At 37.9% G+C, this 57,671-nt stretch carries 61 protein-coding genes (1 of these 61 cut by a window edge); 3 read left to right on the plus strand and 58 right to left on the minus strand.

Features of this window, described 5'->3' with window-relative positions:
- The 17 genes from nth to M028_RS0106970 form a co-directional block, all read right to left on the minus strand.
- Positions 1-75, minus strand: partial view of an endonuclease III gene (gene nth / locus M028_RS0106890; protein ID WP_026573244.1) — the start only. 582 nt of this gene lie to the left of the window's left edge; 75 of the gene's 657 nt are visible here — the first part of the coding sequence; it begins with the start codon at positions 73-75; the stop codon falls past the left edge of the window.
- Between the two features lie 65 nt (positions 76-140).
- Positions 141-845, minus strand: coding sequence for a DnaD domain-containing protein (locus M028_RS0106895; protein WP_026573245.1), 705 nt, complete (start codon positions 843-845; stop codon positions 141-143).
- A gap of 130 nt (positions 846-975) precedes the next feature.
- Positions 976-2,166, minus strand: a complete 1,191-nt coding sequence (locus tag M028_RS0106900; protein WP_269320921.1) for a pyridoxal phosphate-dependent aminotransferase — start codon at positions 2,164-2,166, stop codon at positions 976-978.
- 27 nt (positions 2,167-2,193) lie between these two features.
- Positions 2,194-2,667 (minus strand): cell wall elongation regulator TseB-like domain-containing protein, encoded by a 474-nt coding sequence (locus tag M028_RS0106905; RefSeq protein ID WP_026573247.1) that lies wholly within the window; start codon positions 2,665-2,667, stop codon positions 2,194-2,196.
- A 12-nt stretch (positions 2,668-2,679) separates the two neighbouring features.
- Complete coding sequence (locus M028_RS31980) at positions 2,680-2,850, minus strand: YpmA family protein (protein ID WP_071353850.1); 171 nt, start codon at positions 2,848-2,850, stop codon at positions 2,680-2,682.
- A gap of 104 nt (positions 2,851-2,954) precedes the next feature.
- Positions 2,955-3,803, minus strand: coding sequence for a hypothetical protein (locus tag M028_RS0106915; protein WP_026573248.1), 849 nt, complete (start codon positions 3,801-3,803; stop codon positions 2,955-2,957).
- Between the two features lie 85 nt (positions 3,804-3,888).
- On the minus strand, positions 3,889-6,687 hold the full coding sequence (gene dinG, locus M028_RS0106920) for an ATP-dependent DNA helicase DinG (protein ID WP_026573249.1): 2,799 nt from the start codon (positions 6,685-6,687) through the stop codon (positions 3,889-3,891).
- Between the two features lie 132 nt (positions 6,688-6,819).
- Positions 6,820-7,203, minus strand: a complete 384-nt coding sequence (gene panD, locus M028_RS0106925) for an aspartate 1-decarboxylase (protein WP_026573250.1) — start codon at positions 7,201-7,203, stop codon at positions 6,820-6,822.
- Positions 7,204-7,247: 44 nt separating this feature from the next.
- On the minus strand, positions 7,248-8,096 hold the full coding sequence (gene panC / locus M028_RS0106930) for a pantoate--beta-alanine ligase (protein WP_026573251.1): 849 nt from the start codon (positions 8,094-8,096) through the stop codon (positions 7,248-7,250).
- Positions 8,093-8,929 carry a 3-methyl-2-oxobutanoate hydroxymethyltransferase gene (gene panB, locus M028_RS0106935; RefSeq protein ID WP_026573252.1) on the minus strand — a complete coding sequence of 279 codons (837 nt, stop codon included), beginning with the start codon at positions 8,927-8,929 and terminating at the stop codon, positions 8,093-8,095. Before panB ends, panC begins: the two co-directional genes overlap by 4 nt.
- Before the next feature lie 251 nt (positions 8,930-9,180).
- On the minus strand, positions 9,181-10,158 hold the full coding sequence (locus tag M028_RS0106940; RefSeq protein ID WP_026573253.1) for a biotin--[acetyl-CoA-carboxylase] ligase: 978 nt from the start codon (positions 10,156-10,158) through the stop codon (positions 9,181-9,183).
- On the minus strand, positions 10,143-11,342 hold the full coding sequence (locus tag M028_RS0106945) for a CCA tRNA nucleotidyltransferase (RefSeq protein ID WP_026573254.1): 1,200 nt from the start codon (positions 11,340-11,342) through the stop codon (positions 10,143-10,145). The genes M028_RS0106940 and M028_RS0106945 overlap by 16 nt, the downstream gene beginning before the upstream one ends.
- On the minus strand, positions 11,335-12,480 hold the full coding sequence (gene bshA, locus M028_RS0106950; RefSeq protein WP_026573255.1) for an N-acetyl-alpha-D-glucosaminyl L-malate synthase BshA: 1,146 nt from the start codon (positions 12,478-12,480) through the stop codon (positions 11,335-11,337). Before bshA ends, M028_RS0106945 begins: the two co-directional genes overlap by 8 nt.
- Positions 12,477-13,193 (minus strand): bacillithiol biosynthesis deacetylase BshB1, encoded by a 717-nt coding sequence (gene bshB1, locus M028_RS0106955; RefSeq protein ID WP_026573256.1) that lies wholly within the window; start codon positions 13,191-13,193, stop codon positions 12,477-12,479. The genes bshA and bshB1 overlap by 4 nt, the downstream gene beginning before the upstream one ends.
- Complete coding sequence (gene mgsA / locus M028_RS0106960; protein ID WP_026573257.1) at positions 13,183-13,599, minus strand: methylglyoxal synthase; 417 nt, start codon at positions 13,597-13,599, stop codon at positions 13,183-13,185. The genes bshB1 and mgsA overlap by 11 nt, the downstream gene beginning before the upstream one ends.
- Positions 13,600-13,610: 11 nt before the next feature.
- Complete coding sequence (dapB, locus tag M028_RS0106965) at positions 13,611-14,414, minus strand: 4-hydroxy-tetrahydrodipicolinate reductase (RefSeq protein ID WP_026573258.1); 804 nt, start codon at positions 14,412-14,414, stop codon at positions 13,611-13,613.
- 5 nt (positions 14,415-14,419) lie between these two features.
- Positions 14,420-14,764 carry a nucleotide pyrophosphohydrolase gene (locus tag M028_RS0106970; RefSeq protein WP_026573259.1) on the minus strand — a complete coding sequence of 115 codons (345 nt, stop codon included), beginning with the start codon at positions 14,762-14,764 and terminating at the stop codon, positions 14,420-14,422.
- 177 nt (positions 14,765-14,941) lie between these two features.
- On the opposite strand from M028_RS0106970, the gene M028_RS0106975 reads away from it, so the two are divergent.
- The gene (locus M028_RS0106975) at positions 14,942-15,814 is read left to right on the plus strand and encodes a YitT family protein (protein WP_026573260.1); all 873 of its coding nucleotides are present in this window, start codon (positions 14,942-14,944) and stop codon (positions 15,812-15,814) included.
- Between the two features lie 30 nt (positions 15,815-15,844).
- Here the strand turns inward: M028_RS0106975 and M028_RS0106980 are convergent, their stop codons facing one another.
- The 29 genes from M028_RS0106980 to M028_RS0107120 all read right to left on the minus strand — a co-directional run bounded on the left by M028_RS0106980 (position 15,845) and on the right by M028_RS0107120 (position 41,208).
- A complete protein-coding gene (locus M028_RS0106980; RefSeq protein ID WP_026573261.1) occupies positions 15,845-16,528 on the minus strand; it encodes a zinc metallopeptidase in 684 nt (227 codons plus the stop codon).
- Between the two features lie 58 nt (positions 16,529-16,586).
- A complete protein-coding gene (gene ypjB, locus M028_RS0106985) occupies positions 16,587-17,381 on the minus strand; it encodes a sporulation protein YpjB (protein ID WP_026573262.1) in 795 nt (264 codons plus the stop codon).
- A gap of 78 nt (positions 17,382-17,459) precedes the next feature.
- Complete coding sequence (locus M028_RS0106990) at positions 17,460-18,053, minus strand: DUF1405 domain-containing protein (RefSeq protein WP_026573263.1); 594 nt, start codon at positions 18,051-18,053, stop codon at positions 17,460-17,462.
- A 76-nt stretch (positions 18,054-18,129) separates the two neighbouring features.
- Positions 18,130-18,903 (minus strand): menaquinol-cytochrome c reductase cytochrome b/c subunit, encoded by a 774-nt coding sequence (locus tag M028_RS0106995; RefSeq protein WP_026573264.1) that lies wholly within the window; start codon positions 18,901-18,903, stop codon positions 18,130-18,132.
- A 68-nt stretch (positions 18,904-18,971) separates the two neighbouring features.
- Positions 18,972-19,646, minus strand: a complete 675-nt coding sequence (qcrB, locus tag M028_RS0107000) for a menaquinol-cytochrome c reductase cytochrome b subunit (RefSeq protein ID WP_026573265.1) — start codon at positions 19,644-19,646, stop codon at positions 18,972-18,974.
- A gap of 3 nt (positions 19,647-19,649) precedes the next feature.
- Positions 19,650-20,156: a ubiquinol-cytochrome c reductase iron-sulfur subunit gene (locus tag M028_RS0107005; protein WP_026573266.1), complete on the minus strand. Its 507-nt coding sequence runs from the start codon at positions 20,154-20,156 to the stop codon at positions 19,650-19,652.
- Positions 20,157-20,300: 144 nt separating this feature from the next.
- Positions 20,301-20,765: a YpiF family protein gene (locus M028_RS0107010; RefSeq protein WP_026573267.1), complete on the minus strand. Its 465-nt coding sequence runs from the start codon at positions 20,763-20,765 to the stop codon at positions 20,301-20,303.
- A gap of 97 nt (positions 20,766-20,862) precedes the next feature.
- Positions 20,863-21,429 carry a ReoY family proteolytic degradation factor gene (locus M028_RS0107015; RefSeq protein ID WP_026573268.1) on the minus strand — a complete coding sequence of 189 codons (567 nt, stop codon included), beginning with the start codon at positions 21,427-21,429 and terminating at the stop codon, positions 20,863-20,865.
- A gap of 33 nt (positions 21,430-21,462) precedes the next feature.
- Positions 21,463-22,731: a tetratricopeptide repeat protein gene (locus M028_RS0107020; RefSeq protein ID WP_026573269.1), complete on the minus strand. Its 1,269-nt coding sequence runs from the start codon at positions 22,729-22,731 to the stop codon at positions 21,463-21,465.
- A gap of 31 nt (positions 22,732-22,762) precedes the next feature.
- A complete protein-coding gene (locus M028_RS0107025) occupies positions 22,763-23,542 on the minus strand; it encodes a hypothetical protein (protein WP_231510781.1) in 780 nt (259 codons plus the stop codon).
- A gap of 221 nt (positions 23,543-23,763) precedes the next feature.
- Entirely contained in the window at positions 23,764-25,053 is a 1,290-nt protein-coding gene (gene aroA / locus M028_RS0107030) for a 3-phosphoshikimate 1-carboxyvinyltransferase (RefSeq protein WP_026573271.1), read from the minus strand.
- Between the two features lie 13 nt (positions 25,054-25,066).
- Positions 25,067-26,170, minus strand: coding sequence for a prephenate dehydrogenase (locus M028_RS0107035; RefSeq protein ID WP_026573272.1), 1,104 nt, complete (start codon positions 26,168-26,170; stop codon positions 25,067-25,069).
- An 11-nt stretch (positions 26,171-26,181) separates the two neighbouring features.
- The gene (hisC, locus tag M028_RS0107040; RefSeq protein WP_026573273.1) at positions 26,182-27,294 is read right to left on the minus strand and encodes a histidinol-phosphate transaminase; all 1,113 of its coding nucleotides are present in this window, start codon (positions 27,292-27,294) and stop codon (positions 26,182-26,184) included.
- Between the two features lie 36 nt (positions 27,295-27,330).
- Entirely contained in the window at positions 27,331-27,705 is a 375-nt protein-coding gene (aroH, locus tag M028_RS0107045; protein ID WP_026573274.1) for a chorismate mutase, read from the minus strand.
- Between the two features lie 17 nt (positions 27,706-27,722).
- Positions 27,723-28,793: a 3-dehydroquinate synthase gene (gene aroB, locus M028_RS0107050; RefSeq protein WP_026573275.1), complete on the minus strand. Its 1,071-nt coding sequence runs from the start codon at positions 28,791-28,793 to the stop codon at positions 27,723-27,725.
- Positions 28,793-29,965, minus strand: coding sequence for a chorismate synthase (gene aroC / locus M028_RS0107055; RefSeq protein ID WP_026573276.1), 1,173 nt, complete (start codon positions 29,963-29,965; stop codon positions 28,793-28,795). The genes aroB and aroC overlap by 1 nt, the downstream gene beginning before the upstream one ends.
- A 170-nt stretch (positions 29,966-30,135) precedes the next feature.
- Positions 30,136-30,582 carry a nucleoside-diphosphate kinase gene (gene ndk / locus M028_RS0107060; protein ID WP_026573277.1) on the minus strand — a complete coding sequence of 149 codons (447 nt, stop codon included), beginning with the start codon at positions 30,580-30,582 and terminating at the stop codon, positions 30,136-30,138.
- A 96-nt stretch (positions 30,583-30,678) separates the two neighbouring features.
- Complete coding sequence (gene hepT, locus M028_RS0107065; protein ID WP_026573278.1) at positions 30,679-31,641, minus strand: heptaprenyl diphosphate synthase component II; 963 nt, start codon at positions 31,639-31,641, stop codon at positions 30,679-30,681.
- A 40-nt stretch (positions 31,642-31,681) separates the two neighbouring features.
- A complete protein-coding gene (locus tag M028_RS0107070) occupies positions 31,682-32,386 on the minus strand; it encodes a demethylmenaquinone methyltransferase (protein ID WP_026573279.1) in 705 nt (234 codons plus the stop codon).
- A 2-nt stretch (positions 32,387-32,388) separates the two neighbouring features.
- Positions 32,389-33,201, minus strand: coding sequence for a heptaprenyl diphosphate synthase component 1 (locus M028_RS0107075; protein ID WP_026573280.1), 813 nt, complete (start codon positions 33,199-33,201; stop codon positions 32,389-32,391).
- A 239-nt stretch (positions 33,202-33,440) separates the two neighbouring features.
- Positions 33,441-33,677: a trp RNA-binding attenuation protein MtrB gene (gene mtrB / locus M028_RS0107080; protein ID WP_026573281.1), complete on the minus strand. Its 237-nt coding sequence runs from the start codon at positions 33,675-33,677 to the stop codon at positions 33,441-33,443.
- A gap of 28 nt (positions 33,678-33,705) precedes the next feature.
- A complete protein-coding gene (gene folE / locus M028_RS0107085; protein ID WP_026573282.1) occupies positions 33,706-34,272 on the minus strand; it encodes a GTP cyclohydrolase I FolE in 567 nt (188 codons plus the stop codon).
- A 173-nt stretch (positions 34,273-34,445) separates the two neighbouring features.
- Positions 34,446-34,718, minus strand: a complete 273-nt coding sequence (gene hbs / locus M028_RS0107090; RefSeq protein ID WP_034676225.1) for a non-specific DNA-binding protein Hbs — start codon at positions 34,716-34,718, stop codon at positions 34,446-34,448.
- 361 nt (positions 34,719-35,079) lie between these two features.
- A complete protein-coding gene (gene spoIVA, locus M028_RS0107095) occupies positions 35,080-36,558 on the minus strand; it encodes a stage IV sporulation protein A (RefSeq protein ID WP_026573284.1) in 1,479 nt (492 codons plus the stop codon).
- Positions 36,559-36,877: 319 nt separating this feature from the next.
- A complete protein-coding gene (locus M028_RS0107100) occupies positions 36,878-37,603 on the minus strand; it encodes a hypothetical protein (RefSeq protein WP_026573285.1) in 726 nt (241 codons plus the stop codon).
- 33 nt (positions 37,604-37,636) lie between these two features.
- Positions 37,637-37,822 (minus strand): DUF2768 domain-containing protein, encoded by a 186-nt coding sequence (locus M028_RS0107105; RefSeq protein WP_026573286.1) that lies wholly within the window; start codon positions 37,820-37,822, stop codon positions 37,637-37,639.
- Positions 37,823-38,037: 215 nt separating this feature from the next.
- Positions 38,038-39,087, minus strand: coding sequence for an NAD(P)H-dependent glycerol-3-phosphate dehydrogenase (locus tag M028_RS0107110; RefSeq protein ID WP_026573287.1), 1,050 nt, complete (start codon positions 39,085-39,087; stop codon positions 38,038-38,040).
- Between the two features lie 18 nt (positions 39,088-39,105).
- Complete coding sequence (gene der, locus M028_RS0107115) at positions 39,106-40,416, minus strand: ribosome biogenesis GTPase Der (protein WP_026573288.1); 1,311 nt, start codon at positions 40,414-40,416, stop codon at positions 39,106-39,108.
- Between the two features lie 183 nt (positions 40,417-40,599).
- A complete protein-coding gene (locus M028_RS0107120) occupies positions 40,600-41,208 on the minus strand; it encodes a YphA family membrane protein (RefSeq protein ID WP_026573289.1) in 609 nt (202 codons plus the stop codon).
- A gap of 109 nt (positions 41,209-41,317) precedes the next feature.
- On the opposite strand from M028_RS0107120, the gene M028_RS31985 reads away from it, so the two are divergent.
- Positions 41,318-41,461: a YpzI family protein gene (locus M028_RS31985; protein ID WP_081810677.1), complete on the plus strand. Its 144-nt coding sequence runs from the start codon at positions 41,318-41,320 to the stop codon at positions 41,459-41,461.
- A 66-nt stretch (positions 41,462-41,527) separates the two neighbouring features.
- On the opposite strand, the gene M028_RS29580 is transcribed toward M028_RS31985, so the two are convergent.
- Together M028_RS29580 and hisC (M028_RS0107135) are read right to left on the minus strand one after the other, a co-directional pair.
- Positions 41,528-42,532: a C-terminal binding protein gene (locus tag M028_RS29580; protein ID WP_051590960.1), complete on the minus strand. Its 1,005-nt coding sequence runs from the start codon at positions 42,530-42,532 to the stop codon at positions 41,528-41,530.
- A 12-nt stretch (positions 42,533-42,544) separates the two neighbouring features.
- Positions 42,545-43,657: a histidinol-phosphate transaminase gene (hisC, locus tag M028_RS0107135; RefSeq protein ID WP_026573290.1), complete on the minus strand. Its 1,113-nt coding sequence runs from the start codon at positions 43,655-43,657 to the stop codon at positions 42,545-42,547.
- 460 nt (positions 43,658-44,117) lie between these two features.
- Here hisC (M028_RS0107135) and M028_RS0107140 point away from each other — a divergent pair, with 460 nt between their 5' ends.
- On the plus strand, positions 44,118-45,434 hold the full coding sequence (locus M028_RS0107140) for a Na+/H+ antiporter NhaC family protein (RefSeq protein ID WP_035423896.1): 1,317 nt from the start codon (positions 44,118-44,120) through the stop codon (positions 45,432-45,434).
- Positions 45,435-45,572: 138 nt separating this feature from the next.
- On the opposite strand, the gene M028_RS0107145 is transcribed toward M028_RS0107140, so the two are convergent.
- The 10 genes from M028_RS0107145 to zwf all read right to left on the minus strand — a co-directional run bounded on the left by M028_RS0107145 (position 45,573) and on the right by zwf (position 57,456).
- A complete protein-coding gene (locus tag M028_RS0107145; RefSeq protein WP_026573292.1) occupies positions 45,573-46,559 on the minus strand; it encodes a C-terminal binding protein in 987 nt (328 codons plus the stop codon).
- A 1-nt stretch (position 46,560) separates the two neighbouring features.
- Positions 46,561-47,685, minus strand: coding sequence for a histidinol-phosphate transaminase (hisC, locus tag M028_RS0107150; protein WP_026573293.1), 1,125 nt, complete (start codon positions 47,683-47,685; stop codon positions 46,561-46,563).
- Positions 47,686-47,702: 17 nt separating this feature from the next.
- Positions 47,703-49,352: a helix-turn-helix domain-containing protein gene (locus M028_RS0107155; RefSeq protein ID WP_026573294.1), complete on the minus strand. Its 1,650-nt coding sequence runs from the start codon at positions 49,350-49,352 to the stop codon at positions 47,703-47,705.
- 175 nt (positions 49,353-49,527) lie between these two features.
- Complete coding sequence (locus tag M028_RS0107160; protein WP_026573295.1) at positions 49,528-50,190, minus strand: hypothetical protein; 663 nt, start codon at positions 50,188-50,190, stop codon at positions 49,528-49,530.
- Between the two features lie 125 nt (positions 50,191-50,315).
- Positions 50,316-51,110 (minus strand): ABC transporter ATP-binding protein, encoded by a 795-nt coding sequence (locus M028_RS0107165; protein WP_026573296.1) that lies wholly within the window; start codon positions 51,108-51,110, stop codon positions 50,316-50,318.
- Positions 51,111-51,116: 6 nt separating this feature from the next.
- Entirely contained in the window at positions 51,117-51,989 is an 873-nt protein-coding gene (locus tag M028_RS0107170; protein ID WP_231510782.1) for an ABC transporter permease, read from the minus strand.
- Between the two features lie 14 nt (positions 51,990-52,003).
- A complete protein-coding gene (locus M028_RS0107175; RefSeq protein ID WP_026573298.1) occupies positions 52,004-53,002 on the minus strand; it encodes an ABC transporter substrate-binding protein in 999 nt (332 codons plus the stop codon).
- A 162-nt stretch (positions 53,003-53,164) separates the two neighbouring features.
- Entirely contained in the window at positions 53,165-54,580 is a 1,416-nt protein-coding gene (gene gndA / locus M028_RS0107180; protein ID WP_026573299.1) for an NADP-dependent phosphogluconate dehydrogenase, read from the minus strand.
- 27 nt (positions 54,581-54,607) lie between these two features.
- Positions 54,608-55,939, minus strand: coding sequence for a glucose-6-phosphate isomerase (locus M028_RS0107185; protein ID WP_026573300.1), 1,332 nt, complete (start codon positions 55,937-55,939; stop codon positions 54,608-54,610).
- A gap of 59 nt (positions 55,940-55,998) precedes the next feature.
- Positions 55,999-57,456: a glucose-6-phosphate dehydrogenase gene (gene zwf, locus M028_RS0107190; protein WP_026573301.1), complete on the minus strand. Its 1,458-nt coding sequence runs from the start codon at positions 57,454-57,456 to the stop codon at positions 55,999-56,001.
- Positions 57,457-57,671: the final 215 nt, after the last annotated feature.

The raw sequence follows: 57,671 nt of genomic DNA on the forward strand, positions 1-57,671 counted from the left end.
TAATTCACAATGTGCGTCAGGAAACATCTCGCCCATTTTATCAAGACAAAAGCGAATTTGTGTATTATTCAACAAAACTGTTCACCTACCAAACTTAAAATAAAAATAAACGAGAGAATCACCTCTCGCCAGCTGAGATTTTATTGTTCGAGCCAATTGTAGAAAGGAACGGTTGGGGGTTGTTCCGAATCTTCCTGGCTTGTTTTTCTATTTTGCTGTTGTTTATTTCGAAATTTTCGACCATGGTTTTTTGCTTGTTCGATTGTTTTAATTCCGTTCTTTTTCCATTCAAATAAAATTCGATCAATATAACGAAAATTCAATTTACCAGACATTACTGCTTCGCGTAATGCAGCTTTAATAATAATGGGGTCATGATGATCATCATCCATCCACATCGCCAATGACTCGCATTCAAATGGGGATAAGGGACGCCCGAATTCTTTTTCAAAACATGTATAAAGATCTGTTTCTTCAGATTTTTTATTTTCCTCATCAATGCGTTTATTTTTCATCAAGAATTGTTCAACCAATTTCTCAAGTAAAGGAATCACAGAATACCTTTCATACCGAATCCCATCCTGTGAATATTCATCATTGATTTCAATACATCCCTTTTGGATGAGTCTTCGCAGCATTTCGTTGCATTCCGCTATGGAAACTGTCATACGGGAGGAGAGTTCTTCAGGGGTTGGAAATTGATTTCCTTTTTCGATAAAAGTCATAATATTTAATAAAAGAACAAGTTCGTATTCGTTTAAATTTAAATTTCGATACTCTGAAAATAAAATAGCCGGGACAGTAATATTACCTTCCTGAAGCCATGAAACAATCGTTGATTTCATATATTAAACACCTCCCGTTAAGTATAACATGAACAAGCCATGGTAGTAAGAAGTATTAGAAATCCAACATTGGTAAAGAAAACTATAAGTAAAAAAAGTCTGCATTAGCAGACTTTTTCATCAATAAAGACTATCCCTGACGCTTTGACTCCACAAATTGACGCATTCTAGCAACTGCTTTTTCTAATAAATCCAAAGATGTCGCATAGGAAAGACGAATATTATCTGGAGTTCCAAAACCAGAGCCTGGAATAACGGCAACTTTTGCTTCTTCGAGTAATGCAGATGCAAAGTCATCCACATTATTAAATCCAGTAAGCTTTGCCGCCTCTTTCACATTTGGATACAGATAAAAGGCTCCTTGTGGCTTTACACACGAAAAACCTGGAATAGAAACTAATTGATCATAAATAATTTCTAATCGCTGTTCAAAGGCTTGACGCATTTCCTCGACAGGCGCCTGCGTGCCGTTATAAGCCGCAATAGCCGCATATTGTGCAGTTGTTGTTGGATTCGATGTACTGTGACTTGCTAGGTTTGTCATTGCTTGGATAATTCGACTGTTACCGGCAGCATAACCAATTCTCCAACCAGTCATGGAATGGGATTTGGAAACACCATTGATAATAATAGTCTGAGCTTTCAGTTCAGGTGAAATTTGAGCAATTGAAATATGTTTATGATCACCGTACACAAGCTTTTCATAAATTTCATCTGAAACCACTAGGATGTCCCTTTCGAGGCATACCTTTCCTAATTCCTGAAGCTCATCCGCTGTGTAAAGGACACCTGTAGGATTGCTTGGTGAATTAATGATAACGGCTTTAGTCTTATCTGTAATGGCACCAGCTAACTGCTCCGGAGTAATTTTAAATTGGTTTTCTTCTTTACCCTCAATATAAACCGGTACCCCACCTGCAAGCTTAACCTGTTCAGGATAGCTGACCCAGTAAGGAGTTGGAATAATTACCTCGTCCCCATCATTTAACAGAACTTGGAAAAGGGTGTATAAAACATGTTTAGCACCATTTCCAACAATGATTTCATTTGCCTTATAGGAAATTCCTTGGTCCTTTTCAAATTTTTCAATAATCGCTTTCTTAAGTGCAGGTAAACCCGCTGAAGGAGTATATTTTGTATGACCAGCCTGCATCGACTCTGTTGCTGCATCTAAAATGTGCTGTGGTGTATTAAAATCAGGCTCACCAGCACCTAATCCAATAACATCCTCACCTTGTTCTTTTAATTCTTTTGCTTTTGCTGTAATCGCTAATGTTGATGAAGGCGTTAGCGCCAACACCCGATTTGCAAGATTTACCAACTTCTTCTCCTCCATTCTCCAACTATACTAAAAGTTTTCAATTTTTTTTAGCCATTCGCCTGTTTCAAAGTGAATGTAATAATAATTTATTAAATTATTTTTTGAACGGTAATAAATTTCCCATAAAGGGATGTTTTTCTCCATTCCTAAGCGAACAGAAATAATCTTTTCAGGATTTTTTTCTTGTAAAAGCTTCTTTATTGCCTGTTCTTTTGTAAGACCTGCATTCGCATTTCTTACGATAATCTGTTTCGTCTTTTCAGGAATCCAAACGATAATTTTTTGACCGTTTTTGGCTTTTCCTTCAATGACATTAACCGTATCGATTCCATGATAGACATGAAAGTCATCCACCTCTTTAATGGCAACTTTTTTCTCAGCAAGAGCAACGGCTTTTTTTTCTGCAGTATTAAGTGGTTCTTGGGCTTTTACATAAACCTTAACCAAAATCCCTGTAAAAACTAATATAATTACTACGAGACTTACAATCCATTTTTTCACGTTATCACTTCACTATGTACGATAAATGGTAAAAATCGCTTTATTTTTATCTTCTTGATCTAGGGCAAGTCCAAACATGAGGTCTTTTTCCTTTAGTGTGCGATTCAGAGCATCCACTATTTTATATAAATCAGGACCATGCTGGATTTTAACCGTTGATAAGACTTCAATTTTACTCTCCATATCCTGCCTCCTTTATTGCCAAATCGGAAAACTCCTCAACTATTATAACAGGTGTGCACGGTTTCGTGTTTTAATTTACCCAATATTAGATTAATTTTTTGCCTTTATTCATCCCCTTCAATTGGGATGTTAAAAACCTCATAGTTGGACTCTGTAAATTTAATGGTCACAGTACCTTGCTTCTTTGTAAAATATACTTCCGACCAGGAATCCTGTAAATCCTGGATCATATCAATATCCGGTGAGTTTTTTTCTGCAGAAAAAAGAATCGATATTTGCGGATTGACCGTATGAATTAATTTCTCAGATAAAGAATTGTCCTCGACCATCGTTGGAACCTTAAAGACATTGATATCACCTAGATTTTTTTTCATTAACATCTCCTGTGACCTTGGACTATAGGAAGTCATAAAAAAGAGGCGATGTTTATAAAACTTTAAAGTAAAATCTAACCCCTCATCCTGTTCATTTCCTGAAAACTGAACGTTTGCAAATACCTCAGGTAAAATCTGTTTCGCTGTCCCTTCTCCCCAGACCTTTATAGGGATTAAATTAGCGCCATGGAAATGCGCCGACAATTGACTTGAAATTTCACGTGTTGTCACAATTTCTTTTATAAAATAATTGGAGATTAAATGATTAATTTGAGATTCATTTAATCCTTGTTTATTCGTTAAAATTAAAGAATTAATTTCTTTTACTCCATAGAACCGAAGCCATTCATCTAATTCTGACTCTACGCTCTCTCCACCTGTATTCACTAATATATTTTCATTATTAGGGCCTTGAATAAGGGTTGCCTCCCCGTTTGTTAACCCCAAAAAAGATACGGCCATTTCATGGTCTTTCAATTTTAAGTTGATACTTTCAAAATCATCCGGGATTAATGAAGAGGCAAAACCCAATGTAGTATTTTGTAAAAATAGAGTTATTAGGATTAGTAAAATTCTCATACACATTCCCTCCCCTATATTATCTATAGGATGTGTAATTTTACCAAATTTTATCCGAATTTAATGGTTAGGAAGATTTCATCTTTCATAACCACTCGTTAATAATCTCCACAAGTTCATCTATATTACCTTTTTTGACCGGAACAGCAGGAATGGACTTTAAAAAGGCATTGCCATACTTCGTAGTGATAATCCTTTTATCAAAAACAATGACAATCCCCCTGTCTGAAGCTGTTCGAATCAATCGGCCAAAGCCTTGTTTGAAACGAAGGATTGCCTCTGGAAGAGAATAATCCGAAAAGGCATTCCCACCCTGTTGGGTGATATATTGACATTTTGCCTCCGTAAAGGGTTCATCCGGCGGGCTAAATGGAAGCCTAACAATAATAAGGCAGGATAAATCCTCTCCGGGGATATCTATACCTTCCCAAAAACTACTTGTCCCAAGTAAAATGGCCTTATCATAGCGCTGAAAATTTCGTGTTAATCTTGTTCTGCTACCACTGGAAATACCTTGAGCAAAAATCGCAAAATCGCTTAAAAAACCACTTTCTTTAATGAGTTCATATGTCTTTTTCAGCATGTCATAGGCTGTGAAAAGTATCAGCATTCTTCCCTTAGTTGCTTCAGAAAGTGAAATAATATGTTCTGTAATGGTTACAACATAGTCATCCAGTGAGACAGAATTGATTTCCGGTAAATCCTCCGAAATCAATAGCTTAACATGATCTCCGTAATCAAATGGAGAAGGAATCATCATGGTACAAGCGGAAGGAAGGCCAATCTCCTTCTTTATATATTCAAATGAATGGTTAACCGTTAACGTGGCGGATGTCACAACAACACTTTTCTTCATATTGAAAAACTTGTCCCTGAGCGCTACTGCAACTGAGGCTGGTTTCGCTATAAAGGTTGTTACGTTTTGTGGAGACCTATAGTCTACTTCCATCCATTTTACAAAATTTGTTTTTAGAATAAAGCATGCTTGGACCGTATTTTTCAATTCTTCTAAATCGTGTAGAAATGAAATCAATTCCTCGATTATATTCCTATGCTCTTGTGTCAGTTTGCCTTTGTTATTCTCAATCCATGCTAATCTGTCCATCATGGCTGAATGCAAATCCTTTAGCAAGAATGCAAATCTTTCTGCACTATGGACAAGTGCTGACTTCTCTTTTCCATGGTCTTCGTCTGAAAAGCGCACCTTTGCGCGGGTGAATCCCTTTTTGTTACTTCCCATCTTTTTGGCATATAGGGCGATCAGCTTAAAAAATTCATCCATTTCATAAAATAAATCTGTTGCCAGCTTGTTTATTTTAGATGTATGTGTCAACACTTCCGCTTTGCTGCCGGATAATTTCAGCAATTCCTCAAACTGATAAAAAAGCTGTTTCTGTTCATAGTGACCAAATTTGCTTAACAGCATTCTAGTGGACAAATAATCTAAGCTAAAGCCAAAAAACTGACTGGCTACTTTCTCAAAATGATGTCCTTCATCAATAATGCAGAAATCAAAATTAGGCAGAATGGTCCCATTGGCGGAAAGATCACTTAATAGTAAAGAATGATTGGTAATGATTAAATTTGCTTCCTCAGCTGTTTTTTTAGCCCGAAGATAGAAATCCTTTTCAAGCCATTCATTTGATTGTATAAAAACAGTTGGGTCATTTTTTATCCGATTCCAATAAAAAGATCCTCCGCTTGCCAGATTTAATTCATCTTTATCACCTGTGTCTGTTTCCATCAACCAGACCAGGATTTGCATTTTCGTTAAGGTTGTATCGTAATTATCGTTTTCATCTAATAAGGTTTCGTTGAATTTCACCAGGCTTATATAGTGACTTCTTCCTTTCAAAAGCACTGATGTGAATTTAAAGGGAAGCATTTTTTCAAGCATTGGGATTTCTTTTTTAATAATCTGCTCCTGGAGCTGAATGGTATGAGTACTCACCACAATAGGCTGTCCGTTTTGCTTAGAATAAAATACACTTGGTAATAAATAACCAAGAGATTTTCCTACCCCTGTCCCCGCTTCAATCAACAAATGCTCCTGTTTTCGAAACGCTTGATAAATTCCATCCATCATTGTAAGTTGACCGGTTCTATTTTCAAAGTTTTTAAAGGCCTGCTTTATTATTTTGATTTTTTCCGCTTCTTTTTCAGGATAATGAAGAGACTCCTTTTCCCGATTTACTGATTGCTTCGCAGTTTCTTTTTTTAAAGCAATTCCCTTAAACATTTCAAGCCCTTCTGGCAGGACCTCTTCAGTAAGATCCTTCTCCACGAGTAACTCGTCCAGCAATTGCTGTAAATCACTTTTAAGACCGCCTGAAAGATGTGAAAGCTGTCTTAATGTTGTGATGGGCATTGATGCCAGTTTGTTAAGCAAAATAAGAAATAATTCTGCTGTTACTTCGGCATCACTGTCGGCTTGATGCGGACGATCGTGCTGCAGATTTTCTTTTTCTGCTAAATCTGACAACTTATAGCCGTCTGCTGTTGGATACAGAATCCTTGCCATTTCCACCGTGTCTATTACTGATCCGTAAAATCCCTCAAAGCCAGCAAGCTGTAATTCTTCCTGAAGAAATGATAAATCAAATAATACATTATGTGCAACGAAATAAGCCCCTTCAAGAATTTTCTCTATCCTTGGGGCAATTTCTGAAAACTCAGGAGCATCCTTTACCATATCATCATCAATACCAGTCAATTCTACAATAAAAGCCGGAATTTGCTTTATTGGATTAACCAGTGATGAAAACTTTTCTGTGATTATACCGTTTTCAATGACCACTGCTGCAAATTGAATAATTCTATCCCCTTTTTTAGGAAGATTACCTGTGGTTTCTAAATCTATAACAACATATTTATTTTCTAACATTATTTACACCTCAAACCTTCGTTCATTAAAACGGTATCACAAAAAAGGTAAAAGAAAAAGAAACTATTTCAAGAGATTTAAAACTATTATATAAAAAGAACCTAAAAAAAGAAAAATCCCCAAAAGAGGGGATTACATCACTGTTAACGCTGGTTCAGCGTGTAGCAATTCTTTTATTTTGTTGTTTTCATCCATAATGGCGACCCTTGGGTTATGCTCAGATAATTTTTCTTCTGAAACGAACGCATAGGAAATAATAATAACAATATCCCCTTTTTGAACAAGCCGTGCCGCCGCACCATTTAAACAAATCACTCCGCTGCCGCGCTCACCGGGAATAATATAGGTTTCAAGACGGGCTCCATTGTTGTTGTTGACAATTTGCACCTTTTCATTGGCAAGCATCCCAACCGCATCCAAAATATCTTCATCAATGGTAATGCTGCCCACATAGTTTAAATTCGCTTCTGTAACAGTTGCGCGATGGATTTTACCGTTCATCATCGTACGAAACATGATAGTTCTCCTCCCGGTCTTTGGTTGTTTTTCTATTGTACAGACTAATCTATTTCTAAGATGAAATTATCAATTAAACGAACATTAGTAAAATGTACAGCCAATGCGATGATGAATTTCCCCCCTAATCTTTCTAAAGGAAGTAACTGAGGGTAGGACAATATTTCTATATAATCAATACGTCCACTGCTCTCTGAAGTAATCATTTCCTCAATTATACTGATTAGTGTAGAAGGGTTTCTCTCCCCCTCATCCATCACCTTTTTTGCTTGCAGCAGGCTTTTATGAAGAACAACTGCCTGCTTTCTATCTTCAGGAAGTAGATTTACATTTCTTGAGCTCTTTGCAAGCCCGTCTGCTTCACGAACAATATCAACGGGTACTAATTCCACCGGGAAATTTAAGTCGGTAATTAGCCCTTCAACAACTGCCACTTGCTGGGCATCTTTTTTCCCGAAATAAGCCCTTGTTGGCTGCACAATATGGAAAAGCTTCGCCAAAACTGTTGCCACCCCGTCAAAATGACTGGGACGTGATTTTCCGCATAAAACGTCCGTACGTTTCTGAACCACTAAGGTAACGGATGAAGGATTCGGATACATTTCCTCAACAGAGGGGTAGAAAAGAAAATCTACCCCCTCACTCTCCGCCAAGGCCCGGTCCCGTTCAAAATCGCGGGGATAGGTGGCAAAGTCCTCATTTGGACCAAACTGAAGTGGGTTTACGAATATGCTTAATACCACCAGCTCATTTTCTTCTCTAGCTTTTTTTATAAGACTGAGATGACCCTCATGCAAAAAACCCATGGTTGGGACAAAGCCGATCGATTTTTCTTGTGCTTTTTGATTTAAGACCTCTGCTTGCATTTCTTTGACAGCTGGAATTACCCTCATTGTTTTCCTCCATAAAGACCTTGAAGTTCTTCTTCTTTCATTGTAAAGGAGTGTTGATCTTCCGGGAATTTGTTCGATTTAACCTCTTCGGTATAGGCTTGGATTGATTCCGTAATAAATGGATCAAGATTTGAATATTTCTTTACAAACTTAGGTACCCGTTCAACTCCATACCCTAAGACGTCATGATATACAAGGACTTGTCCATCTACATTTTGCCCTGCACCTATCCCAATCACTGGAATGTTCAATTCTTTTGAAACCTCATGTGCAAGCTGCTTTGGAACACATTCTAAAACAACGGCAAATGCACCTGCACGTTCACACTCTCTTGCATCTTCAAGCAATTTAATCGCTGCATGGGCATCTTTGCCCTGAACCTTATATCCGCCTAATACGCCTACAGATTGTGGTGTTAACCCTAAATGGGCACAAACCGGGATTCCAGCCTTGGTAAGGGCAGCTATTTTTTCAATAACATCATCTGCTCCTTCAATCTTTACCGCATGTGCACCTGTTTCTTGAATCAATCTCCCGGCATTTTTCAGGGTTTCATGAAGGGACAGATGATACGTTAAAAACGGCATATCAGCGACAATAAAGGTGTCTTTGGCTCCACGTTTAACCGCTTTTGTATGGTGGATCATGTCATCAAGGGTTACGGGGATTGTAGAGTCATAACCGAGGACAACCATACCCAATGAGTCCCCAACTAATATGATGTCTACTCCTCCTTGCTCGGCATGTTTAGCGGAAGGATAATCATAGGCCGTTAACATGACAATTTTTTCTCCGTTTTGTTTCATTTTCAGAAAATCAGTCGTTTGCTTCATCATCGTACCTCCTTTTATTAGGAAGAGGTGAGTAAACGTAAAGAGTATCTTTTCGAAAATAAAAAGATCCTTCTGAAGGCAGAGAGGATCATTGTTACTCTTGTTTATGTTCATCCCTCTGTCCCGGTCCGAAATTTCGGATCTAGGCAGAATCCAATTTTATGTGTTTTTTTAATCTAGAGGTGCAGTTCTGATTTGATACTGCCCAATGGAATTATAACAAAATATACGAAATGTGCAACTAAAGATTGTTAAAGCTCTATGTCTGCAGAATAGATATGTCGGATGGCTCCATTCTTATCTTCTAAAAGTAATACACCATCTTCCGTTATTCCTAGCGCTTTTCCTTCAATTACCTCTGTTAAAGTGCGGGCTTTTAGATGTTTGCCGATACTAACAGCATAGCTTTCCCAAAGCAGCTTAATTGCAGAAAAGCCTTTCTCTAAATAAATTCCATACCATTTTTCTATATACAAAAAAATACTTTTTATTAATTCAGCTCGGGATATCGGCTCGCCTTTTTCAATCAAAAGAGAACTTGCCGTCTCCTGCAGTTCTGTCGGAAAATCATCATTTTTCTGATTCACATTGATTCCAATCCCGATAATAACAGAGTGAATTCTGTCTGCTTCCGCTTGAAGCTCGGTTAAAATACCCGTTACCTTTTTTCCGTTCATTAAGATATCGTTTGGCCATTTTATTTCGGGTGTTAAGCCTGTAATCTCTTCTATTGCCTGTACAACTGCTACAGCCGTTAACAGTGTCAACTGGGGTGCCTTTGTTAACGGTATATTCGGGCGAAGGATTAGGCTCATCCAGATGCCTGTATACTTTGGAGAATGCCATTTTCTTTCCATTCTTCCTCTTCCAGAAAACTGCTCTTCCGCTATGACGGTGGTACCCTCGGGAACATCTTCATTTGCTAACCGGTGAGCAATCTTTTGCGTTGACTCCACACTTTCCTCATAATAGATATTCCTGCCGATGAATTCTGTTTTTAACCCAAGCCTAATTTCATCTGCCGTTATCTTCTCAGGAGTTTTCAAAATTCGATACCCTTTTCGTCGAACTGCTTCAAGCTCAAAGCCCTCCTTACGAAGTTCCTCCACGTGCTTCCAAACAGCCGTTCTGGAACAGCCAATCAATTCTGCTAATTGTTGTCCTGATAAATAGGATTCACCAGCATTCGTGAAGGCATCCAGCAATTCTTTTCTTATTTCTGATTGCACTCCATCAGCCACTCCTTAATATCGTTTTTTTCATTGATTAATTTTCCCTCGATAATAGCGTGTTCAATAGTTAAAAGAGTATCTTTTAACCAAGGTCCGGGTTTTTGATTGCACCACTGAAGCAAATCGTTCCCACTGACCACGAGGTCTCCCCGTTCCTTTATAGGTAGCCTGTCGTAACGTTTTATCAAATTGTTAATCATTTGAACTTCCTTCATTCCATTTATCACCTGAAAAAGCTTTTCAACTGATATGATGGTGTCCCGTTTTGCCAAATACAAATCATAAAGCTCCCATTCTTTATTAAGCCGAGAAGAGAGAAATAAAATGATTTGTTGAATTTCTCTAATATCTTTAAGGGCCAGCCGCCAATTTCTTAAAAATTGTTCAACTTCTTTTCCATCAAAATTCAGGCAATAAAGTACTAGTGCCCACATTTCATTTTTTGTCAAACTCTCCCAATTTAAACAGGCAAGTTTTTTTAGTTGTTCTTTCTTATCATTTAAACCTGGAAGATAGTGGTATAGACCTGTGTTAAGCATAACGTTAACAGATTCCTTACAATTTGGGCCGAGCAGAAGTTTCTCAAACTCTGACCGTTTCCGTTCTACAGCAATTTTATCTAGCAGGGAAGCAAGTTTTTCGAGAGCTGACAATGTCTGCGATTCAATTGAAAAGGATAGCTGGCTCATGAAGCGGACTGCTCTCATCATTCTTAGCGCATCTTCTTGGAATCTTTCCTCTGCTTGTCCGACAGTCTGAATGATTTTTTTCAAAATTGCCTTTTGACCGTCAAATGGGTCGATTAGCTTTCCACTTTGGTCCATTGCGATTGCATTCATCGTAAAATCTCTACGCTTTAAATCATCTTCCAAGTTACGTATAAATGAGACTTCTTTTGGCCTTCGGAAATCCTGATATTCAGATTCGGTTCTAAAAGTTGTAATTTCATAGGATGTATCCCGATACAAAACAAGAATGGTTCCATGTTCTATTCCGATATCAACCGTTTTTGGAAAAACCTTTTTCACTTCATCTGGTGTCGCGGATGTCGCAATATCAACATCACTAATTGGCTTCCCTAAAAGAAAATCCCGGACCGATCCCCCGACAAAATAGGCGTCGTAACCCGAGTCTTCTAATTTTTTAAGTACCGGGAGGGCAGATAAAAAAGGCTCAATCATACACTTCACCTTTGTTCAAAAGTTTAAAATATAATTGTTCGTATTGTTCAACAACCTTATTAGCATTAAATTTATTTCTAACCGTTTCTATTCCTCTTAACGAAAATGCTTCATGGAGATGTTCATCACTTAAAATTTGAATAGCCTTACTAGAGATATCCTCAATATCTCCTAATTTACATAAAAATCCTGTTTTTCCATGTTCTATCACTTCAGGAATGCCGCCAACATTTGTCCCGATACACGGGACACCACATGCCATTGCTTCAAGTGCAACTAGACCAAAGCTTTCCTTTTCGGATAATAAGAGCTTTAAATCACTGATGGAATATAATTCTTCAAGGCTTTCTTGTTTTCCTAAAAACAGAACACGGTCCTCCACACCTAATTTACGGACGAGCTTACAAACATTCGTCATTTCCGGACCGTCACCAACTAATAGTAACTTAGCAGGCAAGACTTTGGAAATTTTCGCAAACGTTTTTACGACATCCGGAACCCGTTTTACAGCACGGAAATTGGAAACATGAATGATTACCTTTTCCGATTCTTTTATTTGAAATTCAGTTTTTAAATGCTGTACATCACTTTTTTGATAGACACGCTCATCGATGAAATTATAAACTGTTTCAATTTGTTTATCCGGATTAATCAGTTCATAGGTCTGACTAATTAATGCATTTGAGACAGCCGTCACGGCATCTGACTTTTCAATGCCAAATTTAATCGCGTCGGTCAATGATGGGTCATAGCCTAAAACCGTTATGTCCGTTCCATGCAGAGTGGTAACAATCTTTATGTCATGATTGCTCATTTGTTTCGCTAAGATCGCACAAACAGCATGTGGAATTGCATAATGAACATGAAGTAAATCCAATTTCTCTCGATTAGCTACTTCAGCCATTTTACTTGCTAAAGCAAGATCATAGGGTGGATATTGAAATACAGAATATTGATTTACATCCACCTGGTGGTAATAAATATTATGGTACATCCGGTTCAGTCTAAAAGGCATGCTCGATGAAATAAAATGGATTTCATGGCCTTTCTCGGCGAGCATTTTTCCAAGCTCTGTTGCAACAACACCCGAACCGCCGACTGTCGGATAACAGGTAATTCCAATTTTAAGTTTCCTCATCTTGACTCTCCTAATAAATCATGATCGATGAGAAGAGGAACTTTCGACTTAAATCCTTCAGCAAATGGGATACCAACAAGTTTCCCAAACATTTTTTCCCTTGCCTCAACTGTTTCAATGTATCCATTCGTTAGTGGTGTATCGAAGCTTTCTTCTGTTCGTTCAAATTGACTTTTATATGCCCTCAATGCCTTGAGTTTTTTCTCGATTTGCTGCGAGATATCAGTGGTAAAATCCGGTTTGTGAAAACCATTAATCATATAAAAATACATTCTCTCAACCCGATGCGGTGCCTCACCCTGATCAGTTTTAAATTTGCGGATTCCTGCAGAAAAAACGGCCTCCTCCACGAGGCGTGCACAATTTCCGTGATCGGGATGGCGGTCTTCAAAATATGGGGCAAAGACAATTTTAGGTTTTAATTGCCTTATGACCCCGGCAATCAATTTTATGTATTCACCGGTTAGATATAACCCTCTATCCGGCAGGGAAAGCGATGTTCTAAAGGCCACCCCAAGGATATCTGCTGCATTCATCGCTTCTATTTTCCTAAGCTCTATTGTTCCATTCGAAGAAAGTCCTGCGTCAGTTAAATCACAAATACCAATTCGTTTTCCTTGCTCAGAAAACTTAGCAATCGTCCCGCCCATTCCAATCTCAACATCATCGGCATGAGCACCAAATGCGAGAATATCTAAAGACTTAATTTCCATTGCTCTCACCATTTTTCATCACATTTCTCCACTCAAGCAATCCTTGGTCTAATCCACGGATTAATAATTCTGCAGAACCCATATTCGTTGCAAGCGGAATCGAGTATACATCACAAAGCCGAACAAGAGCAGTAACATCAGGCTCATGCGGCTGTGCGGTTAGTGGATCGCGAAAAAAGAAAACGGCATCCATTTTATTTTTTGCAATCATCGCACCAATCTCCTGATCGCCACCAAGAGGCCCGGATTTAAATCGGGTTAATTCTAACCCTGTAGCTTCATTAATTCGTAATCCAGTTGTACCTGTTGCAAACAAGGTATGCTTTGCAAAAATTGTCTGATAGGCCGTGACAAATTGAACTAAATCATTCTTTTTTTTATCGTGGGCGATTAAGGCAATATTCATATCCAGACCTCCTATTCTAAAATATTTTCAAGACCATACACAAATGTTTTTAGGTTCATTACTGTTTCTACAGCTACTTTCACCCCGGACATAAAAGAGGCGCGATTATAAGAATCATGCCTAATAGTTAAGGTTTGTCCATCAGACCCAAATAAAACCTGCTGGTGTGCAACTAAACCAGGGAGTCTAACCGAGTGAATATGCATTCCATCAAAATCTGCACCTCTTGCACCTGTAATGGTTTCTTTTTCATTTTGATGCCCCTGCTTCTTTGCCTCTCTTACTTCGGCAATCATTTCTGCCGTTTTAACAGCTGTGCCCGATGGCGCGTCAAGTTTCTGGTCATGATGAAGTTCAATAATTTCAATATCCTGAAAATATTTCGCCGCCATTTGGGAGAATTTCATCATTAAAACAGCACCAATTGCAAAATTAGGTGCAATGATACAGCCTATTTCTTTTTCAGTACATATTCTCTCCAGCTCTTCTAGGTCGCTTTTAGAAAATCCAGTTGTTCCAACTACAGGTCTAACGTTGTATTGTAGCGCAGTTTTTGTATGATGCATGCCTACTTCCGGTGTGGTTAAATCGATTAACACATCCGCTTTAATATGTTGTAAACATGATTCAAGGTTCCCGAAGACAGGGACTTCTATTGGAAGTTGAAAGCCTTGTATGTCATTTAGCTGCTTCCCATCAAATTTATAATCGACCACGGCTGCCAACTCGAAATGCTCCGTATTCGCTGCCAGCATAACAGCCTCTCTTCCCATTCTTCCACGCGGTCCGGCAATAATTACTTTTATTGATTTCATTGAACTCACTCTCCATTTTCAGAATTAATTCTTGTCCAGCGATTTTTGTCTCTAGTATTAAATTTATTCATCACATAATTATGAGCATCTTCTAAATCTATATGTAAAGAATTAGCGAAACAAATTAACACAAACAGCAAGTCACCAAGCTCCTCCTCAATTGCTTTTTCTGTTTCACTGTCCTTTTTGGGCTTCTCACCATAAAAATGATTGATTTCCCTCGCAAGTTCACCTAATTCTTCTGTCATCCTTGCCAGCATCGCTAATGGACTGAAGTATCCCTCTTTATATTGACCTATGTATTGATCAACCTCATTTTGCAGGTCCTTCATCGACTTTCCGATTGACATCTTTTTCACCTCTGTTAAGTGTCTTACTGCTATTCATAGTAGCTAAAATAAGGCTATTTTACAAATATTTTTGCTGAAAGTGGGAACTTTCTAATAGGATTGCTCTTCCAATCGTAATTGGATATAATAAAAAACATTGATAGAGAGAAAAATATTGGAAAAAAAGGGGGAGATTTGATGATTTTTGGCCTTAAAATAAAGAATATTCTTTTCATCTTAATTGGTACCGCCATTATGTCATTTGGTCTTGTCAATTTTAATATGCAAAATAAATTGGCCGAAGGTGGATTTACCGGGATTACACTTTTATTATACTTTTTGTTTAAATGGGACCCATCCTATACGAACCTTATTTTAAATATCCCTCTGTTTCTAATCGGTTGGAAAATACTCGGGAGAAACGCATTTATCTATTCCATAATTGGCACAGTTGGTGTTTCGATATTTTTATGGATATTCCAAAGATATTCAATCAATATGCCACTAGAACATGACCTAACATTGGCAGCCTTATTTGCCGGAGTATTTGCGGGAATTGGTCTGGGAGTTATTTTTCGTTCAGGAGGAACTACCGGAGGAGTCGATATCATCGCCAGACTTGTTCAAAAGTATATTGGCTGGAATATGGGAAAAACCATGTTCATGTTTGATACATGTGTGATTATTTTATCCTTGCTTACATATCTAAAATATACCCAGGCTATGTATACGTTAGTCGCGGTTTTTGTTGGTGCCAGAGTCATAGACTTTATGCAGGAAGGTGCTTATACCGCAAGAGGCGCAATGATTATTTCAGAAAAAAACGAAGAAATTGCCAAAATAATTATGGAGGAAATGGAACGGGGTGTTACTGCCTTAAGAGGATATGGTTCCTATACGAAAAATGACCGGGATGTCCTCTATTGTGTCGTTGCCAAAAATGAAATTGTCCGTTTAAAAAATTTAATAACGGCAATTGATCCACATGCCTTCATATCAGTCAGCATTGTTCATGATGTCCATGGTGAAGGATTCACATTAGACGAAAATAAGATGCCAATCGTAGATTAAAAAACAATGTCCGATAACGGACATTGTTTTTTAATCATCATTATTCCGAGTCATTCCTGTATAAATGAGGACAAGTCTAAGTAATTCTAGTACTGCTACGGCTGCTGCTGCCACATAAGTAAGAGCTGCTGCATTGAGAACTTTACGAGTTTTCTTAGCTTCATCGTTGCGAATTAGTCCTAAAGAAACGACTTGTTTCATAGCCCGGCTGGATGCATCGAACTCAACAGGCAGTGTAATCAATTGAAAGAGGACTGCTGCTGCCATAAAAATGATTCCTAAAAGCAACATCCCGCTCAAATGAGCAAATATCCCTATCATAATCAGTACCCAAGAAAAATTAGAACCAATATTTGCTACCGGTACGAGGGCATGGCGAAATCTTAAAAAAGCGTACCCTTGTGAATCTTGAACGGCATGTCCGCATTCATGTGCAGCTATTGCCGCAGCGGCTAATGAATGGCCGTGATAGTTTTCAGGTGATAACCGGACAGTTTTCGTTCTTGGATCATAATGATCACTTAGAAATCCATGTCCCTGCTCAATTCCCACATTATATAAACCATTGGCATTTAATATCTCTCTTGCAACCTCCGCACCAGTCCGATATGTGGTGGAAGGGACTTGTGAATATCTTGCAAAAGTACTTTTCACCTTCAGCTGAGCCCATAACGGAATCAAGACGATTATTGCAAAATATATTAGGTAAAACATGATGAACCTCCATTTTATCTCTTGTTGCTTATCAGTTTACTGTTGCCATATCCATTCGTCAATTTTTTCGATCCCTAGAGCGTCCTTTTTTCATTTCTTTATCACCGTTATACTTTCTCCAACCGACATAAGATAAGGTTGCTATAATGATGCTTCCTGTCGAGATGATAACCCACCATAAAGACGGGTCTGCCTCATCCTCATCCATATTTTCAAAAAGATTTTTTAAATCAGAATCTAAGACATCCAGTTCTTTTTGGCTTTTCGAATCACTTATGATCTGAGAACGATATTCATCAATAAAATGAATACGGGCATCAATCTTTTGTATATTTTCTGCATTAACATCCACTTTCATACTCGGATAGATGACATTATAAAGAGAGAGAAAGTGATTAAAATTGTAATGAAAATCAGCAGAATCACCTTTATGTGCTGCTTCTTTAGCCTGGTGGAAGACTGTCATAATTTGGCCTTCCATTTCCGTCCAAAGCGGTCTATTGCTTGTCCCAATCGCATCAATTACCAGACGGAATGTTGTTAATTTATTAATTCGTTCCTCATATTTCATGTCCGGGCTAGCTGCAGCTTCCAGTGCTTCATCATGTGAAGTATTTATAATTCTTAGCTCGTCCACCGTTAACGGCTGTTGTTTATTTTTTAAACTTGTAAATTGATCAGAGAAATAATTAAGCAGCTTTTTAGCATCATCATATCTATGAAATTTCACCATTTGAAGTGCTTCATCAGAAATATCATCAAGCTGTTCCATAGGTGAAGTTTGCTCAGCATGGACGCTTATGGGAGCGAGCAGCAAAACCATTGCAAAAAATAAAAAACATTTAAATTTCAATCCTTGTCCCCCCCTTTCAATACTAATAAAATGTATGAACGGTTGGACAAGGATAGACCAAATTTTAATATTTTACTTTTATTTTATTTCAAGTTTATAGTGGTTTGGACGGATACATAAATAATAGGCAATTCCTAAGGACAAAATAGAAAGCCAAAAAGTAAAGTATCCTATTTCAGGTATGTATCGATTTAACATTTCGTATCGAGGAAGCATGAAAAAGACATAATCAATCACATCATTATGTAAAGTCCATATCGCGGCCACAATTACATGCCACCATTTTAAACGATAAAACGGTGCATATAAAAGTCCTTGAACAGCCATGGCAAAATGTGAAAAAATTAACATATATCCTGCCCAACTCAGTTCTCCCTCAACAAAATAAACTAAAATATTCATGACCACTGCCCAAATTCCATACTTAAAAAGAGTAACTATCGCCAAAGCTTCAATTAATGGCCAGTTTTTTCTCATTAAAAATGCTATTAGAACAATCACAAAAAATAAACTTGCGGTTGGACTGTCAGGAACAAAAATTAAAAATTTTGCCGGTGTTTCTTTTAGCTGCCATCCATACCAATAATAGCCATAAACAGTCCCAATAATATTAACAAGCAGCAGAAGTTTAAGAACCGAGCGATTAGCCAGAAGAGGATAGACCCATCTCACCAATTTTCCCCCTAACAAATTTTTTAGATATCAATAAAAAAGCTGACGAAACCGCCAGCTTTTTTTATTTTTTCTATTATTTTTCTCCAAGACCTGAAATAAATTCAGTAAGCTGTTTAAGTTGTTCGTCATTACCTTTGAAGATACCTTTTGGCATTGCACCTTTACCATTTTTTGCGATATTTGCAATTTCTTCTGGTTTTAAACCAGTGGCAGTTAGTGCTGGTGCTCCTGCACCGCCTTGAAGGTTTTCCCCATGACAGTTAATACAGCCTTGGCTTTTAAATACTTCATATCCAGGATTTGACTTATCAATTTCAACTTTCGCCACAATTTTACCTTGACGCTCCGCAGCAGCCCAGTCATGAGTAGCAACTGATTGCCATGTTAAAAATACCGTAGCAGCTAATGCAAGCAACATAATCCCTGTTGCAAACGGACGTCTTAATGGACGACGCTCCGGACCATTGTCCAAGAATGGAGCCAATAATAATCCTCCGAAGGCAAGGCCTGGAATAACTAAAGCTCCGATAACCGTGTATGGACCTGAAGCATATGAGTACTTCAGTAATTGATATAAAAAGAGGAAGTACCAGTCCGGTAATGGAATATAGCCTGTATCAGTCGGATCCGCAATTCTTTCTAGCGGGGCCGGGTGTGCAATTGTTAAACATAAAAAACCGACAAGGAATACTGCCCCAACCATCCATTCTTTTAATAGAAAGTTAGGCCAGAATGCTTCTGTTTTACCAGGATATTCTGAGTAATCCTTTGGCAGCATTTTTTTACGTGCCTCTGGTGCTACTACACGTGAGTCACCTACGAATTTCATACCTTTACCTTTATGCATCGAGCGATCCCCTCCTTTTTTCGTAAAAGTGAAAAAATAGTTACAAGTTCTTCATTATCATTTGAGTATTAAAGTGGGCCTGAAATCCCTTGTCTACGAATCATAACGAAGTGGGCAGCCATTAAACCAAATAATACTCCAGGCAGGAAGAACACGTGAATCGCAAAGAAACGGGTTAAGGTTTGAGCACCTACAATGTGTTCATGCCCCGCAAGCAATACTTTGATATAAGAGCCAATAAATGGTGTGGCCTCGGCGATTTGAAGACCTACTTTTGTAGCGAATAGCGCTTTCATATCCCAAGGTAATAGGTATCCTGTAAAACCTAATCCAAGCATGACGAAGAAAATTAGTACTCCGACAATCCAGTTAAGTTCACGAGGTTTCTTATACGCACCTTGGAAAAAGACACGTAACGTATGTAAGAACATCATTACAAGGACTAAACTAGCTCCCCAGTGGTGCATTCCGCGTACGATTTGTCCGAATGCTACTTCATTTTGAAGGTAATAAACGGACTCCCAAGCATTTTTAATATCCGGTACGTAATACATTGTTAAAAACATACCAGAGAGAATTTGAATTACGGTTACAAAAAACGTTAGACCTCCAAAGCAATATACAAACGCAGAAAAATGATGCGCTGGGTTTACATGCTCAGGTACTTCATGGTCTGCAATATCCCGCCACAAAGGCGCAATATCTAAACGTTCATCTACCCAATCGTAAATTTTGTTTAACAATTATTACACCTCCGTCCGTGGTTGTGCTTTACCTAAAAGAATAAACCCGTCTTTTTCCTTTACAGGATAAAGATCAAGCGGTTGTGGCGGCGGTGTTCCCGGAATGTTTTTACCATTCTTTTCATATCGTCCAAAATGGCATGGACAAAAGAATTGGTTTGGATGTGCTTTATCCGTATTCCAGTTAACCGTACAGCCTAAATGTTTACAAATTGGTGAAAGAGCAACAATTTTCCCACTATCGTCCTTATAAATCCAGGCAGTATTGGTAACCTCGGACTCATACCATGCATCCTTTTCCTTAAAGGTAAAGTCTACACGAACTGGCTCGCTTGTTAAATCAGCCGCCTTTTGCTTTGTTGGTATGAATTCACCGCCTGCATCGGCTTTTAAAACAGGATCCACAGCAAAACGGACCATTGGCATTAACATCCCCGCAGCCATGAAACCACCTACACCGGTTAATGTGTAGCTTAAAAATTGGCGTCTTGTAACGCGATTCTTACTCATTCATATCCCCCCTCTATTTCTAAAGTTTTAGTCCACACGGACATTTATTAAACACATATAAAACTAGGACATAACCATGATATATCAATCTTCAAGCAAGGTCAATATCATACTATTTTAAAAACATATTATTACCGTAAAGAATTAGTCATTTTTGTGCCACTTTTCAGTAAATAGGTTTACAAGCTGTTTGACCTGTGAATCAATGATCGATACCTTCTGAGTCTCGTCCATATGTTCGAGTGGAATCGAAGGAAGCCAAATTAACGAACCATTAAGTTTTTCTTCTTGCGATTTCCATTCAAATTCAGATGTAATGAAAAAAATATGTTTTATTTCACTATTTTTGATATTTTCCTCCCATTTTTTTAATTCATTCATAGTATTTTCATTTTTTTCATTTTTTAAGTATGTATATGGGGGAAATAATAAAATTCTTCCGGTAAACTGTCTTTCCAAATAACCTGTAAGCAAGGTTATAAACTCGTGCCTTGCTGCCGAGTCTTTCATCTCATCCCCCAAGGAAACAGAGTAAATGGGGATAATCGCCGTGTCTATGTATTCTTTTGCGCCTAAAAATGTTTCAATGTCTTTCAGTATCCATTTCATTTTTTAACACCAGCCTTTAATCTCACTATTACCATCATACCATTTTCAACATCAACATCAACATTTTACGATGAATGACAAAAAAAAGAAGGCCTGCTTATAGCAAGCCACCTTTTTGCTCGATTTTTTTCAGGTTATTTAATTTTCCGGTTAACTCATGAAAAGCTGCTTGATCCTGTTTGTCTAACGCTTCGTCAATTAATTGGAGCAGTTTCTCCCTCTGAAAGCGTTCGATACTCTTTTGAAGAAATTGTTCTGCGATTATCCCGTCTTTTTCATTTTCCTGAAGGTGTTTCGGTACAAAAGGGTTTTCTTCCAGTACAGCTGCATATTGATGTGCCTGATTCGATGCATGAAAGTTCAATTGAATAAAAATTTCTTCGTCACGATTTAAGCGGATATCGTGAAAAGACTTCTCAGCATCTGTTGTCATCACATTTTCTTTATAAAAGCGAAACGGTACTTTATCAACACAATGGGTAGACATAATCAATCCTCGTGGGCAATACTGGGCTTGCTCGACAAAATGAACCTTTTCCATTAATTGATCGTGGCTCATTAAATAGTTGAGGATCCACACACATTCTCTTCTCTTTAGTTGATAATGATTTAAAAACCAGCGAATAAAGTCCTTTTTCTCGTTGACAGATACAGGGGTTGCCATAAAAGTTTCCCTCCTCTGCGCTTTTCAGCTTTATTAGTAATCTTCTGTACCTTTAAAACGTTCAAGTAAATCGATGTACTCTTCATTTGTTGGATCATGTTTTTGCAGCTGTTTAAAAATTTCGGCAGCAGTGTCCGTTTTTCCTTCTTCAATTAAAAAATATCCGTAATCTCGAAGGAAGTCTGGATTGTTTTTATAAAAAGTATATGCTGCTTCATATTTGTCTAATGCATATGAAAATTCCTCTAATCTGTGAAAGCTTAGGGCGGCATCCCATAAAAACTGGGGTTCTTCGTCTTCCTCAAAATCCAACTGGGAAATTAAATCAATTACATTCTCATATTGCTCTTGTTGAATAAACAGTTTATTTAACGTCAGGGCTGCTTCTATAAAACCAGGATCTAATGCAAGCGCCTCCCGAAAAAGTTGCTCGGCCTTGTCTGTTTTACCCAGTTTAATTGCTATTTTCCCTCCATAAAAATAGAGTTCCTTGTTAAATTCATCCTGTTTAATCCCCTCATGAATGGTGCGGAAGCTATTTTCCAGTTCTTCTTCACGTTCGTATGCCTTTGCAAGATGTAAATATAAGGAGTGGTACTCTGGGTCAAGCACTTTTAATTCCTCAAACTTCTCGATTGCTGTACGATTGTAATCTGCCTGGAGTGCAGTGAATGCATAACCAAAAAGGGTATTAATTTCTAACTTTTCATCGAGTGCCTTATCATAGTAGGTCAAAGCTTCTTCAAAAGCACCTGAGGAGCTTAACAGTTCGGCCATCCGTTGATAAATATTAACACCGGCAATCATACTGTTTTCTTTTAATACAATTTCATATGCGGCCATTGCCTTGATGATTTCACCCTGTTCGCTATAAAGCTCCCCTAGTGCAAAATCGATTATCACTTCTTCAGGTAAAATTTTCTTTGCTTCTAATAGCTTTCTTTCACAAACCTCGTAAAGCCCTTGAACTTGGTACAAGTCGGCAAGTAATAATAACGATTGTCCATAATTTGGATCTTGTTCGGTTATTCTTTCAAGAACAAGAATCGCTCTTTCCTCTTCACCAGCTTCAACTAGGATCTCACCAAGAAGAACCAGAAGTTCACCTTCTTCGGGATAAATCTCTAAAAGATTTTCAACTAGAGCTTGTGCTTCTTCTAAAAACCCAAATTGGTATAACTCCTCCGCTAAAAGGAATTTTTCGTCAGACATGCCGCTGTTTAATACAACATTATATTCAGTTAATGCTTCTTTATGTTGACCTTTTTCCAACATTTGAATAATTTTATTTATGCGGTCCATTCTCTTATCCTCTCGTTCCAAGGCTGTTCAGTTAAATAGTAAAAAAAGATGGGGTTTTCACTTTAACATATTCACCATTCCCCGGTCTATATAAAACCTCTCCCCCTGAACGAATAACCTTTCCTTTATGAATTGTCACTACAAGTCTATCACCATGATAATGAAATAAACTCACTTCATCAACATTCTTGATTTCTCTAGCCTTTAAATATAGGTTATAGCTTACCTCAGCCCCATGCATTAAACATGCTTTTTGTGGAAATAGACCTATTTTATTTAAAACCACGGCTGTAAGTGGTTCATTTTCAGCCAATTCCTCAAAAAGACAGGGGATTTTCTCTTTAATCATCATCGTTTTCCATTTACTCAAGTAATTCTCGGCTTCTTTTTTAGCAAGTGAAGATACTATCGGGATTAAGGGACTATTAAAAGGAAATAAAGCATCCCTTATCCATCCCCAAGGAATTTTCTCCAGCTCTTCTGTATTATTTATTTCTACAAAAATAGCCGGTATCCTTTCTCTTTTACAGATTCTGATAAATGATTGTGTGAGTTTTTTTATTGGGATTTTTACACCGATTATAAAGTCTACGGGACTTCCTATAAGGGCAGTTTTGATTTCTCGTACTTTTTCAGGTATTTCTCTTTCGTAGGAAACATTTACGCAGGTTAGGAGTGTGGTACAGCCTTTTAATAAAAATTCTTCGGTCATATATTTTTTAATTTCTTGAAAGGTTCCCTTATAAGGGATTTGATTGTTTAGCAGGACAAAGGTAGGGGTCATAATGTAGGGTTCTGCATTCATTTTCATCCATTTGTATTGGTTAATATCTGTTCGAACTGAGGCGATTTTATTTTCTTTAATAAGCAGGGAGCGTTTTTGCAAATGGTTATCCTTTAGAATATTGGCGTTTTCGATTATATAGGCCATAAAATCACCCTTTTATTTGTCTTTAAGACAAGCTATGTGGGATTTCGAGAAATATTCCAGCCAAATTTTACTAAATAAAAAAGCTGCACAAGTGCAGCTTTTTACTTGATAAGTGAATCTAAATGGTCAAAAAAGTTTGGATAGGAAACGGAGATTGCTTCCGGATTTTCAAGAATCACTTCTTCTTTACATAACAGCGAAGCAATTGCCAGCATCATACCGATTCGGTGGTCACCATGGCTGGACACTTTTCCACCCTTAAGCTCAGATTTCCCATGAATTATCATGCCATCATCCGTTGCTTCAATGGAGGCACCTAATTTATTTAACTCATTAACAACAGTGTCAATACGGTTTGTTTCCTTCACCTTCAGTTCTTCCGCATCCTTAATGATTGTAATACCTTCAGCTTGAGTAGCCAATAGGGCGATAATCGGAATTTCATCGATTAATCTTGGAATAATCTCTCCTTGTACGACCGTCCCCTTAAGTTTAGAGGTTTTAATTACAATATCTCCCACAGGTTCAAAAGAACTTTCATCCTGTACTTGGATTTGTATATCTGCGCTCATTGCTTGCAAAACCTCAATAATACCCGTTCGGGTAGGATTTAACCCGACATTTCTTAAGGTAATTTCACTACCTTCTACAATCACACCGGCAACAAGGAAAAAGGCTGCAGATGAAATATCACCCGGAACGTGAATCGTTGCTGCTTTTAGCTGTTGACCACCCTTTACCCTAATGGTCAGATTGTCTTTTTCAATTTCTCCGCCAAACTTTCGGATCATTCTTTCTGTATGATCCCTCGTTTCTGCCTGTTCAATAAGAGTTGTTTCCCCTTTAGCTTGAAGCCCGGCTAAAATAAGCGCAGACTTCACTTGTGCACTCGCAACTGGCAATTCATAGGTAAATGACTTAAGATTACCACCACGAATTGATAAAGGCGTGTAAGCACCGTTCTCGCGCCCGTCTATTTGTGCACCCATTTGCTTTAGTGGATTGGTTACCCTTGTCATTGGCCTTTTACCAATTGATTTATCACCAATTAGCGAATTAAAAAAAGGTCTGCCGGCTAAGATTCCCATTAACAAGCGAATCGTTGTTCCGGAGTTTCCTACATCTAATAGTTCGTTTGGCTCATTTAAGCCTTCAAAGCCTTTTCCAATGATCTGTAATTCGTTACCATTAACAGAAATGGTCACACCAAGTTTTCTAAAGCAAGAAATTGTACTTAAACAGTCCTCACCAAGTAAGAAATTCGTTACCTTTGTTTCTCCATGGGCAATTGCCCCAAACATTACGGAGCGGTGGGAGATTGATTTATCTCCAGGAATCTCAATTTTCCCTATTAAGCCTTTTATGTTCGTTTGTAATTGTATATCTTTCATAACATCACCTTTTTTACCCTATAGATGTTTCGTAGCTAGAATAAGTGGCAATACATTGTTCAGCTCTTTCACGATCTTCTTCTGTTTGAAAGCTGATGACAAGAATTCCATATATTTCTTCTCTAGTTTCAATGATTCGAATATTGGTAATACTGATTTTTTCCTTGGCAAGATAACCAGTCACTTCTGAAATAACCCCCGGATAGTCAGGGACATCCACATATAAATCATAAAAAGCCGGAATAGCACCCTTTTCGCTAACAGGCAGGCGATCGCGAAATTGTTTCGCTTGTTGAAAGTATTGAAAAATTGCCTGAGAGTTTTCTTCTTCCAGTAAATCTTTAACCCCATTCATTTCTGCTTGCCATTGATCGAGAAGACCAATTAGTATCTCCCGATTATTCAATAAAATATCCTTCCACATTTCCGGACTGCTTGAGGCTATCCTGGTTATATCTCTAAAGCCCCCAGCTGCCAACCGTGGAATCAGCGTCTCTTCTGAAGCCAATTTTTCCGTCTGACGCACAATCGATGCAGCTATAATATGTGGAAAATGACTGACGACTCCGGTAAGGAAATCGTGGTTTTCAGGTGATATCGTTAAAAATTTGGCTCTAGTACCTTTAAGCCAAATTTTTAATTTTTCCAACCTGGTATTTTCGATATGCCCTTCAGGAGTGAATAAATAAAATGCATTTTCAAATAAAATTTCTTTAGCAGCTGTAACACCACTTTTATGAGAACCGGCCATCGGATGGCCACCAATAAAAGTAATACCTTTTTCTCTTAAACTGTTTGCACTCGCAACAATTTTTCTTTTTGTACTTCCAGTGTCTGTCACTATAACTTCTGGATTCAATGGTAGATCAGACAGAAGTTCAATGATTGCTTTTGTTTCGTTTACAGGTGCGGAAATAATAATTAAATCAGCCGAAAGAGCACCTTCTTGGATGCTTTCGGCTGCGGTATCAATTACACCCAGCATTTTTGCCAAGCGTGCCTGCTCAGAATTTATATCAAATCCGATTATCGTTGTTTCTTTATGTTCCTTTTTTATACATAACGCTAGGGAACCGCCAATTAGCCCTAATCCAATGACAAAAACACGGCCTTTCAAAAAAACTCCTCCTACTTCTCCTGGTACTGTTCCACACGGCTTTCACGCAGGAACTCCTTCAGCACCTTTAGTACACCTTCATTTTGTTCAAAAGAACCAACTGTAATCCTAACAGAGGTTGGGAATCCAAGTGCCTTTCCAGAACGAACGATATACCCACGCTCGAGTAAATATTGAAAGACTTTGTCTCCATCCTCATTAAAATCAATCAAAATAAAGTTTGTTTGGGATGGATAATAGGTAAGTTGATTTTGCTCACAAAATTGATAATACTGCTCAAGGCCTTTTCTATTTACCATTCGACATTCTTCAACAAATTCCTTATCTGAAAGTGCCGCTGCGGCTGCCAGCTGTCCAAAGGAACTTACATTAAATGGCTCTCTGGCAGGTTCTAAAGCTTCAATAATTTTAGGGTTGGCAACACCATAACCAATCCGGAGTGATGCTAGACCATAAATTTTTGAAAAAGTTCTTAACACGATTAAATTTTGATATTTTCTCGTTAATACAATTGAATCATAATAATCATCTGCCACAGCATATTCAAAGTAAGCCTCATCAAGGACTACCAGAACTTCAGGCGGAACACGATCTAGAAATGCAACTAAATTATTTTCAGGAATATATGTACCTGTAGGGTTGTTTGGACTGCATAACCAAACAATGTTTGTTTTTTCATCTATAGCCTGAAGCATTCCATCTAAATCATGATCCCCACTGACTAATGGAACTTCCTTAATAACGGCCCCTTCTATCACTGCATTATGTTTGTACTGCGAAAAAGTTGGGGCTGCCATAACTGTACTGGAATCAGGATGAAGCAATGCTCTTGAGATAATTTGAATAAGATTATCGGAACCATTACCGAAGATAAGCTCTTCCTGTTCAACCTGTAAAAAAGCAGCCAAAGATTCCCTTAGATTGGTTGCGTATCCATCAGGATAAATGGCAAAACCTACCTCATGTGATTGAAGCGCAGAAAGCACCTTTTTTGAACAACCGAATGGGTTTTCATTTGATGCAAGTTTAACAATTTGGTCAAGATTATATAGTCTTTTTACTGAATCTATCGATTTTCCCGGCTGGTACGGAGTCAACGTTAATAATTGTTCTTTCCATCTCATTTTTCTCCACCCCATTGTAAAAATTTTGTTAAGACGTTAAAGTTCACTACTGCTATCTAAGTCAGGCCTTAAAACTTTTGCACCTCTTAAATAGACATGGTTGATTTCTTCTTGTAATTTTTCCGTATTCACATGCATCATAATTCTCACACACATTTTTAACGAATTTGGGACGGGTAATTCCCGCATACACATTACAGGTACATAGGTCCATCCGGAAAATTTCCGCAATGCCTTTGCTGGAAATGCTGCATCCACGTCCTCAGTTGTTGAGATAAAAACAGATGCAACAGAAGTTGGGTGAATCTGATTGCTATCAATGACCTCTTTGACGAGCTCTTCAGTTGCAGAAACAATCTCATCCTCTGTATTTCTACTAACTGTAATTGCTCCCCTCACCCCTCTAATCATGAAAAGTTCCCCCTTGATTAAAATCGATTAAGTTCTTTTAATAATAAATCTTCAGGAATTTCCTGGAGATTTGGTTTGCCAATTTGTTCTAGTAAAACAAATCGGATCGTTTCACCGATGTTTTTTTTATCTTGTTTCATTTTTCCGATTAATTGTTCAATCACTAATCCATCTGGTATTTTGGTCTCATAGCCAAGGTTTTCAACCCATGTGATAAATTCATGTAAATTAAATGAAAGATCGTTGATTTCATTACTGAGTTTTAACGCAAATACCATCCCAATCATAACCGCTTCACCATGGGTAAAATTACCATAGCCCATTTCTGATTCAATGGCATGTCCAAGCGTATGTCCAAAATTTAAATAGGCACGAATCCCTGTTTCTTTTTCATCCTTTGAAACAAATTCGTTTTTGATGGCAATTCCTTTTGTTAATGAATAGGTTAATTGCTCAGTAGTGATGGTGGTAAGATCACTTATATTAGTTTTAAGCCAAAGATAAAAGTCGGGATCATGAATGAGTGAGTGTTTAATGACCTCTGCAAATCCTGAGCGGATTTCCCGCTCAGGCAATGTAGAGAGTAGTTCAAGATCATAAAAAACCGCTTCAGGCTGGTGAAAAGCACCAATCATATTCTTTCCCAATGGATGGTTAATGGCAACCTTCCCACCCACCGCACTATCATGAGCTAAAATGGTAGTTGGAATTTGAATAAATGGGATTCCCCTCATAAAAGAGGCAGCAACGAACCCAGATAAATCCCCGACTGCTCCACCGCCTAAAGCAAGGATTAAAGATTTTCGGTCTAACCGATTTTCTAAAGCTGTCCCTAAAGCCGAATAATAAACATCGAAGGTTTTAGCCTTCTCCCCACTAGGCGCAGTAAAGATTACCGGCTCCCAAGGATTAAGACAGTCTACGAGTTTTTCCAGATGAAGACTGCCAACAGTCTCATCTGTAATGATTAAGATCTTGGTCAAATTGTTAAAATGCTTGTCTAAAAATGAACCAATCTCCCTTCGAATCCCTTCACCAATAAAAACTTGATAGCTTTTTGACTCCGTCTGAATTGGAATAATTTGCATTAGAATTCCCTCGCATATTCCCGCTGTCTGTTAATTTCCTCAGCAAACGTATCAAACCGATCGCTATAGAATTGCTCAACAAGTGCACTAGCAAGCTCCCAAGCTACCGCATTTTCTGCTACAACAGCTGCAGCAGGTACTGCACAGCTGTCAGACCGTTCAATGCTTGCAGTGAACGGCTCCTTTGATTCGATGTCAACACTCATCAGCGGCTTATAAAGTGTTGGGATTGGTTTCATAACTCCGCGAACAACAATCGGCATTCCTGTCGTCATACCGCCCTCAAAGCCTCCAAGACGATTGCTTTTTCTGTAATAGCCCTTTTCCTCGCTCCATGCAATCTCATCATGAACCTCACTGCCAGGCTTTCTTGCCGCCTCAAAGCCAATACCAATTTCTACCCCTTTAAATGCATTAATTCCAACAATTGCAGCGGCTAATTTTGAGTCTAATTTTCGATCATAATGTACATAGCTTCCAACCCCTGTCGGCATTCCTGTTGCAATAACCTCTACAACCCCACCGATGGAATCGCCATTTTTCTTTGCATCATCTATCGCAGCCATCATTTTCTGTGCTGCATCCGCATCTGCACAACGAACAGGCGATTGTTCAGTCGTTTCCTTAAGGGCCTCATAGGTTAATGATGGGTCAACTTCTGCCTTAATTCCGGCAATTTCAACGACATGCGAAATAAGCTCAATCCCTACTAATGACAAAAGCTTCTTTGCCACAGCACCGGCTGCAACTCTTACTGTTGTTTCACGTGCAGATGAGCGTTCGAGAACATTCCTCATATCACCATGACCATATTTAATTGCCCCGTTTAAATCGGCATGACCAGGACGGGGCCGTGTAATTTTTCTCTTAATCTCATCCTCTTCCCCTTCAAGAAGCGGATCTGCACCCATTATATTCGTCCAGTGCTTCCAGTCATTATTTTTCACCACTAAAGCAACTGGTGAACCAAGGGTATACCCATGACGAATTCCTGATGCGATTTCCACCGTATCTTTTTCAATTTGCATTCTGCGGCCACGGCCATAACCTTTTTGTCTTCTTGCTAATTCCTCATTTATGTCTTTGGCTAACAACGGCATACCCGCAGGAAGACCTTCGATGATAGTAGTTAATTGAGGTCCATGGGATTCTCCTGCTGTTAAATATCTCATTCCCATTTGTTCTTTCTCCCTTCAACTCATTAAAGAATTATTTATCAATATAACATATCCTGATCAATAAACATAGTAAAACTATTCCGAAAATAGGGAAAAAATATTTGAAATCGCATACAAAAAGGCACTTGTATAAAAGTTATACAAGTGCCTTTTTTCCAACTATTTTAATAAATCCATTCATTTACAGGCTTGGTGTATTCAACCAATTCATTTTCTTTAAAGAAAATGCCGATTTCGCGTTCTGCACTTGCAGGTGAATCAGAACCATGGATAACGTTTTTACCAACTGTTATACCGAAATCGCCGCGGATTGTTCCAGGAGCTGCATCTTTTGGATTAGTAGAACCCATCATTTGACGTGCAGTCGCAATCACGTTTTCACCTTGCCAAACCATTGCAAAAACTGGACTGGATGTAATGAAATCGACTAATTCGCCAAAGAAAGGACGTTCTTTGTGCTCACCATAATGCTCTTCAGCAACTTCTTTTGGAATGCTCATTAATTTTGCTCCAACAAGTTGGAATCCTTTTTTTTCAAAACGTGCAACGATTTCGCCAATTAGGTTACGTTGTACGCCATCAGGTTTTACCATTAAATATGTTCTTTCCATAATCCCACTCCTAAATCATTATGTATATGATTGTCATTAAAAAGCAACCAACGAAAATAGTATCATTTTTTTGGTAATTTCGCAAGACCGGAAAATCTAGAACTTGCGTCTTCCAATATACTTCGCAATATCTCGAAGGGTTTTCTTTGCTTTATTCGTAGGCAGTTCTTCAAGAACAGCCAATGCTTTATCAAGATAAAGATCACTTAACGCTATCGATTTTTCAATCGCTCCTGATTGTTTAATCAGGGTAATGATTTCGCTTATCTGATTTGGCTGAGTATTCTCATTCACTTTGATGATTTCCTCACGAATTTCCTCGTTTTCCAATGCATACAAAACTGGGGCTGTAATGTTTCCTTGCAATAAATCACTACCTGCCGGTTTGCCTAACTCTGCCTCAGAAGCAGTAAAATCCAAAATATCATCGGTTATTTGAAAGGACATCCCCACATAATATCCAAAACGGTATAAGTTTTTATGGACAGACTCGCTGGCTCCTGCGGCAATAGCCCCTAATTGACAGCTTGCAGCAATCAACAAGGCCGTTTTCCGCTTTATCCTTCGGAAATAATCACGGAAATTTTGATTAAAACGGTATTTATCCTTGATTTGTTGAATTTCGCCAATTGTAACCTCTACAATCGTATTGGCCAAAATTTTATGCGCTGCAGGATCTTTAATATTTGACATTAATTCAAGCGAAAGAGCAAAAACAAAATCACCTGTATACATGGCAATCTGATTATCCCATTTTGATTTTACCGTTGGCTGCCCTCTCCTTAGATCAGCATCATCAATTACATCATCATGAACAAGTGAAGCCATATGGATAAGTTCTAAAGCAACTGCAACGTCTTTCATTACCTCAATATCATAATGACCAAATTTCCCCGCAAGCAAAACAAAAATAGGACGAATTCTTTTTCCTCCAGCTTGAAGTGTATGCATCGAAGCCTGCTTTAAAAGAAACGAATCTGACTGAATCGTTTCCTCAAGCTTCTTTTCAATTATGTTTATATCCGAATTCAAAAATGAATACATCATTTTTAATTTCATTTGTATTCACCAGCTTTTCATCCTGTCTACATATAATCTATCAGTTCTTATACCCAAAATGAACGGCAGCTGCGCCCCCGCTATAGGGTTTATAGAAAACATTCTTAAAGCCTGCATTTTCAAACATGCGGGCAAGCTCCCTCATGCCCGGAAAATCCTTTGCAGATTCATGAAGCCATGAATACTCATTATAGCTTTTTGCAAATAGCTTTCCAAATAAAGGCATAATATAGTGAAAATAAAAATAAAACAGCTGTCGGTATCCAATCAATGTGGGCTGTGAAGTTTCAAGACATACTGCAACCCCACCAGGTTTTAAAACGCGGTTCATCTCTTTTAAAACCTGTAAGTAATCCGGTACATTCCTTAAACCGAAACCAATTGTCACATAATCAAAACTTTGGTCTGGGAATGGAAGTTCCATCGCATTACCGTGAATTAATTTAACTTGATTCAACCCTAAATGATTAACTTTTTCCTGGCCTACCTTAAGCATGTTTTTGCTGAAATCCAACCCAACCACTTCACCGGAAGGGCCTACTGCTTCAGCTAGTGCAATCGTCCAGTCTCCCGTTCCACAGCAAACATCAAGGGCTTTTGAACCAGGTTTAACTTTCATCCTATTCATCGTGTCCTTCCGCCACTTTATATGCTGTTGAAAACTTATCACAGAGTTCATCTTGTCATAGTTATCAGAAATCTTTTCAAAAACCTTATGAACCCGCTGTTCTTTCGATTGCTGCATGATTACCCTTCCTCCACAAAAGTTTTTGCAATTGGCTGTGCTCGATCTAAAATAAAGGAAATTCGCTGTTCAAGTAATTCATTTAAATAAGGAAACTGATTTTTTCCTTTTTCAATCAATTGTTTTGTTTTATGAATATAGCGATCACAAACCATTAGCAGGTCCTGCTGCTGATCGCTCGATAAATTTGATGTTTGCTGTTCATTATACGGAAAAATAATATTTTTTAGTCCTTCAAATAATAATGAACTGCCGTATTGAAGATATTGTTTTTTCTCCGTTAATAGACGCTTAATGAAGAATAGATTTTGGAAAAACTCAGTCCAAGCATCCCCTTGAAAATATTCAGTGAGCTTGATTAGTAAAGAACTTTCAATCCTTTTTATACTCATCATCAGCTTGTCAATTGTATCCGCTTCTCTATGGTAAACCGATATTTTATTTTCATTAATTTCCTTAATTCCTTCAGATAGTGCTTTTATAACCAAAATATCTTCTGATTCAGCAAGAAGTTTATAATATAGACCGCTGAAATAATCCCCTGCTAAAACAGTTAATTGACGGATTTTTTCATCATCGGAGGAAATCGAATTTTGTTCATGGGTATCAAGGGCAATTTGAATTAGCATTGTAGATAAACAGTAGTTTTTGACTTCCCTGTAAGACAATTCGAGTCCATCCATAATTGATAAAAGGATAAGAAGTTTATCTTCGTCAATAATGGGGGTTTCAATATATTTAAGCAAGTATGGGTCCAATACCCTTTGTTCAACCTGCTCTAGAATATCTGTAAATTTTTGTCGAATGTCTGACACTCTAATCACCCTTGCTTCCCCAAAAAGTTTATATCTTTAATCTGTTATTTTCAAATTAAACAGGAAGATTCATGCCTGTTATTCATGTTATTCCGAATAGGTTCGACCCTTTTTTAGACAACAGACACAATTATAGCATAAATGAATTACCCTGAGCGGAATTTCGCAAAATAAACACATTTTCAATGAAGGGAATAGGATTAATCCTTTTGAATTTGAAGATAATCGATTTTCATCGATTATTTTTTCATTTCACTTTCTACTTCGCCAAATTGGGTTAAAACCTTTGCGTTGCCCCTAATTTTTATTGCAGATGTATGCTCCGTAAATTGGGCAATTAACACCTCACCCTTATCTAGCTTTTCAGAATGATGGAATCTAGTATCGGTTCCTCTTGTTAGACCGATCACATTTACTCCGTCATCTAATGCTTTTATCACAACATATTCACTATTTTGGGATTGCCGTTTTTCCAATTATAATCCCCCCTAGCTTTTGGTTTTACTAATTTTTAATTAATGAAAGAATTTCAGAACGTGCATTCGTATCATTCGCAAGTGTTCCACGAACGGCAGTCGTTACTGTTTTTGACCCGGGCTTTTTTACCCCTCTCATCGTCATACACATATGTTCAGCTTCCACAACGACCATTACACCATGCGGCTCAAGCTTCTCCATAATACTATCTGCAATGGTAGAGGTTATCCTTTCTTGAAGCTGCGGTCTCTTCGCAACAGCTTCTACTGCTCGTGCTAATTTACTTAATCCGGTGACACGTCCGTTTTGTGGAATATAGGCAACATGAGCCTTTCCAAAGAAAGGTACAAGATGATGTTCACACATAGAATAAAACGGAATATCTTTAACTAATACTAATTCCTCATGATCCTCGCTAAAAATAGTTTCAAAATGTTTTTTAGGATCCTCATTTAATCCGCTAAATACTTCTTCATACATTTTTGCTACACGTTTAGGTGTATCAAGTAAGCCTTCACGGTTTGGATCCTCGCCAATTGCTTCTAATATTAAACGCACCGCCTCTTCGATTTGGGCACGATTTACATCTGACATGGTGATTCCTCCTACTGTATATCTGTCAAGTATATATGACACATACATATTAGCACAACCTTTTCACTACAGGCAAAAAAGAAAAGCATATACCATTATTTAATGAAAAAAGGTCATGGCTTTAACCATGACCTTAGCTCTTAAGCATTCGCTTAAAGCAATAAATTATGTAATTATTTTACTGCGTCTTTAAGCGCCTTTCCTGGCTTAAATGCTGGAACTTTGCTTGCACCAATCTCAATTTCCTCACCAGTTTGAGGGTTGCGACCTTTGCGTGCTGCACGCTCGCGTACTTCAAAGTTACCAAAACCGATTAATTGAACTTTATCACCGTTTTTCAAAGCATCTAAAATTGAATCAAAAACAGCATCAACTGCTTTGGTAGCATCTTTTTTAGAAAGTTCACTTGCTTCAGCTACTGCATTAATTAGTTCTGTCTTGTTCATGCCATTCACCTCCTCCCAAAGCAATTATTCAAAAACTCGTAAATAAGGTTACTTATCTACATTTCTAAACAGATTTTCCAAATTCTATACGTCATAGTGCGGTTTTATTAACAATTTAATCTTAAATGAATTTTTCTTGTCGTACAATCTATTTTTTTCGAAAAAACCTTATTATATAAAGGTTTTTAGCACCATAACGTAATTCTGTTAAAAGATTATCATAATCATTTCAGCATATCAAGAAAATTTCATGAAATAATGGTAATCTTTTCTTTAAAACAACAAATTTCTACTTTTTTCTCTCTATTTTCTTACAAAATACTACAAAAAAGAAAAAAGACCCCATGCGGAGTCCCTTCTTCTAGAGGATAATGGCAATTAAACCGCCTGATCCCTCGTTAATAATTCTCTCTAATGTTTCTTTTAATTTATATCTTGCATTCTCAGGCATTAGTGAAAGCTTTGCTTGAATCCCTTCTCGAACAATTGAGCTTAGTGACCTGCCGAATATATCAGAATTCCAAATCGATAGAGGATCATCCTCGAAGTCTTGCATTAGATAACGGACCAGTTCTTCACTTTGCTTTTCAGTACCAATGATCGGGGCAAACTCTGATTCAACATCAACCTTAATCATATGAATAGAAGGTGCAACAGCTCTCAGCCTTACTCCAAACCGGGCACCTTGACGGATAATTTCCGGCTCTTCAAGACTCATGTCTGAAAGCGTAGGTGAGGCGATACCATAACCTGTTTGCTTCACCATTTTCAATGCATCAGAGATATGGTCATATTCCGCTTTTGCATGTGCAAAATCTTGCATAAGTTCAAGAAGATGGTCTTTACCCCTAATTTCTACACCGACGATTTCTTTTAAAATATCATCATATAACTCATCTGGAGCGAATAAGTCAATTTCTGCAACCCCTTGCCCCATCTCAATCCCCGCTAATCCTGCACGGTCAATAAAATCATATTCACTGAATTGTTGCACGACCCTGTCAACATCTCTTAATCTCTTGATATCTTTAACGGTATCTTTTACTGCCTCCTGATAACTCTCGCGGAGCCAGTGATTCTCCCTTAAGACCATCACCCAGCTTGGCAGGTTTACATTCACCTCAAGGACTGGGAACTCATACAAGGCTTCACGAAGAACATTGAGTACATCACTGTCCCTCATGCTTTCTACACTCATTGCAATGACAGGAATGTCATATTTTTCAGCAAGGCTCGACCGAAGTGTTTCTGTACTCGGGTGGTAAGGCTGAGCACTGTTGACAACCATTATAAACGGTTTGCCGACTTCCTTTAATTCCTCAACGACTCTTTCTTCCGCCTCGATGTAGTTGCTTCTTGGGATTTCACCAATTGTTCCATCTGTAGTGACAACAACCCCGATGGTTGAATGTTCTTGAATAACCTTCCTTGTTCCAATTTCAGCTGCTTCATGAAATGGAATCGGTTCTTCATACCAAGGAGTGGTAATCATTCGAGGCCCATTTTCATCCTCATAACCTTTCGCACCTGGCACCGTATAACCAACACAATCCACAAGCCTTATATTAACATCCAAACCATCATCAACATGAACTGTCGCTGCTTGATTTGGAACAAATTTCGGCTCTGTTGTCATGATTGTTTTGCCGGCAGAACTCTGTGGAAGTTCATCTTGAGCACGGGATCTGTCAGCCTCGTTGTTTATATTCGGTAAAACAACCAGTTCCATAAATTTTTTAATGAATGTTGATTTCCCTGTCCGTACCGCTCCTACGACCCCTAAATAAATATCACCGCCGGTTCTCTCGGCAATATCTTTAAAAATATCAACCTTTTCCAAGTGATCCCCTCCCGATCATAGACTAAAGTGGGATAATATTATCCATCTAGGTATTTTTGGACAGTATATGTTTATGACGTTGTCCTATATTGTTATGACACTTTTTTAAAAATTTTTTACCCCCCTATTCAAAATTCAGTGCTTTAAAGGTATGTGTCGTGTCTGAACGGTTTGGATCAAGTGAGGGTTTCGAATAAAGATACAGCTATCATGTCGGCGTTATCCTTATTGGGATAGATTTTGTTAACCTATTAACCTAAAAAACCCTTCTCCTACAATATATTTCGCAAGAAAAGGGTTATGACAATTTAATATTATCTTATTTATTCATGAATTTGGTTTCCAGAAAAACAGGCTCTTTTGTTTTAGAATCCACCGTATAGGGTAATGAATAGGCCGGAACAAACATGGAGTTGTTCACGAGAATGGAGCGAATGTCCTCCCCAGGTTTAAAGTTTTTTTTCGTTTTCTTCAGCGCCTGATATAAATCAGCCCGGTAATCTACATAGACCTCTGCATTTCCGGTGATGACAAGAGGAAGATTTTGATTTGAATATGGACTGACTACAGATGGCGGACTTTCAAGACCCAACTTTTTATAATCCAGGGTATACACGTTATTTGCAATACTTTCTTTATAGGGCGGATATCCCTTTGTTTTAATTCTTAAATTAATGTCCCGAAGAGTTTCTGCCATCCTTAAATCCAACAATTTTACGGTTGGTTTTTTTTCAACATCCACGAGCACATACTGAAAAATCCCGCCATTTTCAAAAGCATTTCCCGGAGGCTCAGCCATGTACTTCGGCGATATTTTTTTAAAATCAATCGGATACTTTAAATATATTGGGGTATTGGCTTCCCTTGTTTTAATTGGCAGAATGCCGCCATTTTCCTTCTGAAAAGAATCCACAGCTGATTGAACTGCCTGAATTTGATCTTTATAAGGGATTTGATTCTTTGCTAGTTTTTCATTTGGGTACATGCACCCTGATAAAAAAATAGCCGTAAACACAAAAACGCAGCCTAGCATGAGCCGTTTCATACAATCACCTTTATTTTATGTAATAAGAATAATTTAAGTAAATAAAACGATAAATAAAATAATTCCCGCAATAATCATAAATAAATAAGCTAGAATTGCTGTAATTGCCCGAAAAATCCCTTTTAATTTATAGCGGCTAAGATAAATGGTGAAAATCGCTAAGAACATTAAGGCGATTCCGGCAACAGAAATCCACATTTTAAGCATTCCAGGTGACAAAAATAACTCCCCCTTTTACCGTAGGTTATTATACCATAGTCCAATAAAAAAACTGAAGTAAAGAGGGGCGAATTCTTTACTTCAGTCATTTAGACTAAAATAACCCATACTCCAGCTTCATACTACCATTGTTCTTCGTTGCATTGTATGCTGACATATTAAAAAGCGTATCATCGGACACCTATTTTTTTAGTCAAAAATGCACATTTTTAGTTTTAATCATGTCTTTCGTCTAAAATATTTGTCAGGTCTTCCATTTCCGGTTTTTTTCCACGGCCCATTAAGATATCAACGCCGTCCTTTGCGTTTTTGCCGTTGAACAAGACATCATATAATGCGAAGGTGATTGGCATAACGACATCGTATTTTTTTGCGAGCTGATACGCTGCTTTTGTTGTCCTTACTCCTTCTACCACCATTCCCATATTGTCGAGAACTTCATCAAGTGTTTTCCCCTTACCAAGAAGATTCCCAGCACGCCAGTTCCTCGAATGAACACTTGTACAAGTAACGATTAAATCTCCAATACCCGCTAAACCGGAAAACGTTAGTGGATTTGCCCCCATTTTCGTTCCTAAACGGGCAATTTCCGCAAGGCCTCTGGTGATTAATGCTGCTTTGGCATTATCTCCATAACCTAGTCCGTCCGTAATCCCTGCCGCGAGCGCAATTATATTTTTTAAGGCGCCGCCTATTTCTACACCAATTAAATCGGAATTGGTGTAGACCCTAAAATTATTATTAATGAATAAATCTTGAATTTTTCCAGCCATCTCCATATTTTTCGATGATACGGTCACGGTTGTTGGATGGCGTAAACTGACTTCCTCAGCATGGCTTGGACCGGAAAGTACCACAACATCCCTTAAAAACTCTTTCGGCATTTCTTCTTCAATTATTTCAGTTATTCTCATTAGCGAGTCAGGTTCAATCCCTTTGCTCACATGGGCAATAATAAATGGATTTTTTGCAACCGAAGCGATTTTTCCAATGACTTCGCGAATTGCCTTTGTCGGCACAGCTAAAATAATTGTTTCAACACCTGATAATGAGTCACTCAAAGAAGCATAACCTACAATCAACTCCGGCAGATTGATACCCGGTAAATATTTTTTATTTGTATGAAATTGATTGATTTCTGTGACTTGATTTTCGTTATGACTCCACAAACGGACATGGTGACCATTATCGGCTAGAACCAATGCCAAAGCTGTTCCCCAGCTGCCTGCACCTAAAACAGCGATGGTTTCAGTTTTTTGCTCCATTTACTACACCGGCCTTTCTTATTTTCTTTCTCTGGCAAAGATTTTTATCGGTGTTCCTTCGAATCCAAAAGCATCGCGAATTCGATTCTCCAGGAAACGCTCATATGAAAAATGCAATAGCTCGGGTTCGTTGACAAAGATAACAAAGGTCGGCGGCTTAACAGCAACCTGGGTTGCATAATATATTTTCAGGCGTCTGCCTTTGTCTGTTGGGGTTGGATTCATTGCAACTGCATCCATGATAATATCATTTAACACACTAGTATCAACGCGCATTGAATGATTTTCACTGGCCAAATTAATCATTGGCAATAAGGTATGGATCCGCTTTTTGGTTTTAGCAGATAAAAAGACGATTGGTGCATAACTTAAGAATAGGAAATGTTCCCTTATTTTTTGTTCAAGCTCTTTCATAGTCTTTTCATCTTTTTCAACAGCGTCCCATTTATTGACGACAATAACAACTGCTCGTCCCGCTTCATGAGCATACCCGGCAATTTTCTTGTCCTGTTCAATGATTCCTTCTTCCGCATTTAAAACGACTAAGACAACATCGGAACGTTCAATCGCCCTTAGTGCCCTTAGGACACTGTATTTCTCGGTACTTTCATAAACCTTACCTTTTTTACGCATACCCGCCGTATCAATAATGACATATTTCTCGTCGTTATATGTATAGGGTGAATCTACTGCATCCCGTGTTGTACCAGCAATATCACTGACAATAACACGGTCTTCTCCTAATATAGCATTAACCAAGGAGGATTTCCCAACATTAGGACGTCCAATTAATGAAAACTTAATGACATCCGCACCATAATCATCTCCACTGTCTTTTGGAAAGTGTTTTGCTGCAGCGTCTAATAAATCACCAAGTCCCAGACCATGTGAGCCGGAAACCGGAATAGGTTCACCAAAACCCAATGCATAAAAGTCATAAATTTGTTCCCGCATTTCGGGATTATCAATTTTATTTACACCTAAAACAATCGGTTTTTTTGATTTATAGAGGATTTTCGCTACTTCTTCATCCGCAGCAGTTACCCCTTCTCTTCCGTTAGTTAAAAAAATGATAACATCGGCTTCATCAATCGCTACTTCTGCCTGTTGGCGAATTTGCTCCAAGAAAGGCTCATCACCGATGTCAATCCCTCCAGTATCAATGACATTAAAATCATGATTCAGCCATTCACCAGAACTATAAATACGGTCCCTTGTCACGCCTGGGATATCTTCTACAATCGAAACACGTTCACCGACAATGCGGTTAAAAATAGTGGACTTACCTACATTGGGACGGCCCACAATGGCAATAACCGGTTTTACCATTTACATTCCCATCCTTTCCAATATATAATCAACAACTTATTTATGTTTAATTCTCTAAGCAATATACTCAGGCCAAATCATTCAGTAATAAGTGCTAATGATAAAACCCTTCTATCCATGAGAAGGGCCAACTTAATTAGTTTAACAAATGTTAATCCTTTCCCGCAACGGAAACCTCCGAGGTCAAGATGATTTTTGCTTTGCTTTTTCAGTAAAGTTAAAATGATTTTGAAATATCGCACCTGCATTTTCAAAAAAGCTCCATCCAACAAGCAAAAAGCTGATTAAAGTACAAACATCAAGATAGGCTAATGCACCAATTGAGTATGGAAAATGATATTTATTTAAAATAAACGCATATAAGAATTCTCCTTGCATCGTTCCATTTACAACAATTAATAATCTTCCTCTGAGTGTTTTTTGCAGAATAATGGCTAAATACCCCAATAGAATTCCCATCATCCATTCCTTTTTAATAATAATCCAAATCGGATCGAAAATTTCAAACAAATGAAAGGTAACATACGCAATTCCCATAATATAGGAACAAATAAAAAAATAGATAATTGCTCTAAGCTTTTCCTTACTAATCATTATAAAGGTAAGACTTAAAATGAATACACCGCTTGCATAGATTTCGATATTTCCTAGCTTATAATGAGTAGTTGAAAGAATAATGACGAGTAAAATGGCTGCAGCTAATTTTAGACGATATGGATTCTGCTTTTTTAAAAAGAAAGTTAGATAGACCCAAAAAGACCAGCAAATCCAATAAAATATAGAGCCTTCCACCTTTACCACCTCCTATTATCTTCATTATTGGTTAATCCTATGTATTTTCATACTAACCTGCATAATCTTTACCTAGTGATTCATCTTATAAAGAGGAGGTGTAGAGAGAATGGGAAAAGACCGTCAAGAAAAAAAACTAAAGGCAAGCAGAAGAGTGGAATCTGACAGGGATCAAGCATTGCATTACCCTGGTGCCACCAAATTACAAAGCCCTGAAGAGGCTAGGAGTTTAAACGACTCCAAATATGATTAAATTAAAGTAAAAAAGCATCAATGGACATTTTTCTTGTCCGATGATGCTTTCCTTTATTATTGAATTTTAAACTACACGATTAAAATTGTTTAATGCTTCTTGGTTTAAGACTTTAACTAAAGGCCTGCCGGCTACACCATCAATAATATTTTGGCATGTTTTATGTTTTAATTCCCTTAGAGCATCATCCGAAATATATCCGGAATGCGGCGTAATATAAACCTGATCCAAACTTAGCAGTGGATCGTTTGGATCAGGTGGTTCATTCAACAGTACATCCAAGCCAGCACCAGCAATATGTCCTTCTACTATAGCTTGATACAAATCCTCTTCATTAATAAGCCCGCCCCGGCTGGTGTTGACAATAAAAGACCCCTTAGGCATCTGTTTTAGTTGTTCGTACCCAATGATGTTCTTATTTTCCGGTTTAAAAGGTATATGCAAACTTAAGATAGTCGATTGGCTTAACAATTCGTTAAACGAAACTGATTCCACCGTGTATTTTGAAAATATTTCTTTAGGCACACTAGGAGCATAGGTAATCAAGCGAACTCCAAACGGTTTAAGTTTTTCAGCCACTCTGCGGGCAATTTTGCCAAACCCGAGAAAGCCTACAGTATTTGTACTAAAGCGCTGAATCGGAAGGGTATCCATCGGATCCCATTTTCCTTCTTTTACTTGTCTATTATAAGCTGGGAAACGCCTAGTAACCGTTAACATGTGGGCAATGGTTTGGTCTGAAACCTCTTCAGAGCAAAATTCAGGCACATGGGTGACTTTTATTCCTTTTCTTGTGGCTGCTTCTAAATCAATTGTGTTATATCCAACTGATGAGGCTGTAATCACACGGCAAAAATCCAGCTTTTCTATTAAATCTTCATAGCAGGGAAACCCCACTTGGACGATAACTCCATCCGCATATGGGGCATAAATCGGCCATTCCGCATCCAAAGTTTCGAACCGTGTAACTTTAACATCAAAACCATTTCGTTCAAGGATTGCCCTCTCAACACTGTGATCAATCCACTCATCATCAAGTATCCAAGCCAAATATTTTCCATTTTTCAACATACCCACCCCCTTTTATACATGGTTTGGAGCTTGGCGGCTAATTTCCTGCAACGCCTTGATAAGTTTTTCATTGTTTGCTGCTGAACCAATACTAATCCGAGCGAAAGTTGGGAACCCCCAGGCTGCACAAGGTCGAATAATAAGGCCTTCATGGAATAGTTCTTTTGCCACTTTCGACGTATCCTGTTTCATATCGATAAATAAAAAGTTTGTATGCGTTTCTTCAACATTAAATCCAAGAGAACGGAATTCATTTATCAATTTTTTCATTTCTTTTCTGTTTTCAACCAATGTCTTTTCTGTATATTCAACATCCTCAAGAGCTGCAATTGCACCAGCTTCAGCTACGCGATTACATGCAAACGGTTCACGGACCATTTGCAGAGGTCTAATCAAATCTCCTTTTGCCATTGCATAGCCAACTCTCATTCCTGCCAAACCATACAATTTCGAAAAGGTACGAATTGTAATGACTGGATATCCTTCTTGAATATACTCTACCCCAGTTGAATAATTAGGTATTGAAATAAATTCCCCATATGCCTCATCTAAAACAGCTACGACATGTTTCGGTAACCGACTGAAAAACGCCCTAAGTTCCTTTTCATCTACTATTGTTCCTGTTGGATTATTAGGGTTACAAATAATGACTAACTTTGTTTTCTCATTAATGGCACCAAGTATTGCCTCAAGATCAAACTTGTGATCAAACGTAGTCGGAATCTCTACAGGAATTCCTCCAACTAGTAAAGTGTTTTTATTATATTCAGAGAAGGTAGGAGTACAATAAACCACCTCTTCACCTGGATCAACGTATGAGGCAATTACTAGATTAATAATATTGTCTGCTCCATTTGCAATCACGTAATTTTCCGGATCAAGTCCATGCAGGTTTCCAAGTTTTTGACGAAGCGCAAGACAAGTCAAATCCGGATAATAATGACTTTCAAGAACAGCGTTTTGCATCGCTGCAATCGCTTTTTGTGACGGCCCAAGTGGATTTTCATTTGTTGCTAGTCGAATTACTTCTTTTATTTTTGCTTGGTGTTCTGCATCTTTTACAGCTTGTCCGGGAATATACGGATCTAAATTTCTTACACTATCACGCCATAAATTTTCTGACATTGTTAATTCCTCCTAGATAGATATTCATTAATAAAAATCATTCACTTTGGTTGAAAGTTACTAATATAAAAGAGTGGTAAACTCAAAAATATTTTACACAATATTCAGAATTAGGCTAAGTCATTTTTTGATAACTACTAAAAAAATACACAATAAAACAAAAAATTAGACTGCTTGATTGACATGACCGAATAAACATAAAAAACCCCCTCGATTTGGACTTTTCTATTAAACACGTTAACAAAACAAAAAAGTACAACTTTTCATAAAAATAGGTAGTTACTGGTTAACAAACATTAAGATAGTATTAAGAAGATTCACAAAATTGTTTAAATTAGTAGAGGGAAGGATGGGATAATTAAAATTTACTAAACTGTTGAGGTTGATCAAAAAGTATTTTTTATTGGTTCGTGTAGAGTTTATCTACTATTACCAACGTAAAAAGGGGGAAAATTGAATAATGTATGCTGTTTTAATTTCCGTGTTAATTTTAATCGCTTTAAGTATGTTGAGAGTAAATGTCCTTTTAAGTATTTTACTAGCTGCTATAAGCGCCGGCTTAATTGAAGGACTCTCCATTACTGAAACACTAGCAATGCTTATTTCCGGAATGGGTGGACAAGCTGAAACCGCTTTAAGTGTAATTTTGCTTGGTATTTTCGCAGTTATGATTAAGTATTCAGGAATTACCGGTATACTGGTTAAAAAAATGCTCAAATTTATGAAAGGGAAAAGGGCAATTATTTTGTTAGCTATCGCAGGGGTTTCTTGTTTTTCGCAAAACTTGGTTCCCGTGCATATAGCCTTTATCCCAATCCTCATTCCTCCTTTACTCCATCTGTTTGATCGCATGAAAATAGACCGACGTGGAGTAGCAACAGCCTTAACATTTGGTTTAAAGGCTCCTTACATCATGATTCCTGCTGGATATGGACTTATGTTTCACCAAATTATTGCAAGCGAAATGAAAAAATATGGGATGAATATAGCGGTGGGTCAACTCCCTCTTGCTTTATTAATTCCAGGCTTAGGAATGATTGTCGGATTATTAATTGCGGTTTTCATTACCTATAGAAAAGCAAAGGAAACAGCACCATCAAAAGAACTCGAAAATTCCCTTGCCGAAATGGAAATATCAGCTGCTTCAGAAGTTATTCCATTTACCAAGCAGCATGTTATCACTTTAATCGCAATTGTTTTGTCACTTGGAGTTCAACTTTATACTCATTCCCTTGCCTTAGGAGCGCTTGTAGGAATTTTAGCAATGTTCTTGGGACGTGTTGCTCCGTTTGTCAAAGGCGATGAAATTGTGGATGATGGAATGAAAATGATGGGGGCAATTGCTTTTGTCTTGTTGATTGCTGCTGGTTATTCAACGATTCTAAAAGAAACAGGGGCAATCAATCATTTAGTTTCTAATACATCTAGTATTATCGGGGGCAGTAAACTATTTACCTCTTTTATCATTCTTACAATTGGTTTGTTGATTACAATGGGAATAGGTACTTCCTTCGGTACAATCCCAATATTAGCAGCGGTATATGTTCCTTTATGTATTTCGGTTGGATTTTCACCATTGGCAACGGCAGCTCTGATTGGTACCGCTAGTGCATTAGGGGATGCAGGTTCACCTGCATCAGATAGTACGATTGGCCCTACAATAGGATTAAATGCGGATGGAAAACATAATCACATTTGGGATACATGTGTTCCTACCTTTATGCACTACAATATTCCGCTCTTTATATTTGGAATGATAGCTGCTTATGTTCTATAAAATTCATTCATAAAGCGATAGGACACTTCCCTTAAGATGTGTCCTATTGCTTTATTTTGACATTGATTGAAACCTTCCAAATATCAGGAAAGAAAATGACCAGTCCGGTTCAACCAGGCTGGCCATTAACTTAAGCTATTAAATTTTTATCTTCTTTAGATTCAATGCATATGGCAAGTGATTTCCTAACACACCATCGATTGCTGCCTGAGTTGTCCTAGTTCTAAGCTCAGTGATGGACTCCTCTGAGAAATAAGATGAATGCGGGGTAATTAAGCAGCCCTCCATTGTTAACAATGAATAATCAGGTGCAGGAGGCTCCTGTTCAAGCACATCCAATCCGGCTCCGGCTATGTGGCCCTCCTCAATAGCCTTTTGTAAGTCATTTTCATTTAATACTCCGCCACGGCATGTATTGACCACAAAGGAACCTTTAGGAAGCATTTTCAGGCGTTCATAATTGATTAAATTGTGTGTCTCCGGGGTAAGCGGTACATGAAGACTAATAATATTAGATTGTATTAGCAGCTCATTTAATGAAACTGGAACTGCACCTTGCATTCTTATCGATTCTTCCGAAATATATTCGTCATGAGCCAAAATTCGGACTCCGAATGCTTTTAACTTATCCGCAACCATACGGGCAATACGTCCAAAGCCAATTAATCCAATGGTTCTTGAACTAAAGCGATGAATGGGCTGGGTATCAAGGGGATCCCATTTTCCTTCTCTTACTTTACGACTATATGCTGATAATCTTCGAGTAACCGCAAGAATTAGGGCAACTGTATGATCAGAAACTTCCTCAGCACAATAATCAGGAACATGTGAAACAACTATTCCTTTTTTCGTTGCTGCATCCACATCAACATGATTATAGCCAACTCCTGGTATAGAGATAACTTTACAAGAATTTAACTTTTCAATGATATTAGCTCGGCAATGAAAACCAACCTGTGCTACTACAGCATCAGCAATAGGAGCATAAATCGGTAAATCTTCCTCTAGCGTTTCTGAACGGGTAACTTTTACTTCTATATTATGTTGTTGATACATCTTCATTTCTAAATGATGATCATTCCATTCATCATCTAATATCCAAACTAAGTGCTTACCTTCTCTCACTCTACTTCTCTCCTTTTGCTACTATTGCAGTTGAATTTTTTTTGATTTTTTTTAATGATTTTATTAAAAGTATATTTTGTTCCGAAGTACCAATAGAAATACGGGCATGTGTTTGCAACCCCCAAGCTATACATGGGCGTATAAGAATTCCCTCTTGCATGAGCGCCTGGGAAAGCACCATAACATCTTCTTTCATATCCACGAACAGAAAGTTAGCATGTGATTCGATCACATCAAACCCCAAAGTCTTTAGTTCTTTTGTAAGTTCAAGCATCTCACGCTTATTTTCTCTTAAACTTTTATTTACATATTCTTGATCATCAAGTGCAGCTAAAGCACCTGCATGGGCAATTCGATTAGCAGAAAAAGGTTCCCTTACCGCTTGGATTGGTTCTATATATTCAACGCGTGCAGCAGCATATCCAATCCTAGTCCCCGCCAATCCGTACAATTTTGAAAAAGTCCGAACAAAAATAACAGGATAACCTTCCTTTACAAAATCGATTCCAGTACGATACCTTTCACAATCAATAAATTCGACATATGCTTCATCTAATACCACAATCACATGTGGCGGTATTTTTTTTAGAAATAATTCCAATTCATTTTCTCCCAAAATCGTACCAGTCGGGTTATTGGGATTACATATAAAAATAAGTTTAGTATTTTCATTTATTGCTGTTAGAATTCCTTCAAGATTATAGGTATGATTCTCAAGCAATGGGACCTCAATAGATGTTCCTTCCATAAGCAAGGTAATGGTTCTATACGCCGGGAAAGTAGGGGTACAATAGATAATTTCATCACCAGGGTTAATATAGGCATTACCAATCAAAGTGATGATATTATCCGCACCGTTTGCTATTAGAAATTGTTCAGGATCAATTTTATAGAAATTTCCTAATTTTTCACGTAGTTCCCTGCATGTTGACTCAGGATATAATTGGCTGTCTTTAGCAGCAATTTGCATCGCCTCTACAGCCTTTGGAGATGGTCCAAAAGGATTTTCATTAGAGGCTAGGCGAATGATTTCATCCAATCCCAACTCCCGCTTTACCTCTTCTATTGCCTTGCCAGGAATATAAGGCTTTAGTTTTGTTACACTTTTTCGCCATTGCTCTATCATCAATACAACTCCTTCCGTTAAAATAATCTCTCAGTTGAATTTCCAGATGGAACCAAAATAGAATTACGATATTCACTTGGAGTTTTGCCCACCATTGTTTTAAAAACACGGCTAAAGTAGTGAGAATTACTATATCCAACTTCAAAAGCGATTTGGTAAACCGTATAATTTAAGTCTTTTAGCAATTCTTTCGCTTTTTCAATTCGTAAATAAGTAATATATTCAACAAAATTAGTTCCAGTAGCACTTTTAAAGATTCTACTAAAATAGGTAGGACTCAGATGTACATGACTTGAGACCTTTTCCAAGGTAATTTGTTCTAAATAATGCTGTTCAATATATTCCATAGCCTTCTGGATTGATTTAAGGGTATGATCATTATTATTGGTAGAAACCAGGTCAATAAAGCGATGAATCATATCCCTTATCCACTGTTCCAATTGGACTAAGTTTTCGATAAAGTTTAGGGAAGATGTATATTCCGAAAGGATGAAATGAATTTCTTTTTCATTTGCCCCACCATTGATAGCTGCACGTGCAAGCATAGTTGAAATTTCTGAAAGTTGCAGTTTTAAGGCTTCTGGGTCAACATTCTGCAACGAAAACAATCGCTCTAATAAATTGGTCATATTATCCTTCACAGCTTCAATATCCGCTACCATTAATTTACTTGCTAACGTTGCTACATCCTGATTTGGCAGAAGAAGAAATTCATTTGTAAACCGTTCTACATCATCATGATGGATCACTAAATCCTTCCCTAAAAAGAATTTATGTTTAATAGCGGTTTGTGCTTCTTGATAACTAAAGTGTAAATTCCTTACATCTTCATAATAGTTGCCAATTCCAATCGTTACGCTATACCCTGTATTTTCTTTGATATATGTTTTCGCTTCCTCGGATAATTTCTTAGCATATTGCTTAAATCCTTCATGGTCGTTATTAAAAGGAAATGAGAGGAGGATTGCAAATTTATCTGCTGCCGTTCCCATTGCCAAGCATTCATCTAACTTTTCCATAAAGAATAGACGGGTAACCGTGATAATTTCATTGCGAACAAAATCCTGCCACTGTTTACTCTTTTCCTTATTCTTCAAAAAAAACTCGTCTATTTGAAGGGACATTGCAGTGTTTGGCATGGCAGATAATCCAACTAATTGGCTTTGATCCCAAATCTCTCTAGAATTTTTAATATTCCCATATAATAAATTATAAATAAGTCCGAGTCTTACGGAAGACATAATATTATGTGGATCGTCATTCCTTTGTTGCATCATCTGGTGGGAAAGCTGCGCTTCCACTTTGAGTTCCTGCAACAGGCGATACACTACTTCCTCATCAAACGGCTTACTTAAGCAATCGAAAACACCACTTTTAAAAAACGATCGCATCTCGAGGTCATCATAACGGCTCTTCACCACAACCAATGGTATTGTAATCTTCTTCTTAGCTAATTGTTGAAGAACGACATCTTTAGCCAGTTTCATCATTCCATCGAGGTCTAAAAGAACTGCGATGGTACCCAGCTTAAATGATAAATCATCCTTTAAAAGGTACTTTTTGTCTACTGCTTCTACTATAAAGCCAAATTTATAATCATTATTAATTTGATGAAAGAGATTGATCACATGTTTATCATCTGTTGCGAGGAGTATTAGGTTTTCCATAGAATCACACTCTTTCATTCAAAGTTTAAATATTTGTACCTACTAAATACAATTTAAAAATTTTTCACCTTCACGTTTTTTCCGGTAAACTTTAAATTTAAAAATTGAGTTAGGTATCTATGACTCTGTAAGACACGAGATACCTCACTCAATTTTAATCTAATTTTAATTTTTATTAAACGTTTTCATTTACAGGATAGATTGTATCATAATAATGAATCATTTCTTCGCGCAGACGGCGTGCACCCCAAATTGCGTTTTCTATATGTTCATCAGTAACCACATACTTTTCGACAATCATTTCTCCAAGTCTAGCATGGAATTCTTCATCCTTTTTAATTGTTTCATAGCATCTTGCCAAGTCAGGTAAGCCAATCCGGCGGCAGTTCTCGATTACAATATCATGAGTAGTTGTTGTTGATGTTTCAGAACAGTTCCATACGGCTACTGCACAGGCACGGTCTTTTTCAAGAGCTTCCCAATGAAGGTTTTCCCAACCAAGATGTTGTGCTGGTGGTTCAGTTGGAGCAGTATAACCATGTTTCTCAAGCACTCTACAAATAATCTCATAATGGTGCGCTTCTTCCCACATATGTTTACACAAAGCTGTTACTGTGGTTCTATCGAATTCTTTCCAATAATCATTAATTTGTTTTCCAAGGAAGAAAACATATGCGATTTCTAGCCAAACTCTTTGTTCAATCGCAGTAAAAACTTCTTCCTGAGTTAGGTCTTCCTTTGTCCAGAACTTTTCTGCTTTCTCTTGGGCATAGTTCTTAAGCTCTTCCTTAATGCCTCTAAACTCTGTAAAAAACTCTTCACGTGTCATTGTTGACATTTTAACCACCCCCTTTTTAAAAATTTACTATTCTTACTATTCATAATTATATTTCCCGTCATTATTTTCTGAAAGTACCCATTCTTATGATATCTTACACTTTTTTAACTTACTGGTAGTAAAAATTATTTCACTTCCATCATTGCTTTTAAGCTTTCCTCACGAATTAATTCTGTTAACTGTTCCTTGTAGGCGAGGAAACGGGAGTCCATTTTAATATGATAGGAACGTGGATTCTCCAATTCAATTGGAATATCTGCTTTAATTTTACCGGGTCTTGAGGTCATTACGATCACTCTATTAGCCAGATAAATAGATTCCTCTACATCATGCGTAATAAAGAGAATCGTTTTGTGGGATTTTTCCCAAATTTCAAGCAATAATTCTTGCATTAATGTCCGCGTTTGGTTATCTAGTGCTCCAAATGGTTCATCAAGCAAAAGAATCTCCGGGTCATTTGCCAGTGCTCTCGCGATCGCCACACGCTGCTGCATTCCTCCAGAAAGCTGCCGCGGATAATGTTTCTCAAAGCCCTCAAGCCTGACTAATTCAATATAATTCCTAACAATCTCCTTACGCTGTACTCCACTCAGATCCTTATGTTTCAAGCCAAACTGTATATTTTCTTCTACTGTAAGCCAAGGAAATAACGAATAGGCTTGAAATACCATTCCTCTATTTGAGGATGGACCATAAACTTCTTTGCCGTCAAGATAGACATGTCCTGCCGTCTGCTCCTCAAGACCCGCCACAATCCGAAGTAATGTAGATTTACCGCACCCCGAAGGGCCAAGTATAGTTATGAATTCATTGGGCATAATTTTTAGGTTCGTTGTATTTAGTGCCAGTACTTGTGAATTTTTTTTGTTACCCGAGAAAATCTTTGTGACATCTTTAATTTCCAGCTTTGCATCCACCATCACTCATCACCTTCCATAATGCCATGGGAACATTTTTCTAATTGCCACTTTTAAGATTAAATCAGAAAGTAAACCCAATAATCCGATAGTCAAAATACCAAAAATAATATTTCCGGTTTTTAACATTCGCTGAGACTCTAAAATCAAGCTCCCTATGCCAGAAGATGAGGCAACAAGTTCTGCGACAATAATGTATGACCATGCCCATCCTAGAATCAGCCGGATTATTTCCATAATACCCGGAATGGAAGCAGGAAGGATGACGGAACGCAGTACTCCGAATCTTGTTCTCCCTAGTGTATAGGCTGCTTCTAAAAGCTCTCGTCGAACATTCGCTACCTCAACAGCAGTCATAAGAACTAAGGAGAAGAAGGTTCCAACGAAAATAATCGTAATTTTCTCCAATTCTCCCACACCAATCCATAAAATAAAGAGCGGGATAAATGCAGATGCCGGCATGTATCGAATGGAGGAAATGACTGGTTCAAAAAATGCCTCCACTACTTTAAATGTTCCCATCAAGATACCAAGTGGCAGTCCTACCAGGACAGCAACAATAAAACCAGCAAGCACTCGATAAATCGTAATCGCTATATCATTAATAAACCCATATTCGGTAAATAAGGTTATACCCGAATCGATAATTTGGGTAGGGTTTGGTAGAAATAGCGGATCTACCAAACCTCCATAAGTTAACAACGACCAAATAGCAAACAAAAAAACTATACTTGAGATGCTAATCCCTAAATACAATTTATAGGGTATATTTACCTGGGGCTGAAGCCATTTTCTATTTATGGGTGATCCATTTCGTTCATTTTGAAATGGATCTGTGGATGACTTCTTAACTAATTCCTCGTTTTTCACCACTTTTTCCACAGAACTCCTCCTCTTTATTGCACAAATGAGTAGTCAATAATTTCATCAATATTCGGCTCATTATCGATTAATTTTTGCTGTTTCCAAAAATCCGCGCCTAATTTTGAGAGTTCATGTAATGGTCCAGGATGATCCTTCGTTCCAAAGTATTTTTTATTTCCCGCCTCATCGTAAAACTGCACACCCTGCAATGACTCTTCTAATTCTTTTGGAGATTGCCCCATTGCTTTACCCATAATTTTCAATGCATCTTCCTTATTTGTTTTATAGTACTCGACTGCCTCAAACCAAGATTTTACTAAAGCTTTTACCGCTGTTGGGTTTTCTTTAGTGAAATCTTTTCTCATGGCAATCGTACTAGTAATAACGCCCGGGGAAGCAGCACTAGTCATTAATACACTTCCAAAATTAGTGTGTTTTGCTTTTGTTAACCACGGCTCCCAAGTAACAGCTGCATCTACTTTATTCGCCACGAATGCTGCACCTGCATCTCCAGCCGTCATGTTTTGTGCATCAACATCTTTAAAATCAATTCCCTCTTGCTTTAATAAATAAAGGAACCAAAAGAAGCTTGCCCCGCCGTCTGTCTGAACAGCGACACGCTTACCTTTCAAATCTTTCAAACTCTTAATTTCCTTCTTTGCTACAATCCCATCCCCGCCATGAGAATCATCGAGCGCAACCACCTGAACAACCGGGACATTACTAGCTGCTGTTACCACATGAGTGTCTACAGTGGAAGCAAATCCCTGTAGGCGGTTTGCAGCAAGTGCTGTTCTGCGATCCGTATTACTTTCCATTTTCATCAAATTAACATTAACGCCATTCTTTTTGAAAAATCCTTTTTCCTGTGCAATGTATAGCGGAGAATACCCAACCCAAGTGGCCACGCCCAAATTAATAACATCATTCTTTGCTGATTCCTTGTTTTCAGACTTGGTGCTAGCGGTCCCGGAACATCCTGTCATGGCTAGTAATAAAATAATGAATACTATCAACCCAAATTTTCTCATTAAACTACCACCTTTTTAGAATTTTCAAAAAACTCAAACACATAGGTTATTTATACAATAAGTTTTTATGAAAAAATGCATTTTTTTTACATAGGACAAGATACTGTACAAAAAAATAAATTTTTACACTGTGGAAATATCGTTATCCTTTCCTGATACAACTTACTTTAAATTCCACACCGTATGGAAACTTCCTTCCCGATCAACACGCTGATATGTGTGTGCACCAAAATAGTCTCTTTGGGCTTGAATAAGATTCGCTGGTAATGTTTTTGTCCGATAACTGTCATAGTAGGCTAATGCACTTGAAAATGCCGGTACTGCAACACCTTGCTCGATGGATAGTGTAACCACTTGTCTTAGAGCAGATTGATAGTTTTCCACAATGTCTTTAAAATAAAAATCTAGTAATAAGTTAGGTAGATTAGGATCCCGATCATAAGCATCTTTAATTTTTTGTAAAAATTGTGCCCGAATAATACAACCGCCCCTAAAAATCATGGCAATATCTCCATAGCGGAGATTCCAGTCATATTCTTCTGATGCTGAACGCATTTGAGCAAACCCTTGTGCATACGAACAAATTTTACTCATATATAATGCCTTCCGCACAGCTTCAATTAGCTCTTCTCCATTACCTTCAAACTTTCTTGTTTCCGGACCATTTAATATCTTGCTTGCCTTAACTCGTTCATCTTTCATTGCGGATATATAGCGGGCAAACACAGATTCCGTGATAATTGGAAGCGGAACACCTAAATCCAAGGCACTTTGACTTGTCCATTTACCAGTACCCTTTTGACCTGCTGCATCTAAAATAATGTCAACTATCGGTTTACCTGTTTCATGATCCATCTTCGTAAATATATCAGCGGTAATCTCGATTAAATAACTATCTAATTCACCCTTGTTCCATTCTGCAAAAACCTTATGGAGTTCTTGGGCTTGTAGTCCAAGGACATGTTTCAAAATAAAATATGCTTCAGAGATTAGCTGCATATCCCCATATTCGATTCCGTTATGCACCATTTTTACATAATGTCCGGCGCCATCCGGTCCAATATAGGTACAGCAAGGATCTCCGTTTACTTTTGCGGAAATGGCTTCAAAGATTTCTTTTACCAATTCGTATGCAGCTTTTTGGCCGCCAGGCATAATGGAAGGACCTTTCAACGCCCCTTCTTCTCCACCAGAAACACCTGTTCCAATAAAATGGACACCTATTTCTGCCAATTCCTTATTCCTCTTAATCGTATCCTGGAAAAATGTATTACCGCCATCAATGAGAATATCCCCCTTCTCAAGGAAAGGTTTTAAAGAATTGATGATGGCATCTGTTGGTGCACCAGCTTTGACCATTAATATAATTTTCCGCGGACTTTCTAAGGACTCAACGAATTCTTTAATTTCATAAGTCCCAACAAAATTCTTGCCCTCTGCTTCACTCTTTAAAAACTCTTCTGTTTTTTCTGAAGAACGGTTATACACGGATACCGAGTAACCTCTACTTTCAATATTTAATGCGAGGTTTTTTCCCATAACCGCTAAACCAATTACCCCAATTTGATTCTTTACCATTTCCATCCTTCCTTTCATATATTTCGCTTATAACCTAGACTCAAGCTCTTTCTTTTCCTTTTCAAAGCCTGGTTTTCCAAGTAACGCAAACATATTCTTTTTGTAAGCTTCAACACCTGGCTGATCATAGGGATTTACACCTAGAAGATGACCACTAATCGCACACGCCTTCTCGAAAAAGTAAATCATTTCACCAATGGTAAATTCATTAATTTCATCTAGTTCTACAATTAAGTTTGGGACCCCGCCATCAATATGAGCTAATACAGTACCTTGAAATGCTTTTTTATTGACTTCATCCATTGTCTTTCCAGCAAGGAAGTTTAACCCATCAATATTTTCTATGTCACTTTGAATCAACCATTCTACCTTAGGTTTTCTAATCTGTATAACCGTTTCAATTAAATTTCGTCTGCCTTCCTGCACATATTGACCCATGGAATGCAGATCAGTTGAAAAATCAACTGCTGCTGGAAAAAGACCTTTCTGATCTTTCCCTTCACTTTCCCCAAACAGCTGCTTCCACCATTCTGCTACAAAATGCATTGATGGTTCGTAATTAACCAATAATTCGATTTCTTTGCCTTTGTTGTAAAAAGCATTACGAACAGCCGCATATTGATAACATTCATTGGTTAAAAGCTCCGGGTTGTTAAATCTATGGTAGGCCTCTCTAGCCCCTTCCATTATGCGGTCGATATCCAATCCAGCTGTGGCAATAGGCAAAAGGCCGACTGCAGTCATTACAGAGTACCTTCCACCTATATCATCAGGAATGACAAAAGTTTGATATCCTTCTTCGTCTGCAAGCTTTTTTAAGGCACCCTTTGCTTGATCAGTGGTAGCAAAAATCCGTTTTCTTGCCTCTTCCTTTCCATAGCGTTTCTCCATATAGTTACGGAAAATGCGGAAGGCCATCGCCGGTTCTGTCGTTGTACCAGATTTAGAGATGACATTTATCGAGATTTCCTTTCCTTCCAAGTGCTCTAATAAATCGGAAATGTAAGTAGCACTAATATTATGACCGGCATAATAAATTTGGGTATTCCCTTCCATTTGGTTATGAAAGGTATGGGACAAAGCATCAATTACTGCCCTTGCACCCAAATAAGAACCGCCAATTCCAATGACAATCAGAGCATCGGAATTTTTCCGTATCCAACCTGCAGCTTCCTTTATTCGCTCAAATTCTTCTTTATCATAAGTAATTGGCCAATCTACCCATCCAAGAAAGTCAGATCCGGGTCCGTGTTTTTCATGTAACATGGTATGGGCTGTTTTCACAAACTCACTTAAATGTTCCACTTCATTTTTTTTCATAAATGATAATGCCTTGGTGTAATCAAAAGAAATTGCCATATTAATCTTCTCCTCCCACAAAAAAATGTATATATATCAAATTGGCGATCGAAAAATATTTACCACCAATGAAATCCATCCTTAGCTAATAATTGATGGGCCTCAACCGGCCCCATTGAACCCGACTGATAATGGTGCAACGGGAGGATGTTCTCTTCAAATGCTTCCAAAATGGGTTGTACCCACTTCCAAGATAATTCCACTTCATTCCAATTAGTAAAGAAAGACTGGTCGCCGCGCAGGGCATCAAAAATTAACATTTCATAAGCTTCCGGGACATTTTTTTCTGTAGATACGAAATCCACTGTAAAAGGCTCTATCTTCCCATTATTTAATGGATTTTTACTATTCAGCTGGAAGGAAACACCTTGATTCGGACTAATCTCTATCATTAAAAGATTTGGGGGTGTTTCTTCATTTCGATCCATGTATAAACTTTTGATCGGATTTTTATATTCAATTACAACCCTTGTCGATTTGTCCTGCATTCTTTTACCTGTACGAATATAAAATGGGACGCCTCCCCAAAAAGCATTATCAATCCACAAACGAGCAGCTATAAATGTATCACTAGTGGAAGAATCTCGAACCCCTGGTTCTTCTTGATATCCTACAACCGGGTCACCATCAATTTCTCCTGCAACATATTGGCCACGTATTACATTTAAACCCACATCACCTTTTTGTAATGGTCTTAATGATTCAATAACCTCCCTTTTTACATTTTGAATTTCTTTAGTGTCCATTTGGTTAGGTAGGTGCATGGCTGTCATCATCAAAATTTGCAGCATATGATTTTGGAACATATCTCGAATTGCCCCCGCCTGGTCATAATAGCCCGCCCTCTCTTCTACCCCAACTGTTTCACTTGCTGTTATTTGGACATTTGCAATGTGTTTGTTGTTCCATAGGGTTTGCAGGACTGGATTAGCAAATCCTAACGCCTCTAAGTTCTGGACCATTGGTTTTCCAAGATAATGATCTATCCGAAAAATTTCCTCCTCTTGAAAGGCTTTACTTAATTTTTCATTAAGGATTCTTGCCGACTTCAAGTCATGTCCAAACGGCTTTTCAATGATGAGACGTTTCCAGCCTTTTGATACATCGAGTCCACTTTCCTTGATATTGGTTGTAATGACATCAACAAATTTTGGTGCAACTGATAAATAAAAAAGACGATTTTCCGGAATATTGAACTCTTCTTCGTGTTTTTGAATGGCATCGATTAACGTTATATACCCACTTCTATTCGTGACATCTAAAGAGCAAAAATGAAATAAACGGAGAAACTCTTCCGTCTTGGCAGTATCATTGTCAAAACGTCTAGAAAACGTTTCCAAAGATTCTTTTACATAATTTTGAAATACTGCATCTGACCAATCCCTCCGCCCTATTCCAACAACAGAGAACGAGTTAGGCATTTTTTTATCTAAAAATAAATTATAAAGCGCAGGGTATATTTTCCGCTTTGCTAAATCTCCCGATGCCCCAAATAGAACAAAGGTCATCGAGTCCAGTTTCAATTCCTTAAAGTCATCGTGAGCATTCTCTTCAAAATAAACGTCGCGATGAATTGTTACGTCATTCATTCGATTCCCTCCTATATTTTTTTAAAAAGGCTAAGAAAGTGATGGTTTTGTAAAGTTTCTTACCTATAAAGTTTTCAGCATATTCAGTATAATTTAGTTATAAATGTTATGTAAGTACGCACTTTAAACACATATAGTTACAA

The organism is Bacillus sp. UNC438CL73TsuS30 (assembly GCF_000482325.1).
Lineage (GTDB): Bacteria > Bacillota > Bacilli > Bacillales > Cytobacillaceae > Neobacillus.

Bases quoted from the DNA above. Each gene is read 5' to 3' on its own strand.
- M028_RS0107175 (WP_026573298.1), bottom strand. From the start codon at position 53,002: ATGAGAAAATTTGGGTTGATAGTATTCATTATTTTATTACTAGCCATG.
- dinG (WP_026573249.1), bottom strand. From the start codon at position 6,687: ATGTTAGAAAATAAATATGTTGTTATAGATTTAGAAACCACAGGTAAT.
- panD (WP_026573250.1), bottom strand. From the start codon at position 7,203: ATGTTTCGTACGATGATGAACGGTAAAATCCATCGCGCAACTGTTACA.
- M028_RS0106945 (WP_026573254.1), bottom strand. From the start codon at position 11,342: ATGATTGAGCCTTTTTTATCTGCCCTCCCGGTACTTAAAAAATTAGAA.
- ndk (WP_026573277.1), bottom strand. From the start codon at position 30,582: ATGGAAAGAACATATTTAATGGTAAAACCTGATGGCGTACAACGTAAC.
- M028_RS0107140 (WP_035423896.1), top strand. From the start codon at position 44,118: ATGTATGCTGTTTTAATTTCCGTGTTAATTTTAATCGCTTTAAGTATG.
- M028_RS0107100 (WP_026573285.1), bottom strand. From the start codon at position 37,603: ATGAAACGGCTCATGCTAGGCTGCGTTTTTGTGTTTACGGCTATTTTT.
- aroH (WP_026573274.1), bottom strand. From the start codon at position 27,705: ATGATTAGAGGGGTGAGGGGAGCAATTACAGTTAGTAGAAATACAGAG.
- M028_RS0106975 (WP_026573260.1), top strand. From the start codon at position 14,942: ATGATTTTTGGCCTTAAAATAAAGAATATTCTTTTCATCTTAATTGGT.
- M028_RS31980 (WP_071353850.1), bottom strand. From the start codon at position 2,850: ATGGAGAGTAAAATTGAAGTCTTATCAACGGTTAAAATCCAGCATGGT.
- aroA (WP_026573271.1), bottom strand. From the start codon at position 25,053: ATGAAAGATATACAATTACAAACGAACATAAAAGGCTTAATAGGGAAA.
- M028_RS0107015 (WP_026573268.1), bottom strand. From the start codon at position 21,429: ATGGCAACCCCTGTATCTGTCAACGAGAAAAAGGACTTTATTCGCTGG.
- hbs (WP_034676225.1), bottom strand. From the start codon at position 34,718: ATGAACAAGACAGAACTAATTAATGCAGTAGCTGAAGCAAGTGAACTT.
- M028_RS0107165 (WP_026573296.1), bottom strand. From the start codon at position 51,110: ATGGTGGATGCAAAGCTGGAAATTAAAGATGTCACAAAGATTTTCTCG.
- M028_RS0107155 (WP_026573294.1), bottom strand. From the start codon at position 49,352: ATGGAAAACCTAATACTCCTCGCAACAGATGATAAACATGTGATCAAT.
- M028_RS0106970 (WP_026573259.1), bottom strand. From the start codon at position 14,764: ATGTCAATCGGAAAGTCGATGAAGGACCTGCAAAATGAGGTTGATCAA.
- M028_RS0107005 (WP_026573266.1), bottom strand. From the start codon at position 20,156: ATGAGTAAGAATCGCGTTACAAGACGCCAATTTTTAAGCTACACATTA.
- bshA (WP_026573255.1), bottom strand. From the start codon at position 12,480: ATGAGGAAACTTAAAATTGGAATTACCTGTTATCCGACAGTCGGCGGT.
- panC (WP_026573251.1), bottom strand. From the start codon at position 8,096: ATGAGGGTAATTCCAGCTGTCAAAGAAATGCAAGCAGAGGTCTTAAAT.
- M028_RS0107020 (WP_026573269.1), bottom strand. From the start codon at position 22,731: ATGGACCGCATAAATAAAATTATTCAAATGTTGGAAAAAGGTCAACAT.
- M028_RS0107110 (WP_026573287.1), bottom strand. From the start codon at position 39,087: ATGGAGCAAAAAACTGAAACCATCGCTGTTTTAGGTGCAGGCAGCTGG.
- aroC (WP_026573276.1), bottom strand. From the start codon at position 29,965: ATGAGATATTTAACAGCAGGAGAATCCCATGGACCTCAATTAACTACT.
- M028_RS0107010 (WP_026573267.1), bottom strand. From the start codon at position 20,765: ATGAAATGGATACTGAAAGACATTGAAACATTTTTAGGCGCAAAAGAA.
- hisC (WP_026573293.1), bottom strand. From the start codon at position 47,685: ATGATAGAGCAATGGCGAAAAAGTGTAACAAAACTAAAGCCTTATATT.
- hisC (WP_026573290.1), bottom strand. From the start codon at position 43,657: ATGTCAGAAAATTTATGGCGTGATAGTGTAAGAAATTTAGATCCGTAT.
- M028_RS0106980 (WP_026573261.1), bottom strand. From the start codon at position 16,528: ATGTTTTACCTAATATATTTTGCAATAATCGTCTTGATTCCGTTATGG.
- M028_RS0106915 (WP_026573248.1), bottom strand. From the start codon at position 3,803: ATGAGAATTTTACTAATCCTAATAACTCTATTTTTACAAAATACTACA.
- dapB (WP_026573258.1), bottom strand. From the start codon at position 14,414: ATGAAATCAATAAAAGTAATTATTGCCGGACCGCGTGGAAGAATGGGA.
- aroB (WP_026573275.1), bottom strand. From the start codon at position 28,793: ATGCAAATTATTCCAATTCAGACGGAGTCAAAAAGCTATCAAGTTTTT.
- M028_RS29580 (WP_051590960.1), bottom strand. From the start codon at position 42,532: ATGTTGAAAAATGGAAAATATTTGGCTTGGATACTTGATGATGAGTGG.
- M028_RS31985 (WP_081810677.1), top strand. From the start codon at position 41,318: ATGGGAAAAGACCGTCAAGAAAAAAAACTAAAGGCAAGCAGAAGAGTG.
- M028_RS0106995 (WP_026573264.1), bottom strand. From the start codon at position 18,903: ATGCATAAAGGTAAAGGTATGAAATTCGTAGGTGACTCACGTGTAGTA.
- hisC (WP_026573273.1), bottom strand. From the start codon at position 27,294: ATGAGATGGAAAGAACAATTATTAACGTTGACTCCGTACCAGCCGGGA.
- bshB1 (WP_026573256.1), bottom strand. From the start codon at position 13,193: ATGGAAATTAAGTCTTTAGATATTCTCGCATTTGGTGCTCATGCCGAT.
- M028_RS0107025 (WP_231510781.1), bottom strand. From the start codon at position 23,542: ATGAAAATGAATGCAGAACCCTACATTATGACCCCTACCTTTGTCCTG.
- M028_RS0107185 (WP_026573300.1), bottom strand. From the start codon at position 55,939: ATGGCAATTTCTTTTGATTACACCAAGGCATTATCATTTATGAAAAAA.
- mgsA (WP_026573257.1), bottom strand. From the start codon at position 13,599: ATGAATATTGCCTTAATCGCCCACGATAAAAAAAAGAATGATTTAGTT.
- folE (WP_026573282.1), bottom strand. From the start codon at position 34,272: ATGTCAGATGTAAATCGTGCCCAAATCGAAGAGGCGGTGCGTTTAATA.
- gndA (WP_026573299.1), bottom strand. From the start codon at position 54,580: ATGGTAAAGAATCAAATTGGGGTAATTGGTTTAGCGGTTATGGGAAAA.
- panB (WP_026573252.1), bottom strand. From the start codon at position 8,929: ATGAAGCAAACGACTGATTTTCTGAAAATGAAACAAAACGGAGAAAAA.
- M028_RS0107070 (WP_026573279.1), bottom strand. From the start codon at position 32,386: ATGCAGCAATCGAAAGAACAGCGGGTTCATAAGGTTTTTGAAAAGATT.
- M028_RS0107160 (WP_026573295.1), bottom strand. From the start codon at position 50,190: ATGTCAACAATGACACGTGAAGAGTTTTTTACAGAGTTTAGAGGCATT.
- der (WP_026573288.1), bottom strand. From the start codon at position 40,416: ATGGTAAAACCGGTTATTGCCATTGTGGGCCGTCCCAATGTAGGTAAG.
- hepT (WP_026573278.1), bottom strand. From the start codon at position 31,641: ATGAAATTAAAAATGATGTATTCATTTTTGAATTCGGATATAAACATA.
- M028_RS0106895 (WP_026573245.1), bottom strand. From the start codon at position 845: ATGAAATCAACGATTGTTTCATGGCTTCAGGAAGGTAATATTACTGTC.